General features: G+C 70.9%; 12 protein-coding genes (1 of these 12 only partly in view). 9 read left to right on the top strand and 3 right to left on the bottom strand.

Annotated features, from left to right (window positions below):
* The 4 genes in view from ACH34S_RS37865 to ACH34S_RS37880 are tightly spaced (at most 41 nt apart) and all read left to right on the top strand, a layout consistent with a single transcriptional unit that may run on beyond the window.
* Positions 1 to 412: the final stretch of a M28 family peptidase gene (locus tag ACH34S_RS37865; RefSeq protein WP_395957726.1), read on the top strand. The gene continues 1124 nt to the left of window position 1, outside the view; 412 of the gene's 1536 nt are visible here — the last part of the coding sequence; its start codon lies beyond the left edge, outside the window; the stop codon is at positions 410 to 412.
* Positions 409 to 1470 (top strand): aspartyl/asparaginyl beta-hydroxylase domain-containing protein, encoded by a 1062-nt coding sequence (locus ACH34S_RS37870; protein WP_395957727.1) that lies wholly within the window; start codon positions 409 to 411, stop codon positions 1468 to 1470. The genes ACH34S_RS37865 and ACH34S_RS37870 overlap by 4 nt, the downstream gene beginning before the upstream one ends.
* 5 nt (positions 1471 to 1475) lie before the next feature.
* Positions 1476 to 2249 (top strand): class I SAM-dependent methyltransferase, encoded by a 774-nt coding sequence (locus tag ACH34S_RS37875; protein ID WP_395957728.1) that lies wholly within the window; start codon positions 1476 to 1478, stop codon positions 2247 to 2249.
* Between the two features lie 41 nt (positions 2250 to 2290).
* Positions 2291 to 3049, top strand: a complete 759-nt coding sequence (locus ACH34S_RS37880) for a sulfotransferase family protein (protein ID WP_395957729.1) — start codon at positions 2291 to 2293, stop codon at positions 3047 to 3049.
* 5 nt (positions 3050 to 3054) lie between these two features.
* Here the strand turns inward: ACH34S_RS37880 and ACH34S_RS37885 are convergent, their stop codons facing one another.
* Together ACH34S_RS37885 and ACH34S_RS37890 are read right to left on the bottom strand one after the other, a co-directional pair.
* Positions 3055 to 3810, bottom strand: a complete 756-nt coding sequence (locus ACH34S_RS37885; protein ID WP_395957730.1) for an enoyl-CoA hydratase/isomerase family protein — start codon at positions 3808 to 3810, stop codon at positions 3055 to 3057.
* A gap of 239 nt (positions 3811 to 4049) precedes the next feature.
* Complete coding sequence (locus ACH34S_RS37890) at positions 4050 to 4691, bottom strand: hypothetical protein (protein WP_395957731.1); 642 nt, start codon at positions 4689 to 4691, stop codon at positions 4050 to 4052.
* 297 nt (positions 4692 to 4988) lie between these two features.
* On the opposite strand from ACH34S_RS37890, the gene ACH34S_RS37895 reads away from it, so the two are divergent.
* The 4 genes from ACH34S_RS37895 (at position 4989) to mpaM (ending at position 30004) form a co-directional block, all read left to right on the top strand.
* Positions 4989 to 11498 carry an SDR family NAD(P)-dependent oxidoreductase gene (locus tag ACH34S_RS37895; protein ID WP_395957732.1) on the top strand — a complete coding sequence of 2170 codons (6510 nt, stop codon included), beginning with the start codon at positions 4989 to 4991 and terminating at the stop codon, positions 11496 to 11498.
* Positions 11499 to 11523: 25 nt separating this feature from the next.
* Entirely contained in the window at positions 11524 to 27501 is a 15978-nt protein-coding gene (locus ACH34S_RS37900) for an SDR family NAD(P)-dependent oxidoreductase (RefSeq protein WP_395957733.1), read from the top strand.
* A 50-nt stretch (positions 27502 to 27551) separates the two neighbouring features.
* A complete protein-coding gene (locus ACH34S_RS37905) occupies positions 27552 to 29018 on the top strand; it encodes an FAD-dependent monooxygenase (protein ID WP_395957734.1) in 1467 nt (488 codons plus the stop codon).
* Positions 29019 to 29146: 128 nt separating this feature from the next.
* On the top strand, positions 29147 to 30004 hold the full coding sequence (gene mpaM / locus ACH34S_RS37910; RefSeq protein WP_395957735.1) for a daptide-type RiPP biosynthesis methyltransferase: 858 nt from the start codon (positions 29147 to 29149) through the stop codon (positions 30002 to 30004).
* 9 nt (positions 30005 to 30013) lie between these two features.
* On the opposite strand, the gene ACH34S_RS37915 is transcribed toward mpaM, so the two are convergent.
* Positions 30014 to 30520 (bottom strand): nuclear transport factor 2 family protein, encoded by a 507-nt coding sequence (locus ACH34S_RS37915; protein WP_395957736.1) that lies wholly within the window; start codon positions 30518 to 30520, stop codon positions 30014 to 30016.
* Positions 30521 to 30701: 181 nt separating this feature from the next.
* On the opposite strand from ACH34S_RS37915, the gene ACH34S_RS37920 reads away from it, so the two are divergent.
* On the top strand, positions 30702 to 50273 hold the full coding sequence (locus ACH34S_RS37920; protein WP_395957737.1) for an SDR family NAD(P)-dependent oxidoreductase: 19572 nt from the start codon (positions 30702 to 30704) through the stop codon (positions 50271 to 50273).
* The last annotated feature ends 68 nt before the right edge of the window (positions 50274 to 50341 follow it).

A 50341-nucleotide genomic window follows, 5' to 3' on the forward strand; every position in this document is an offset into this window, starting at 1 on the left:
TCTCGACGGGGACGCGAGCGAGCAGCCGCCGGGCACCCCGCCCGGCCCGGCGGGTTCGCAGGTCGTGGAGAAGGTCTTCAAGGACTACTTCGACGACGCCGGACTCCCCTACGAAAGCCACGACCTGCGGGCCGTCGGCTCCGACCACGAGCCGTTCATGGCCGCGGGCATCCCGGTCGGCGGCCTGAACGGCGGCGTCCTCGGGGTCAAGACGGCCGCGCAGGCGGCGCGGTTCGGCGGGACGGCCGGGCAGCTGTACGACCACTGCTACCACCAGCCATGCGACACGATCAGCAACCTCGACCGCCGGGCGCTCGGCGAGAACGTGCCCGCCATCGCGTGGGCCGTGGGCCGCTTCGCCCTCGACGTCTCCGACCTGCCCGCCGCCGGCGCCCAGGAGCAGCGACCATGACGACGTACCACCCGCCCATCGAATCGCTGGCGGATCCGCCCGCCGCCTACCCGCCGTCGTCGCCGATGCGGCTCAGCTTCGACGTCGATGCGCTGCGGGCCGACCTCGACCTGCTGCGGCACCAGCGGTGGCGCGCCCAGCGCGCCTACAGCCAGGACGGGACCGCCGCAGAGTCCGGCGTGGACTGGCGCATCCTGCCGCTGCGCAGCGTCGGCGGCGATCCGGCACGGACCGACCCGGGCGGCGCGGGCCTGACCGACTTCGCCGACACCCCATGGCTGGCCGACGTCCCGGCCCTCGCGCAGGTCATCGACTCCCTACCGGCACCGGTCCGGGGCGTGCGGCTGATCTCCCTGGGCGCGGGCGCGACCGTGCACGAGCACCGCGACTACAAGTACGGGTTCGAACGCGGGCTCCTGCGGCTGCATGTGCCGATCGACACCAACCCGGACGCCATCGTGGTCATCGACGGCGTGTCCGAGCACTGGACGGCGGGACGGCTGTGGTTCGGCGACTTCGGCCGAAGGCACTACGTGGCGAACGGCGGGGACCGCTCTCGGGTGCACATGGTGCTCGATTGCCTGGTCAGCCGGGAGATCGTCGGGCTGCTGCCGGACGAGTTCCTGGAGCTGCTGCCGCTGAGCGAGGTGATGTTCGCCCGCGATCCGGTGCCGCTCACCGCGTCCGACTGCGACCGGCTGTGCTGCCGGTTCCGGCTGCCGGGCGACTTCGCGCAGTGGTCGGAGGAGGAGGTCGAGGTCAGGCCCGACAGCGACGCCGAGGTCCTCGTGCACGAGGACCGGCTCGTCCTCGCCATCGACGGCGAGCCCGCCTTCGGCCTGGTGCATCTCGGGCTGGGCGAGTTCCGCCTCACCGGCTGGAGCGAGGAACGCACGATCGTCATCGAGTCCACCGGCCAGGTGCGGATCAGGGAACGCGCCGGCAGCGCTCTCCGCGAGTGGACACGTCCGGCACAGCCCATCCATGGCGGCCGGACGACGTCCGCCACGCACGATCAACTGACGACGCGCCCTCGTCCCGACCAGACAGGCAGGTGACTCGCATGTCCTCCCCCGCCCGGGTCGCTCCGCTCGGCACCGACCCGTACGCCTTCCAGCCCGGCTACTACGACCTCTTCCGCGCCTCCCGCGGCGAGGGCGCCCTCCCCGACCCCCGGTTCTTCGCCGGCCGCGCACCCCAGGGCGGACACGCGCTGGAGATCGGCGCGGGCACCGGCCGGATCACGCTGGCCGTGGCCGAGCGAGCCGCGACCGTCCTGTGCCTGGAGCGATCCGCCACCATGCGCGCGGTGCTGCTGGCCAAGCTCGCCGAACGCCCGCACCTGCGCCCCCGCGTCACCGTGCTCGACCGCGCGGCACCCCACTTCGACCTGGCCCGCCGCTTCGACTTCGTGTACCTGGCGGGTGTGCTGGAGCACGTGCCGCACCCCGAACGGCCCGCGCTCTTCGCGGCGATCGCCGACCATCTGGCCGAGGACGGCGAGGTGGCGATGGACATGGTGCTGTCGGAACCCGTACCGGACTGGCCCGAGCACGTCGCCGACGAGGCCACCCTCGGCGACTGCCGGTACGAGATGTCATGCGAGGCGCGGCCCGACGGCGCCGACCAGGCGCACCTGCGGTTCGTCTACCGCACCTACCACCAGGGCGATCTGGTGGCGACCGAAGTGGTGGAGCGCGCCCACTACCTGCACCGGCCGGACGCCGTCGTCGCCGACCTGGCGGCGGCCGGGCTGACCCCGATCGCCGGAACCGCCCTGCACCCCGTCGCCAACGGCGAAGACCCCGGCACTCTGGTCGCCCGCCGTACGACCTGACCGGCCCAAACGTCAGCCATTTCATCCTGAGGAGAGTTCGCGTGCAGGTCATCGGTGTCGGTTTCCTCCGAACAGGGACGACTTCACTCGCGCTGGCACTCGACCGGCTCGGGTACGGCCCGTGCTACAACATGCGGGTCCTCAACGCCGAGCCGGAGCGGGCCGCCGACTGGGCCGCCGCGATGGACGGGCGGACGGTCGACTGGGGGAAGGTGTTCGCGGGCTACGGCTGCTCCATCGGCTCGCCGGGCACGGCGTTCTGGCGCGACATCGTCGACGCGTTCCCGGACGCCAAGGTGGTGCTCACCGTCCGCGATCCGCACCGCTGGTACGACAGCGCCGCGCAGACCATGTCCGCCGTGCTCGCCAAGCCGCCGCTCCTGGTGCGGCTGCTGAGCTGGCGAGGCCCGCGCCGCCCCGATCCCGTGGCGGAGGTCCTCGACCGCGTGCAGCGGACGACGTGGCACCGTGAGATCGGCGGGCCGTTCGGCGGGCGCGCGGAGATGGCCGAAAGATTCGAACGGCATGTCGCCGAAGTGAAAGCGTACGTGCCCGAAGACCGGCTGCTGGTGTTCGAGGTCAAGGACGGATGGGCGCCGTTGTGCGCCTTCCTCGGCCTACCGGTCCCCGACGAGCCGTTCCCCCGGGAGAACGACGCGGCCACGTTCAAACGGCGGCAGCAGCAGGCCCTGAAGAGAACGCTGGTCCCGCGGATCCTCGCCACCACCGCGATCGCGACCGGCGCCGCGGTCACCTGGGCGGTACACCGCAGGCGGCGCCCAAGCCGACCCGGCGGATAGGCCGCTCACGGTTTCTTCTTTCGGCGGTCGAGGAACGCGCTCATGCGGTCGCGCTTCTCGGTGGTCTCGAAGAGCACCGCCTGCGCGACGTCGTCGATCAGCGGGTGCGCCTCGCGCGGGGCGTGGAACAGGGCTTTCGTCAGCCGGACGGCGAGCGGGGCCGACGCGGTGATGCGGTCGGCCCAGCGGTGGCCCGCGGCGAGCAGGTCACCGTCCTCGACGATCTCCACGACCTCGTTGAGGAGGCGCAGGGCGTGCGCCTCGGCCGCGTCGAGTATCCGGCCGGCCAGGAGGATCTCCTTGGCGACGGGTTCCCCCACCAGCTCGGCGAGCCGCCAGGTGGCCCCGGCCGCGGCCAGGATGCCGAGGCCGGGCTCGGGGTTGCCGATCTTGGTGGTGGGGGTGCCGAGCCGGAAGTCGCAGGCGTAGGCGAGCTCGGCTCCCCCGCCGAGCGCGTAGCCCTCGATGAGGGCGATCGTCGGCATCGGGAGCCTGCGGATCCGGTCGAACAGGCCCGAGTTGATCCCCCGCAGGGCATCGTCGCGGCCGCGTTCCCGTAGCTGCCCGATGTCGGCGCCCGCGGCGAACGTCCCGCCGGAGCCTTGGACGAGCAGCACGCGCGGATCGGACTCCAGTACCCCGCAGATGTCGTGCAGGTCGTCCACCATGCGCTGGTCGATGGCGTTGCGGACGTCCGGCCGGTTCAGCGTGACGACGACGCGGTCGGTGCTCGCGTCGACGAGGATGGTGGCCTCGGTCATGGCCGCTCCACGAGTGGCGCGGCGCCCTGGCCCACGCCGCCGCGCATGGTGGCGAGGCCGTGTTCGGTCGTGCCTCTCGGTCGAGCCAGTGCCACCAGCGCTTCCCTCCGTTGACCAGGGGCCAGTGCTTGCCCACTGTGTCATATGCGTTGTAGTTCCATCTGGCGCCGGCCGAGCACGAGATCCAGGCGCACACCCTTGATCCTCAAGGTCACCTCAGCGGGGCGGCCCACACCTGGTCAAGGGCTTCGCCGGCGTCTGACCGCTCGCCCAGAGGTCTCGCCGTAGGCGAGGACGTCACCTCGCCGGTAGAGACGGCGGACACGGCCGCCGCCCAGAGTCTCCTGGCGGACGGGTTCGGGCCATCCAGCGGGTGGACGCTTCACATAGACGGTGACGCTGCTCTGCGCGAGGCCCAGGAGGCGCGCCGCCTCGGCCAACGTCACCAAGGCATCGGGATCTCCCGCATCGGGATCATCAGCGGTGGCGGAACGTTCCTGGTGGCCCGCGTACCAGGCCGCCCACTCCTCCTCGTTCCAGTAGAGGGCCTTACCCACCTGGTGGGCGGCGTCCGGGTGCCCGTTGCTCTCGCGTTCGCTCCACAGCTTCTTGAGCGCATGGCGGCTGAGACCGTACCTGTCGCTCAACTCGTCCCGCGTGACCAGGCCGGCCGGGACCTTCCGGCCCGTCTGACGCGCCGCGTACCAGCGGTCCCACTCCTCGGCGTCCCACGCGAGCTGCGAGCCGACCGATCCCACCGCTTCGGGATGGCCGTTGACGTCCTGCTCCCGGTACAGCTTCTCCAGCGTGCTACGCCCCAGCCCGTAGCGCTCCATCAGATCGCCGCGCGTGTACACGCGCCGCCCGTCCAGCATGGTCATGTCGGCATTCTCCCCGACCGGGGGCGGACCGCAGGCCGCCGCCTTCGCGCGTGCTCACCAGAACGCCGGGCCCGCCGCCGACGATCGAGTTACCCGCCCGGCGGCGTAGCCCGTGGACGGCAGGCCCGACGCGAACGCGCACCGGGCGACCGGACACCCGGCTTGTTGTGCCCGGATGAGCTCATTTAAGGCTGTTTTCGGAAGGCCAGGGCGGCTTTAGAGCCCTCAAAGGGCTCTGTTAGCGGGCGTCATTACGATGCTCCGAAGGAGTCTCTCTGCGCGGACGAGGAAATAGTCATGTCGAATGAAGAGAAGTTTCGCGATTATCTGCGGCGCGCTACCAACGACCTTCACCGCGCGCGGGAGCGGGTGCGGGAACTGGAGCTGGAGAAGACCGAGCCCATCGCGATAGTCGGCATGGCCTGCAGATATCCGGGCGGGGTCGGCTCGCCACACGAACTGTGGGAACTGGTCGCCGCCGGACGGGACGCGATCTCGGAATTCCCCGACGACCGGGGATGGCATGTCGACCGCCTCTACGACCCCGACCCCGAAGTTCCGCACACGACATATTCACGGCACGGCGGATTCCTGCACGACGCGGGGGAATTCGATGCCGAATTCTTTGGCGTCAGCCCGCGCGAGGCACTTTCCATGGACCCGCAGCAGCGGTTGCTGCTGGAGACGTCGTGGGAGGCGCTGGAGAGCGCAGCGATCGATCCGCTGGGGATGCGCAGCACCTCGACCGGGGTGTTCGTCGGCGTGATGTATCACGACTACGGGTCGCGGATCAGCCGTCCGCCCGAGGAGATCGAGGGCTATCTCGGGCAGGGAAGCGCGGGGAGCGTCGCGTCCGGACGGATCGCGCACTCCTTCGGGTTCCAGGGTCCGGCGGTGACGGTGGACACGGCGTGCTCGTCGTCGCTGGTGGCGATGCACCTGGCGGCGCAGGCGCTGCGTTCGGGCGAGTGTGAGATGGCGCTGGCCGGAGGCGTCACGGTGATGGCGACGCCTTCGGTGTTCCTGGAATTCAGCCGCCAGCGCGGGCTGTCGCCGGACGGCCGGTGCAAGTCGTTCTCCGACTCCGCCGACGGAACCGGCTGGGGCGAAGGCATCGGCGTGCTGCTGCTGGAGCGGCTGTCGGACGCGGAACGTCTCGGTCACCGCGTCCTCGCCGTCATCAAGGGCTCGGCCATCAACCAGGACGGGACCACAAGCCAGTTGTCGGCTCCGAACGGGCCGTCGCAGGAGCGCGTGATCGAGCAGGCCCTTGCGAACGCCGGTCTCACCGCCGACCAGGTGGACGCGGTCGAAGCGCATGGGACCGGGACGACGCTGGGTGACCCGATCGAGGCACAGGCTGTGCTCAACACGTATGGGCAGCACCACACCGCCGAGTCGCCTCTGCACCTCGGGTCGATCAAGTCGAACTTGGGGCACACGCAGGCGGCGGCCGGTGTCGCGGGTGTCATCAAGATGGTGCAGGCGATGCGGCACGGCGTCCTGCCGAAGTCGCTTCACATCGACCAGCCTTCGGCCCATGTCGACTGGGACACCGGGCACATCGCGCTCCTGGACCAGGCGCGGCCGTGGCCCGAGACGGGGCGTCCGCGCCGGGCGGCGGTGTCGTCGTTCGGGATCAGCGGCACCAACGCACATCTCATCCTGGAGGCCGCGCCTGAGACGTCCGTCGAGGACGCCGCCGGGCCGGAGGCCGGTCCCGTGGTCGCCGTGCCGTTGTCGGCCAAGACCCCTCAGGCTCTGCGCGACGCCGCCGGACGGCTGAAGGACCACCTTGCCGAGCATCCCGACCTCGGCCCGGCCGACCTCGCCGATCCGCTGAACAAGCGCGCCCTGTTCGAGCACCGGGCCGTCGTCGTCACCGGCCGCGACGACCGCGATGAGATCGCAGCGGCCCTTCAGGCGCTGGCGGACGATCAGCCGCATCCGTCCCTGATCACCGGCACGCCCCAAGCCGGCAGCGGCGGCGGTGTGGTGTTCATGTTCAGCGGCCAGGGCAGCCAGTACGTGGGCATGGGCCACGAGCTCTACACCACCTCACCCATCTACGCCCAGGCCTTCGACGCGATCTGCGAGGCGGTCGATCCGCACCTGGACCGCCCGCTTGCTGATGTGGTGTTCGGCGACGACGCCGACCTGCTCAACAACACCCGCTACGCCCAACCCGCACTGTTCGCAGTCCAAACCGCCCTCTACCGGCTGCTGGAACATCACGGCGTCACCCCCGATCACCTGATCGGGCACTCCATCGGCGAACTCACCGCCGCCCACCTGGCCGGACTATGGACTCTTTCCGACACCGCCGCCCTCATCACCACCCGCGCCCGCCTCATGGCCGCACTCCCCACCGGCGGCGCCATGCTCACCACCCACACCACCCAGGAAACCCTGCAACCCCTCCTCGAAGGGCACGACAGCGTCGCGATCGCCGCGGCCAACTCACCAACCTCCACCGTCCTGTCCGGAGACCGCGAGGCTCTGGAACAGATCACCGGGACCCTGGACGAGCAAGGGATCAAGTACCAGTGGCTGAAGGTCAGCCACGCCTTCCACTCCCCACTCATGGACCCGATCCTGGAGGAATTCCGCGAAGCCGCGGCCGGGCTCACCTATCACCCGACCACCATCCCGATCATCTCCAACCGCACCGCAACCACCGCCACCCCCCAACAACTCAACGACCCCGACTACTGGACCGGACACATCCGCGACACCGTCCGCTTCCACGACGGGCTCACCCATCTCGACCAGACCCACCACCCTGCCCTCTACCTCGAAATCGGGCCACGACCCACCCTCACCACACTCGCCCACCAAACCCTCGCCACCACCCCCACCATTCAGGCCACGCTCAATCCCAAGCAACGCGACGCCACTGCTTTCCACAGCGCGCTCGCTCACGTTCACACCACCACCAACATCTCCATCGCCTGGCCCAACAGTGATCGCCAGCTCACCGACCCGCCACCCACCTATCCCTTCCAGCGCACGCGCTACTGGCTCGACGCCGACAGTCACGGTCCGGGAGACATCACCGAGCTGGGACTTCAAGCAGCCGAGCACCCGTTGCTCGCCACCACCGCGACGCTCCCCGACGGGACCTGGCAGGCCACCGCCCGGGTCTCCCTCGAAACCCAGCCCTGGCTCGCCGACCACGCCGTCAACGGGACCCCACTCCTGCCGGGCACCGCGTTCGTCGACCTGGCGCTCCACGCGGGATTCGCCGCCGGCTGCCCTGCTGTGGAGGAACTGACGCTGCAGTCTCCGCTGGTGTTCTCCGGTGACGAGTCCTGGGATCTGCACGTCACCGTAGGCCCGGCCACCGACGAGGGGCGACGCGACTTCGCAGTCCACTCGCGGCCGCAGCACGGGCAGTCCGTCTGGACGACTCACGCGATCGGCGTTCTGGGCCCCGATGACGGAACCGTCCCTCCGCCTGCCGACAGCGAAGACGCTTCAGAGAAGGTCGACGTCGCGAGCTTGTACGAGCGGCTGGCCGATCAGGGATACGGCTACGGCCCCTCGTTCCAGAACCTTCGCGAGCTGCACCGCGACGGCAGCGTCCTGCACGCACGTGTGCAGGTCGGCGCCGACACTGCCCTCACCGGCTACGGCATCCATCCCGCGCTTCTGGACGCGGCGCTTCACGCACTGGCCGCCAACACCGCCGACGACAACGACGACGACAACAGCGCCCCCAGCCTGCCCTTCTCTTGGAGTGGCGTCCGGCTGCACGCCACCAGCGCCGACACCCTCCACGTCCGCCTCACCCAAACCCGGCCCGACACCGTCACCCTCCACGCCACCGACCCCACGGGCCAACCCGTCATCACCATCGACGAGCTCACCCTTCGCGTCTTGACGGGTGACATCGCCCCGCCGGCGCCCGTCGCGCCCGCCGCATCCGATCTCTTCCATCTGGAATGGCGGCTGTTCTCGGACTCCGAAGCAGATCCAGCCATGGACGCGGCATTCCTGGGCGACGCGTTCACCAATGACGAGCCGACCATCTACATCAGCCTGGACCAATTGGCCGCCGCAATCGATCAGGGGATGGACGCGCCCGGCGAAGTGATCGCCCTGCCGTCCCTGTTCGACGGTGAGTGCGCGCACGGCACCGGAGGTGATTGCTCGTGCCCGCAGGCCGTGACCGCCGCTACCGAAACGGCGCTCGCCCTCGTCCAGGAATGGCTGGCCTCGGAGCACTTCGAGCAGAGCGTCCTCACCCTGGTCACCCGGCACGCGCACCTCGTCGCGGACGACGATCAGGCTCTTCGTCCTGCACAGGCGGCGGTCTGGGGCCTCGTCCGTTCCGCGCAGAACGAGCATCCCGGACGGTTCCGCCTCCTCGACAGCACCGCGACGGATCTCGATGCGATCAGCCGTGCCGTGGCTTCCGCGGGACTGCACGACGAAACGCAGGCGGCGCAGCGCGGCTCGGCCATGTTCCACGCCAGGCTGGTGAACAGCCGCGAGGAGTTGCTGGTCCCGCCGAGCGATGTCGGCTGGCAACTGGAGACGACGGCGCAGACGGGGTCTCTTGACGACATCGTCCTCGCCCCGACGAGCAATCACGATGACCCGCTTCATCCGGATCATGTGCGTATTCGCACCCACGCCGCCGGGCTCAATTTCCGTGACGTGCTCGTGTCACTCGGAATGGTCAATCACAGGGCACCCATTGGCGGTGAGGAAGCCGGTGTGGTCATCGAGGTGGGCGAGAACGTGCGGACGTTCAAGCCCGGCGACCGGGTCACCGGCATGTTCACCCACGGTGGCATCAGCCCGACCGCGACCACCGACCACCGCCTCATCATGCGGATCCCCGACCACTGGACCTGGCCGCAGGCAGCCACCATCCCGGTCGCATTCCTGACCGCCTACCACGGCCTGATCAGCCTCGCGAACCTGCAACCCGGGCAGAAAGTCCTCATCCACACCGCCACCGGCGGCGTCGGACTAGCCGCACTACAAATCGCCCGCCTGCACGGCGCCGAAATCTACGCCACCGCCAGCCCCCACAAATGGCCCACCCTCCGCGAGCACGGCCTAGACGACGACCACATCGCCAGCAGCCGCACCACCGACTACGAACAACACTTCCGCACCACCGCACCCGACGGCATCGACGTCATCCTCAACAGCCTCGCCCACGAACACACCGACGCCTCACTCCGCCTCCTCAACCCCCACGGCCACTTCATAGAAATGGGGAAAACCGATATACGAACACCCGACCAGCTCACCCACCACCCCCACATCCATTACCAAGCCTTCGACGTTCTCGACAACGACACGTCCCATCTGCAGCAACTCATCACCACCCTGAACGACCACTTCACCGCCGGCGCCCTGCGGCCTCTCCCTGTCACCAGTCACCCCATCACCCACACCCACCGGGCGATCCGGACCCTTTCCCAAGCACGCCACATCGGGAAGATCACCCTCACCCTCCCCCAGCCGCCCACCACCCACGCCACCACCCTCATCACCGGCGGCACCGGAACCCTCGGCGCCCTCGTCGCCGAGCACCTCGCCACCCACCACGAAGCCACCCACCTGCTGCTGACCAGCAGGCGCGGACCCGACACCCCCGGCGCGGCCGAACTCGAACAGCGCCTGGAACGCCTCGGCGCACGGGTCACCATCGCCGCCTGCGACGCCGCCGACCCCGATGCGCTCGCCCAGCTCCTGGCCACCATTCCGGAGGACCGTCCGCTCAAGACCGTCATCCACGCGGCCGGAGTCCTGGACGACGCGCCCCTGGAGAACCAGACGCCCGAACGTGTGGCGACGGTGTTCCGTCCCAAGGTCGACGCCGCATGGAACCTGCACGAGCAGACCCGCGACCTCGACCTGGACGCATTCGTCCTGTTCTCCTCCGCCGCCGGAACCCTCGGCAACCCAGGCCAAGCCAACTACGCCGCCGCCAACACCTACCTCGACGCCCTGGCCACCCACCGCCACCACACCGGCCTACCCGCAACCTCCATCGCCTGGGGACTGTGGGCACACACCAGCGCCATGACCAGCGCACTCACCACCACCGACCACGCCCGCATGAAACGCTCCGGAGTCATCCCGCTAAGCGACGAACACGGGCTCGCACTCCTCGACACCGCACTCCAGCTCGGCACTCCCCACGTCGTCGCGACACCCATCACCGCAGCGACCACCGCGCACCCCTCGCCCCTCCTCCGCGCCCTCGCGCCGCAGCAACGCCGCAGTGCCGCGACCGGCGCGTCCACGACGGAGAGGTCGAGTGCGAAGGACCTCGTCGCCCAGCTTGAGGAACTCACGGCGGACAAGCAGCGCCGGTACCTGCTCGACCTGGTTCAGACGCATGCCGCGGCGGTCCTCGGTCACAGCAGCGCGCAGACGATCGCCCCGGAGCGGCCGTTCAACGACCTCGGGTTCGACTCCCTCACCGCCGTCGAACTGCGCAACCGCATCACCAGCGCGACGCAGCTCCGCCTGCCCCCGACGCTGATCTTCGACCACCCCAGCCCGACGGCGCTCGCCGCCGAGCTGCACGCACGGCTCGCCCCGGCCGCGGCCGGCACGGTGCCGGGGCTCCTCGCCGAGCTCGACGGCATCGAGGCCGCGCTGTCGGCGGTCTCCGCCGACGACGACGAGCGCTCCGCCGTCACCGCACGCCTGGAGAGCCTGCTCCGCGCATGGAGCGGCCGGATGAACGACCAAACGAACGCCACGGACACCGATCTCGCGTCCGCCACGGACGACGAGATCTTCGACGTCATCGAGAACGAGCTCGGAATCTCCTGACCGACGACCCACGTGAGGAATCCAGATGTCCAATGAAGAGAAGCTCCGGGACTATCTGAAGCGCGTCACGGCGGATCTGCGTCGTACCCGTCAGCGTGTCCGCGAGGTGGAGTCGGAGAAGTACGAGCCGATCGCGATCGTCGGCATGGGGTGCCGCTTCCCCGGCGAGGTGCGCTCGCCCGACGACCTGTGGAACCTGGTCGCCACCGGGCGGGACGGGATCTCGGAGTTCCCCACCAACCGCGGCTGGTCCAGCGACCTGTACGACCCGGACCCCGAGCACCCCGGCACGACCTACACCCAGCACGGCGGTTTCCTGCACGACGCCGACCGGTTCGACGCCGCGTTCTTCGGGATCAGCCCCCGCGAGGCCTTAGCGATGGACCCGCAGCAGCGGCTCCTCCTGGAGATCGCCTGGGAGACCGTCGAGGACGCCGGTCTGGACCCGACCGCGCTGCGCGGGCACAACGTCGGCGTGTTCGCCGGGGTGCTGTCCAGCAACTACGGCTCCCATCTCCTCCTCGAGACGCCCGAGGAGATCCAGGGCTACCTGTCGACGGGCATCAGCAACAGCGTCGCGTCGGGCCGGGTCGCCTACACCTTCGGTTTCGAGGGCCCCGCGCTGACCGTCGACACCGCCTGCTCGTCGTCCCTGGTCGCCATGCACCTCGCGGCTCACGCGCTGCGTTCGGGCGAGTGCCGGATGGCGCTCGCCGGAGGCGTGACGATCATGGCCACGCCCACCCCGTTCGTCGACTTCAGCCGCCAGCGCGGCCTCGCCGCGGACGGACGCTGCAAGCCGTTCGCCGCCGCCGCCGACGGGACGGGCTGGGGCGAGGGCGTCGGGCTCCTGCTGATGGAGCGGCTGTCGGACGCCGAACGCCTCGGTCACCAGGTCCTGGCCGTCATCAAGGGCTCGGCGGTCAACCAGGACGGCGCGAGCAACGGTCTCGCCGCGCCGAACGGGCCGTCGCAGGAGCGTGTCATCCAGCAGGCTCTCGCCAACGCGCAACTGACCGCGGACGAGGTCGACGCCGTCGAAGCCCACGGCACCGGCACCCGCCTTGGCGACCCGATCGAGGCCCAGGCTCTGCTCAACACCTACGGACAGCACCACACCGCCGAGCGACCCCTGCACCTCGGATCGATCAAGTCGAACATCGGTCACACGCAGGCCGCTGCCGGAGTCGCGGGCGTCATCAAGATGGTGCAGGCCATCCGGCATGGGACGCTTCCGGCATCCCTGCACATCGACCAGCCCTCAACTCACGTCGACTGGGACACCGGACACGTCGCCGTCCTGGACGAGGCACGCCCCTGGCCCGAGACGGACCGTCCGCGACGAGCCGCCGTGTCCTCCTTCGGGATCAGCGGCACCAACGCGCACCTCATCCTCGAAGCCGCACCCGTGCCGGAGGAGTCCGAAGAGACCACCTCGGACGAGGCCCCGGCACCCGCCGTCGCACTCCCACTGTCGGCCAAGGACCCGAAAGCGCTCCGCGACGCCGCCGAACGCCTCAAGCTCCACCTTGCCGAGCACCCCGACCTGACCCCTGGTGCTCTCAGCCCTTCCCTGAACACGCGTGCCTTGTTCGACCACCGCGCCGTGATCGTCACCGGACGAGACGACCGCACCGAACTCGACGCCGCCCTCACCGCACTCCACACCGACCAGCCGCATCCTTCGCTGATCACCGGCCCCGACACCCTGCCCACCACCAACGGCACCGTGTTCGTCTTCCCCGGTCAAGGTTCGCAATGGGCCGGCATGGGCGTGCAACTCCTCGCCGAGTCACCCGCCTTCGCCCAAGCCATCGATGAGTGCGCACAGGCGTTGCAGCCCCACACCGGCTGGAACCTGCTGGATGTGCTGCACGCCGATGAGCCGCCCGCGGCGACCGAGGTCATCCAGCCGACGCTGTTCGCGCTCATGGTGTCGCTGGCCCGGCTCTGGCAACACCACCACATCCACCCCGACGCCGTCATCGGCCACAGCCAAGGCGAAATCGCCGCCGCCCACATCGCCGGCGCCCTCACCCTCGACCACGCCGCCCACATCGTCACCACCCGCGCCCAAGCCCTCACCACCCTCGCCGACACCGGCCGCATGATCTCCCTCCCCACCACCATGGAGAAGGCCCAAACCCTCATCAGCGACCTCGGACTCGACGACCTGCACATCGCCGCACTCAACGGCCCCCAACACACCATCATCGCCGGAGCCACCAACCAGGCCCAAGCACTCGTCGCGCACTGCACAGGCCACGGGATCGACGCGCGCATCATCCCCGTCGACTACGCCTCCCACACCCCGCACATGCACGCGATCCGCGAGGAACTCATCCAGGCCCTATCCGGGATCACACCCCAGAACGGCGACGTGCCGTTCTACTCCACCCTGACCGGGCAGCTCATCACCGACACCACCACCCTGAACGCCACCTACTGGTACGACAACCTCGCCAACCCCGTCCAGTTCCACCCCACCCTCACCCAGCTGATCCCGAATCATTCGGCGTTCATCGAAACCAGCCCGCATCCCATCCTCGCTCCGGCGATCCACGCCGCCATCACGGCACCCGCAGCCGCGCACCCCACCCTGCGACGCGACCACGGCGGATACCGCCAATTCCTCACCTCACTGGCCGCACACCACACTCACGGCGCCAAACCCATCTGGCATGTTGAGGCCAAGCGGCCCGACGTTCCGCTGCCCGCGTACCCGTTCCAGCGTGAGCGCTACTGGGTCGAGGGTGCCGTTCCCGTCACCGAGGTATCTGGGTTCGGGCTGACCTCGGCCGAACACCCTCTTCTGGGCGCCGCCGTCACGCAGCCTGACGGAACGTTGGTGTTCACCGCCCGTCTCTCCCTCGAAACCCAGCCCTGGCTCGCCGACCATGCCGTAAACGGGACGCCGCTCCTGCCGGGTACCGCGTTCGTCGACCTGGCGCTCCACGCGGGATTCGCCGCCGGCTGCCCGGCCGTGGAGGAGCTGACGCTGCAGGCTCCGCTGGTGTTCTCCGCCGACGAGTCCTGGGATCTGCACGTCACCGTGAGCCCGGCCGACGATGAGGGACGACGCGACTTCGTCGTCCACTCACGGTCGTCCGTCTCGACGCTCGGTGACCAGTCGACCTGGATCACGAACGCCACGGGGACCCTCACCTCGGACGAGAGCACCGCCTCGCCTTCGGCCCCCGCCACCACCGACAGCGGCACGAACGTCCAGATCACAGGGTTGTACGAGCGGCTGGCCGAGGAGGGATACGGCTACGGCCCGGCGTTCCAGAACCTGCGCGAACTGACTGAACAGGACGCGACGACGCTGCACGCGCGCGTCCAGCTCGACCCCGAGACCCCGGTCGCCGGCTACGGAATCCACCCTGCGCTCCTGGACGCGGCGCTTCACGCACTGGCCGCCAACACCGCCAGCACCGACAACGGCGGCAACAGCGAAAGCAGCGCCCCCAGCCTGCCCTTCTCGTGGAGTGGCGTCCGGCTGCACGCCACCAACGCCGACACCCTCCAGGTCCGCCTCACCCAGACGCGACCCGACACCGTCACCCTCCACGCCACCGACCCCACCGGCCAACCCGTCATCACCGTCGACGAGCTCACCCTCCGCCAGTTGAGCGGTGACCTGGCCACGACGACCGCGGCCCCGGTCGCCAATGATCTGTTCCAGCTCGCGTGGAATCCGCTGCCCGAAACCATTCCGGCTGATCTCGGCACTCCGGTATTCCTCGGCGAGGCCCCCGCGGACGGCGATGCGCTCGTGCACACCGGGCTGGACGCCCTGATCGCCGCCGTCGACAAGGGAATGGACGCGCCCGGCGAAGTGATCGCCCTGCCGTCCCTGTTCGACAGCGAATGCGCGCACGGCACCGAGGGTGATTGCTCGTGCCCGCAGGCCGTGACCGCCGCTACCGAGGCGGCGCTCGGCCTCGTCCAGGAATGGCTGGCCTCAGGGCACTTCGAGCAGAGCACCCTCACGCTGACCACGCGTTTCGCTCAGCACATTCTCGAAGACGACCAGGCCGTGTCGCCCTCGCACGCGGCCGTATGGGGCTTGGTCCGCACCGCGCAGAACGAGCACCCCGGACGGTTCCGCCTTCTGGACTTGGACGGCGAGACGGACACGGCCGCCATCGTCCGCATTGTGGGAATGGCGGAGGCTGCCGACGAGCCGCAGCTGGCGCTCCGCGGCGAGACCGTTCATCAGGGACGGCTGGTCAACGCTCGTGAGAAGTTCCTGGTCCCGCCGAGTGACATCGGCTGGCAACTGGAGACCACCGCCCGGACGGGCACTCTGGACGACATCGTCCTCGCCCCGATCACCCGTCATCTCGACCCTCTTCACCCCGATCACGTGCGAATTCGCACCTGCGCCGCCGGGCTCAATTTCCGTGACGTTCTGGTCGCCCTGGGAATGGTGAACACCAACTCCCCGATTGGCGGCGAGGAAGCCGGTGTGGTCATCGAGGTGGGCGAGAACGTGCGGACGTTCAAGCCCGGCGACCGGGTCACCGGCATGTTCACCCACGGTGGCATCAGCCCGACCGCGACCACCGACCACCGCCTCATCATGCGGATCCCCGACCACTGGACCTGGCCCCAGGCAGCCACCATCCCGGTCGCATTCCTGACCGCCTACCACGGCCTGATCAGCCTCGCGAACCTGCAACCCGGACAGAAAGTCCTCATCCACACCGCCACCGGCGGCGTCGGACTAGCCGCACTACAAATCGCCCGCCTCTACGGTGCGGAAATCTACGCCACCGCCAGCCCCCACAAATGGCCCACCCTCCGCGAGCACGGCCTGGACGACGACCACATCGCCAGCAGCCGCACCACCGACTACGAACACCACTTCCGCACCACCGCCCCCGACGGCATCGACGTCATCCTCAACAGCCTCGCCCACGAACACACCGACGCCTCACTCCGCCTCCTCAACCCCCACGGCCACTTCATAGAAATGGGGAAAACCGATATACGAACACCCGACCAGCTCACCCACCACCCCAACATCCACTACCAAGCCTTCGACCTCATCAACACCGGCACACCCCACCTTCACTACCTCCTGGAAATCCTTCAGGAGCACTTCGTCACCGGCACCCTGCAACCTCTTCCCGTCACCAGTTACCCCATCAGTGAGACCCACCACGCCATCCGCACCTTCTCCCAAGCACGCCACATCGGGAAAATCACGCTGACGATTCCCGCCCCATTCACCACCACCAACACCACCACCCTCATCACCGGCGGCACCGGAACCCTCGGCGCCCTCGTCGCCGAACGTCTCATCACCGAGCACGGCGCGACTCATCTGCTGCTCACCAGCAGACGCGGACTCGACGCGCCGGGGGCAGGCGAACTCAAGGATCGCCTCGAAGGTCTGGGCGCACAGGTCACGATCGCGGCCTGCGACGCCGCCGACTCCGGAGCACTCGCCGAACTGCTGGCCGGCATCCCGGACGAGCGTCCCCTCAAGACCGTCATCCACGCGGCCGGGATCTTGGACGACGCGCCCCTGGAAAGCCAGACGCCCGAACGTGTGGCGGCGGTGTTCCGTCCCAAGGTCGACGCCGCGTGGAACCTGCACGAACAGACCCGCGACCTCGACCTGGACGCATTCGTCCTGTTCTCCTCCGCCGCCGGAACCCTCGGCAACCCAGGCCAGGCCAACTACGCCGCCGCCAACACCTACCTCGACGCCCTGGCCACCCACCGCCACCACACCGGCCTACCCGCAACCTCCATCGCCTGGGGACTGTGGGCACACACCAGCGCCATGACCAGCGCACTCACCGCCACCGACCTCGCCCGCATGAAACGCTCCGGAGTCATCCCGCTCACCGACGAGCAGGGACTCACACTCCTCGACACCGCGCTTCAGCTCGACCAGCCGCACGTCGTCGCGACACCCATCACCGCAGCGACCACCGCGCACCACTCGTCGCCCCTCCTGCGCGCCCTCGCCCCGCAACAGCGCCGCACGGCCGCGACCGGCGCATCGGCGTCGGAGTCGCTCACCGGTCTCGCGCAGGAGCTGGCCGGTCTGTCTTCCGAGCAGCAGCTGGAGCACCTGCTCGGCGTCGTGCAGACCCAGGCTTCCGTGGTCCTCGGCCATTCGGCGACGGACGCGATCGCCCCCGACCGGCCGTTCAAGGAGCTCGGCTTCGACTCCCTCACGGCCGTCGAGCTGCGCAACCGGCTGGCCAACGCGACCAGTCTCCGGCTGCCGCCCACCCTGATCTTCGATCATCCCAGCCCGACCGCGCTGGCCGAATATCTCCAGTCGAAGATCGTCACTACCTCCGCCCCGGCCGTCACCGTCACGCGCAGCACGGCGACGACGGATGAGCCGATCGCGATCGTGGGCATGGCCTGCCGCTACCCCGGCGACGTCCACAACCCCAACGACCTGTGGAACCTGGTCCACAACCAAAAAGACGCCATCAGCCCCTTCCCCACCGACCGAGGCTGGCACCCCCACCTCTACAACCCCGACCCCACCACCCCCCACACCACCTACACCAACCACGGAGGCTTCCTCAACGCCGCCGACTTCGACCCCGCCTTCTTCAACATCAGCCCCCGCGAAGCCCTCGCGATGGACCCCCAGCAACGCCTCCTCCTCGAAACCACCTGGGAAACCCTCGAAAACGCCCACCTCAACCCCACCCACCTCAGCAACCACACCATCGGTGTCTACACCGGGGTCTTGGCCAGCAATTACGGGGCGCATCTGCTTTACGAGGCCCCGGAGGAGGTCTCTGGCTACCTTTCGACGGGCATCAGCAACAGCGTCGCGTCCGGGCGAATCTCCTACACGTTCGGGTTCGAGGGACCGGCCGTCACCATCGACACCGCTTGCTCGTCCTCACTCGTCGCCATGCACCTCGCCACCCAGGCACTCCGCTCCGGCGAATGCGACATGGCCTTTGCCGGCGGCGTGACGGTGATGGCGGCTCCGACACCGTTCCTGGAATTCAGCCGCCAGCGGGGTCTTGCGGCCGACGGACGCTGCAAGCCCTTCGCCGCCGCCGCCGACGGCACCGGCTTCTCCGAAGGCGTCGGACTCGTCCTCCTCGAACGCCTCTCCGACGCCCAACGCAACGGCCACCAGATCCTCGCCATCGTGAAGGGCTCGGCAGTCAACCAGGACGGTGCGAGCAACGGCCTGTCCGCACCCAACGGGCCGTCGCAAGAGCGCGTCATCCAGCAGGCGCTGGCCAACGCCGGACTCACCGCCGACCAAATCGACGCGGTCGAAGCCCACGGCACCGGCACGACGCTGGGCGACCCCATCGAAGCCCAAGCCATCCTCAACACCTACGGACAACACCACACCGCCGAAAAGCCGATCTACATCGGCTCCATCAAATCCAACATCGGTCACACCCAGGCCGCCGCTGGTGTCGCGGGTGTCATCAAGATGGTCCAGGCGATGCGCCACGGGACGCTTCCCGCATCCCTGCACATCGACGAACCCTCAACCCACGTCGACTGGAACACCGGACACGCCGTCCCACTCGCCGACAGCATCCCCTGGCCCGAAACCGACCGAGCCCGGCGAGCCGCCGTCTCATCCTTCGGAATCAGCGGCACCAACGCCCACCTCATCCTCGAAGCCGCACCCATGCCCGAGGACACCGAGGAGACCGCCTCGGACGAGGCCTCGGCACCGGCCGTCGCGCTCCCGCTCTCGGCCAAGGACCCGGATGCGCTGCGCGACGCCGCCGAACGCCTCAAGCTCCACCTTGCCGAGCACCCCGACCTCGCCCCGGCCGACCTCGCCGACCCCCTCACCAGGCGCGCCCTGTTCGATCACCGGGCCGTGATCGTCACCGGACGAGACGACCGCGACGAGACCACGACAGCCCTTCAAGCGCTAGCGGACGGGCAGCCGCACCCCGCCCTGATCACCGGCCCCGACACCCTGCCCACCACCAACGGCACCGTCTTCGTCTTCCCCGGCCAAGGCTCCCAATGGGCCGGGATGGGCGTGCAGCTACTCGCCGAGTCACCCGCCTTCGCCCAAGCCATCGACGAATGTGCCCAAGCCCTCCAGCCGCACACCGGGTGGAACCTGCTCGACGTTCTACACGCGGACGAGCCGCCTGCGGCGACCGAGGTCATCCAGCCCACCCTGTTCGCGCTCATGGTGTCGCTGGCCCGGCTCTGGCAACACCACCACATCCACCCCGACGCCGTCATCGGCCACAGCCAAGGCGAAATCGCCGCCGCCCACATCGCCGGCGCCCTCACCCTCGACCACGCCGCCCACATCGTCACCACCCGCGCCCAAGCCCTCACCACCCTCGCCGACACCGGCCGCATGATCTCCCTCCCCACCACCATGGAGAAGGCCCAAACCCTCATCAGCGACCTCGGACTCGACGACCTGCACATCGCCGCACTCAACGGCCCCCAACACACCATCATCGCCGGAGCCACCAACCAGGCCCAAGCACTCGTCGCGCACTGCACAGGCCACGGGATCGACGCGCGCATCATCCCCGTCGACTACGCCTCCCACACCCCGCACATGCACGCGATCCGCGAGGAACTCATCCAGGCCCTATCCGGGATCACACCCCAGAACGGCGACGTGCCGTTCTACTCCACCCTGACCGGGCAGCTCATCACCGACACCACCACCCTGAACGCCACCTACTGGTACGACAACCTCGCCAACCCCGTCCAGTTCCACCCCACCCTCACCCAGCTGATCCCGAATCATTCGGCGTTCATCGAAACCAGCCCGCATCCCATCCTCGCTCCGGCGATCCACGCCGCCATCACGGCACCCGCAGCCGCGCACCCCACCCTGCGACGCGACCACGGCGGATACCGCCAATTCCTCACCTCACTGGCCGCACACCACACCAACGCCGCCAAACCCACCACCACCTGGTACACGCCGACCGCTGCCCCACACACCCAGCCGCCCACCTACCCCTTCCAGCACGAACGCTATTGGCTCGACTCCGTTTCGACGGGCGACGCCACGGGCTTCGGTCTGAACAAGGCCGAGCACCCGCTGCTGGCGACCACCACTCCTCTTCCGGACGGACGGTGGCAGGCCACCGCTCACCTTTCCCTCGGCACCCTTCCCTGGCTCGCCGACCACGCCGTCCACGAGACGCCGCTCCTGCCCGGCACCGCCTTCCTCGACCTCGCACTCCACGCCGCCCACGTCCTCGGCACACCCACCCTCGAAGAACTCACCCTCCACACACCCCTGACCCTCACCACCGACAACCCACGCGACCTCCACATCAACGTCACCGCACCGGACGACGATGGCCGTCGCCAAGTGACGTTCCATTCGCGGGTCAGCGCCGACGACGAGCCCGAGTGGGTCATGCATGCGACGGGCGTCCTCAGTGCCGACGAGCCGGCGACGGCCGCACCGGCCTTCCCCGGCGGCCGCCCCACCACGGATCCGGTCGATGTCTCCGATCTGTACGACGTCCTCGCCGAGCGCGGCTACCACTACGGCCCGTCGTTCCAGAACCTCCGCGAGCTGAACCGGGACGGCACCACCCTGCACGCTCTCGTCCAGCTCGACCCGGACACCTCCGTCACCGGCTACGGAATCCACCCCGCACTGCTGGACGCCGCGCTGCATCCGCTCGCGGTCCAGGGGATGGACGCCGATGAGACCCCGCTCCCCTTCTCCTGGCGGGACGTCCACCTGTCGGCGACATCCGCGACTCAGCTCCAGGTCCGGATAACCACGACGGGGGAACGGACGGTCCGGATCGACGCGTGGGACGATTCCGGGTTCCCGGTCGCGTCCATAGGCACGCTCACACTGCGGTCGGTCAGCAGCGAGGAGTTCCTGAAGGCGTTCGCGGCGAGCAACGACCGTTCGCTTTTCACGGTGGAATGGTCACCGGCCAGGGCGACCGGCGAATCCGCGTCCGAGACGACGACGGTCCGACTGGACGACGCGACGACGCTGGACTCCCTTGCAGAGGCGATCAGCGCGGGCACCGACGCGCCACAGCACGTGCTGCTCGACGTCCGAAGCACCGGAGACAGTCGTCCGGCGGACATCGAGGCGCTGACGGGCGATGTCCTCGACCGCCTCCGCCGCTGGGTGTCGGACGAGCGATTCGCCGAATCCCGGCTGGTGGTCCTCACGCACGGTGCGGTGGCCGTGGAGCCGGGGGACGTCGCGCTGGGTCAGGCGTCGATCTGGGGGCTCTGCCGTTCGGCCCAGACCGAGCACCCGGAGCGGATCGTCCTGCTGGACACCGACGACCATACGGATTCGGTGCAGAACCTCGAAGCCGCATTGGCGACCGGCGAGGCTCAGCTTGCTCTTCGCGCGGGCCGGGTCCTGACACCGCGACTGGTATCGGCCGCCCGCCCCACGCCGGCATCGCTCGTCCAGGCAGGGGACGGCACAGTGCTGATCACCGGCGGCACCGGAACCCTCGGCGCCATGGTCGCCGAACACTTCGTTACGGAGCACGGCGCCGCGCATCTGCTGCTCACCAGCAGGCGAGGGCTCGACGCCCCCGGCGCGGCCGAACTCCAAGAACGATTGGAAGGCCTGGGGGCGCACGTCACGATCGCGGCCTGCGACGCCGCCGACCCCGACGCACTGACCGAACTCCTCGCCGCCATTCCGGACGACCGTCCGCTGAAGACCGTCGTCCACGCGGCCGGAGTCCTGGACGACGCGCCGCTGGAGAAGCAGACGCCCGAACGGCTGGCCGCGGTCTTCCGACCCAAGGTCGACGCGGCGTGGAACCTGCATCACCAGACCAGCGACCTCGACCTGGACACGTTCGTCCTGTTCTCCTCCGCCGCCGGAACCCTCGGCAACCCGGGCCAGGCCAACTACGCCGCCGCCAACACCTACCTCGACGCTCTGGCCGCCCACCGCCACCACACCGGGCTGCCCGCGACCTCGATCGCGTGGGGACTGTGGGAACACACCAGCGCCATGACCAGCGCGCTCACCGCGGCCGACCTGGCGCGCATGAAGCGCTCGGGAATGCATCCGCTCACCGATGAGCAGGGTCTCGCACTCCTCGACGCCGCGCTTCGGCTCGACCAGCCGCACGTCGTCGCGACACCCATCACCGCGGCGACCACGGCTCACCACTCGTCGCCCCTCCTGCGCAGCCTGGCACCGCGGGGCCGTCGCGCGTCCTCGTCCTCGACGAACGCACTCGCGCAGCAGCTCGCGAAGCTCAGCTCTGAGCAGCAACTGGAACATCTGCTCAGGGTCGTCCGCGATCAGGCGGCGGCCGTGCTGGGGCATTCCACGGCCGGGACGATCGTCGCCGACCGGCCGTTCAAGGAGCTCGGGTTCGACTCCCTCACGGCCGTCGAGCTGCGCAACCGCATCACCAGCGCGACACAGCTACGGCTGCCCCCGACGCTGATCTTCGACCATCCGACCCCGACCGCGCTGGCCGGTCATCTGCGGAGCAAGCTCGCAGAACGTCCCGCCGGGGCGACCACGGCGAAGCGGCGTGCCGCGACGACGGATGAGCCGATCGCGATCGTGGGCATGGCCTGCCGCTACCCCGGCGACGTCCACAACCCCAACGACCTGTGGAACCTGGTCCACAACCAGAAAGACGCCATCAGCCCCTTCCCCACCGACCGAGGCTGGCACCCCCACCTCTACAACCCCGACCCCACCACCCCGCACACCACCTACACCAACCACGGAGGCTTCCTCAACGCCGCCGACTTCGACCCCGCCTTCTTCAACATCAGCCCCCGCGAAGCCCTCGCGATGGACCCCCAGCAACGCCTCCTCCTCGAAACCACCTGGGAAACCCTCGAAAACGCCCGCCTCAACCCCACCCATCTCAACCGGCACAACATCGGCGTCTACACAGGGGTGCTGAGCAGCGACTATGGCGCCCGGATGCTGAACGACACTCCGGAGGAGTTCGAGGGCTACCTCCTCACGGCGAACGGCGGGAGCGTGGCCTCGGGGCGCGTTTCCTACACGTTCGGGTTCGAGGGGCCTGCCGTCACGGTCGACACCGCTTGCTCGTCCTCACTCGTCGCCATGCACCTCGCCACCCAGGCACTCCGCTCCGGCGAATGCGACATGGCCGTGGCGGGCGGCGCCACCGTCATGGCGACCCCGTCCGTCTTCGTCGAGTTCGCCCGGCAGCGGGGGCTCGCGGCCGACGGACGCTGCAAGCCCTTCGCCGCCGCCGCCGACGGCACCGGCTTCTCCGAAGGCGTCGGACTCGTCCTCCTCGAACGCCTCTCCGACGCCCAACGCAACGGCCACCAGATCCTGGCCATCGTGAAGGGCTCGGCGGTCAACCAGGACGGTGCGAGCAATGGGCTGTCGGCGCCGAACGGGCCGTCGCAGGAGCGCGTGATCGAGCAGGCCCTGGCCAACGCCGGTCTCACCGCCGACCAGGTCGACGCGGTCGAAGCCCACGGCACCGGCACGACGCTGGGCGACCCGATCGAGGCCCAAGCCATCCTCAACACCTACGGGCAACACCACACCGCCGAAAAGCCGATCTACATCGGCTCCATCAAGTCGAACTTGGGGCACACGCAGGCGGCTGCCGGTGTCGCGGGTGTCATCAAGATGGTCCAGGCGATGCGGCACGGAACGCTTCCCGCTTCCCTGCACATCGACGAACCCTCAACCCACGTCGACTGGACCACCGGACACGCCGTCCCACTCGCCGACAGCATCCCGTGGCCCGAAACCGACCGGGCCCGGCGAGCCGCCGTGTCCTCCTTCGGGATCAGCGGCACCAACGCCCACCTCATCCTCGAAGCCGCACCCATGCCCGAGGACACCGAGGAGGATGCGGCCGAGCCGCCGGCCGGTCCGGTCGCCCTACCCCTGTCGGCGAAGACCCCTCAGGCTCTGCGAGACGCCGCCACACGGCTGAACGACCATCTCACCGACCGTCCCGACGTCGCTCCGGCCGAACTGGCGGGGCCGCTCGCGCAGCGAGCACTGTTCGATCACCGAGCCGTCGTCCTCACCGAACCCGACGACCGAGACGAACTCAGCCACGCCCTCACAGCACTGGCAGCCGACCAGCCCCACCCCCTCCTGATCACCAACACCGTCCAGGACAACGGCGGTGGTGTGGTGTTCATGTTCAGCGGGCAGGGCAGCCAGTACGTGGGCATGGGCCACGAGCTCTACACCACCTCACCCATCTACGCCCAAGCCTTCGACGCCGTCTGCGAAGCCGTCGATCCGCACCTGGACCAGCCCCTCAAGGACGTCGTGTTCGGCGACGACACCGACCTGCTCAACAACACCCGCTACGCCCAACCCGCACTGTTCGCAGTCCAAACCGCCCTGTACCGGCTGCTGGAACACCACGGCGTCACCCCCGATCATCTGATCGGGCACTCCATCGGTGAACTGACCGCCGCCCACCTGGCCGGGCTGTGGACTCTGTCCGACACCGCCGCCCTCATCACCACCCGCGCCCGCCTCATGGCCAACCTCCCCACCGGCGGCGCCATGCTCACCACCCACACCACCCAGGAAACCCTGCAACCCCTCCTCGAAGGACACGACAGCGTCGCGATCGCCGCAGCCAACTCACCAACCTCCACCGTCCTGTCCGGAGACCGCGAAGCTCTGGAACAGATCACCGGAACCCTGGACGAGCAGGGGATCAAGTACCAGTGGCTGAAGGTCAGCCACGCCTTCCACTCACCACTCATGGACCCGATCCTGGAGGAATTCCGTCAGGTCGCGGCCGGGCTCACCTATCACCCCACCACCATCCCGATCATCTCCAACCGCACCGCGTCCACCGCCACCCCCCAGCAGCTCAACGACCCCGACTACTGGACCGGACACATCCGCGACACCGTCCGCTTCCACGACGGGCTCACCCACCTCCACGACACCCACCACCCCGCCCTCTACCTCGAAATCGGTCCACGCCCCACCCTCACCACGCTCGCCCACCAAACCCTCCCGGGCGGGTCCGCCATCCAGCCCACGCTCCACCACCAGAAGACCGACACCACCGCCTTCCACACCGCACTCGCGCACGTTCACACGGCCACCAACGTCTCCGTTACCTGGCCCACCACCAGTCACCAGCCCGTCGACCCGCTGCCGACCTACCCGTTCCAGCACAGCGCCTTCTGGTACGAGCCCAAGGCAAGCAACGGGCACGGCGCGGCCGGGACGGTCCCGGGGCAGGAGACCGCGTTGTGGTCGGCGATCGATCAGCATGACCTGGCGGCGCTCTCCTCGACGCTGGACCTCGACCTGGACGACCCGGCCAAGCGCGGGCTGCTCGCCGAGTTGCTTCCTGCGCTGTCGGCGTGGCGGCGGAGCGGGTCGTGGTGGTACGAGCCGTCCTGGGAACGCGTCCCGGTGTCCGGGGACTTCTCCCTTCCGGGTTCGTGGCTGCTGCTGCGGGTCGAGCCGGGCCGGTCGGACGACGGCGCGCTGGCGGAGGTGCTCGCCGAGCGCGGTGCCGACGTCGTCACGCTGGACATGCCCGTCGACGCGGACGCGGACCAGCTCGCCGAGAAGATCGCCCGGAGCGTCCAGGCGACGCAGGTTCGCGGCATCCTCTGCCTGACCGGCCCCACCAACCCGAACGACGACGAGGACGAGAACGAGACGCTCGCATCGCTGCACCGCCAGGTGGTCGGCATACCGGAGGCGCTCGCGCTCGCCGGGGTGGACGCTCCGCTGTGGTTCGTCACGCGCGGCGCGGTGAGTACGGCGCCGGGTGGGCTGCCGGACGATCCCGGGCTCGCTCAGCTGTGGGGCGTCATCGCGACGACCAAGAACAGCAGCCGGCGCCGCCTGCTGCGGGCCGTCGACCTGCCCGGGACGTTCCCGGGACGGGCGGGTGCCCGGTGGCTGGCCGCAGTGCTGGCGGGCGGCGACGAGATGGCTGCGGTCCGCGAGGACGGCGTGCACGTCAGGCGCCTGATCCCCGCAACCGCGAACGCAACCGCGAGCGCGAGCGCCGACGCCCCAGGGAGCACGTCCTGGACGTCGTCCGGCCCCGTGCTGGTGACCGGCGGGACGCGCGGTCTCGGGGCCGAGGCCGCCCGCCGCCTGGCGGGGGCCGGGGTGACGCGGCTCGTGCTCGTCCGCGATCCGGCCGATCCGGAGGGTGCCGGGCTGCCCGCCGAGCTGGCCGGGCTCGGCGCCCACGCCACGGTCGTGACCTGCGACCTCTCGGATCGCGATGCCGTCCGGAACCTCTTCGAGGGGGTCTCGGCGGAGGCGCGGCCGAGCTCGGTCGTCCATGCCGCGGCGCTGCCGTCCGGTACCGAGCCGGAACCGCGGGCGGCGGCGGACGCGGCCCGGAACCTGCACGAGGCCACCGCGGACCTCGACCTGTCGGCGTTCGTGCTGTTCGCTCCGCTGACCGCCGCGGCCACCGTGTGCGCCGGCCGGCCGGGTGAGCTGGCGGTCGGGGCCGTCCACGAGATGGTGGCGCGGCAGCGGCGGCGGGACGGCCTGGCCGGGACGGCGCTCGCCTGGGGGCCCGTGGAGGGCGAAGCCGCCGGTGACGCTCCGGGGCTGCGTCCGATCCGCGCGGCGGTCGCGCTGCGCGATCTCCCCCGCTTCCTGACGGGCAATGCCACCGAGCTGGTGGTGGCCGAGCTGTCCGAGGGATTCCCGGGTGTCGGCCCGCGCGAGACGGGAGACCCCGAGCGGGCGCCCGTGGACATGAGCAAGGGCGCGCTGCTGAGGCGGCTCGCCGGGCGGTCGCCGGAGGAGCGCGACGGGCTGCTGCTGGAGTTCGTGCTCGCGCTGACGGCGGAGGCCCTCGGGCACGACCCGGGCAGTCCGGTGCCGCCCGACGCCGACTTCCTCGATCTCGGGATGACCTCGATCGGCGCGCTGACCATGCGGGACCGGCTGACCGAGGGCACGGGCCTCGCGCTGTCGGCGAGCGCGGTGTACGACCTGCCGACCCCGGCGGCGCTGGCGGCGCATCTCGGCGCCGAGCTCGGCGCGGCGGCGGACGCCTGACACGCACGTCCATCACATCGACATCGACATCGACAGAGCGGGAGAACATCATGAACGACCATGTCGTGATCGTCGGAGCGGGGCCCGGCGGGCTGATGCTGGCCTGCGAGCTGGGTCTCGCGGGCGTCCGGACGACCGTCCTGGAGAAGCGGACGGGCCGGTCGCACGAGTCGGGCGGCGGGTTGCTGCACGCGCGCTGCGTGGAGACGCTGAAGCAGCGCGGGATCGCCGACCGGTTCGGGGACTCGAACACGCCGCGCTGGGGGCGCTCGCACTTCGGCCTGATCACCATCGAGTACGACGACGAGCTGGCCGAGACCGAGTACGACATGCTCGTCCCGCAGGTCCGCACCGAGGAGGTCCTGGAGGAGCGGGCAGTGGAGCTCGGCGTGGAGGTGCTGCACGGGCAGGAGGTGACGGCCGTCGAGCAGGACGCGGACGGTGTCACCGTCCGGGTGCGGTCGGCCACGGGCGAGCGGGACGTGCGCTGCGCGTACCTGGTGGGCTGTGACGGGGTGCACAGCACGGTGGCGCGGCTCTGCGGGTTCGAGTACGAGGAGTTCGCGCCGTCCTACTACGGCATCACGGCCGACGTGAAGCAGTTCGAGGGCAACCGGGACACGTTCGTCCGGGGCCTGTACCCGAACGGGCAGCTCGGCATCCTGCCGTTGCAGGAGGGCCGGATCCGGCTGATGACGGTCGAGTTCGTCGGGGAGCCGGCGGGGCCCGAGGTGCCGGTGACGCGGGAGGAGGTCCTCGCGAGCATCCAGCGGATCACCGGTGAGGCGCCCGCGATCGAGGAGCCGAGCTGGATGGAGCGCAACGGCCATCCGACCAGGCTGGCGACCCGCTACCGGGACGGCCGCGTGCTGCTGGTGGGCGACGCCGCGCACTCGCATCCCCCGTCGTCGGGCAACGGCATGGTCACCACCGTCCACGATGCCGCGAACCTCGGCTGGAAGCTGGCGGCGCAGGTGCGGGGCCGCGCGCCGGACGGCCTGCTGGACAGCTACCAGGAGGAGCGGCAGCCGGTCGGGCGGCGTGCCTGCGTGCGGGCGAAGGCGCAGGTGGCGGCCATGTATCCGCTGGAGCACGTGGCGGCGCTCCGGGAGGTGCTGACGGGGCTGATCGAGATGAAGGAGGTGCAGCGGTACCTCGTCCAGTACGTGACGGAGGTCTCCTACGACTTCGAGTACCCGGGGCTCCCGTCCGGGGACGGCGCGCACCCGCTGATCGGCACCCGGTTCCAGGACGTGCAGGTCGCCACCCCGGACGGCTCGAAGCTGTCGACGTACGACCTGCTGGTGGACGGCCGCGGCGTGCTGCTGAACCTGACGGGGCGGCCGGGCGCCGTCCCGGAGGTCGGCGGCCAGGTGGACGTGGTGACCGTCGAGCCGACGTCCGAGCTGGACGCCCGCGCGGTGCTGGTCCGCCCGGACGGCTTCGTCGCCTGGGCCGACCGGGACGGCGACGGCGACGAGGGGCTGCGCGTGGCCGCCCGGACCTGGTTCGGGTGACTCCCCCGGCCCTGGGCGCGGCCCCTTAAGGAGGCGGTTAGGGCACCTTTATAGCACTCCGGGAGGATGGGCGTGGCAATTAAATGGAATTGCCACGCCCATCCCACTCCCGGAAAACGAGGAAGTCCATGAGCGAAAACTCCCTCCGCGTTCTCGGTACCGCGAGCCACGTCGCGCGGCTGCTCGGCGACGACGATGTCGTGCACAGCCTCTACGGCCCCGAGGGATCCCCCGTCTACCATTTCCTCACCCGCTACGACGAGGCCGACGCCGAGGCGATGCTACGCGTCGCGAAGGACCGGAAGGGCGCGCTGCTCGAATTGGCGTGCGGGTCGGGCCGGCTCACCTTCCCGTTCCTGGAGAACGGGTTCGACGCGGTCGGCCTCGACATGTCGCCGCACATGCTCGCCCTGTTCAACGAGCGGCTCACCGAGGAGAAGGAGGAGGGCAACGACTACAGCGGCCGGGTCTCGACCGTCCAGGGCGACATGACGAGCTTCGAGCTGGACCGCAAGTTCGACTTCATCACGCTCGGCGCCAACGCCATCAGCTACCTCGACGAGAAGCAGCGCGCCTCGCTGTTCGCGTCGGTGCGCGGGCACCTGGCCGAGGACGGCCGCTTCCTGATGACGCTGATCGAGTTCCCCGGCATCGAGGAGCGCGACGAGCCGTTCGAGACGCAGGCCGTCGTCGCGACGGGCGCCGACGCCGACATCCCGATGCTGCTGACGCTGCTCGACTTCGTCGACCCGGACGAGTCGCTGCGCTCCAGCAACTTCCTGGCCCAGCGGGTCGAGGACGGCACCATCGTCGACACGAAGATCTTCACCGCGCTGTCGAACATCCTGCCGGCCGCCCGGCTCCGCGCGGAGATCGAGGCGGCCGGCCTGCGGGTGCTCGCCCAGCACGAGGTCGTCAGCGAGTTCCAGATCCAGGCGTCGTTCGCGATCAAGCCCGAGATCTACCTGCTGGAGACCACCGTCTAGGGAGCCGGGTCACGCGCCGTCCGGGAGGCTCTCCATCGGGGAGCCGCCCGGGAGCGCGTTCCCGAGCTCGGAGTAGGACTCGCCGCCGTGCGTACCCCACAACCGTGTGATCGCCTCCAGCGTGCAGTAGTCGCGGAACAGCACGATCTCACCGTCCCGGACGCGCATGAGCTGGATGTAGGGGGCCTGGAACCGCTCGCCGGTCTCCAGGTCCTCGGTCTGGGACACGAACTCGGCGATCACGACCTCCGGGTCGTCGGTCTCGTAGATCGTCTCCTCCAGGTGGCCGACCAGCCGGCGCTTGCCGAGCTGGGCGTGCGCGAGCGCCGCCGAGGTGACGGCGCGGATGGTGTCCCGGCCCTCGAAGCGGCGGGGCAGGCCATCGGCGGCGAAGGGGACCTCAAGGACCCCGTCCTCGGCGAACAGGTCCGCCTGGCCGTCGGCGTCCAGGCGGCAGATGCGCTCTTGTTTGAGCAGAAAGACCTCGCGCGGCGTCCGGACGTTCTGGTCAGCCATTTTTTGGCCTCTCTCTCGCTTCTTGACTGCGGGATTCCGTTCGCAGCCGACACTTTCGCACCATGAAACACCAGTCCTATTAACGGGCACTTTCGGCGCACTAAAGCGACCTTGCAGGGACCCGGTAGCGCCTGGTATCGAAGGACGAGGATAACAGGCCTTACAGATACGAGGAATCTCGATGCACGAGCCGATCGCCATTGTTGGAATTTCCTGCCGGCTTCCCGGGGCCAATGATCCGCTGCAGTTCTGGCGGCTGCTGCGGGATGGCCGCAGCGCGATCACCGAGGCGCCGGAGGACCGCTGGCGCGATCTCGATCTGCCGCTGCGCCGCGGCGGATTCCTCGACCGGATCGACGCGTTCGACCTGGGCTTTTTCGGGATCTCCCCGCGCGAGGCCGCGGTCATGGACCCGCAGCAGCGGCTGGCGCTCGAGCTGGGCTGGGAGGCGCTGGAGGACTCCCGCATCGTCCCCGGTGAGCTGCGCGGTTCCAGCACGGCGGTGTTCGTCGGCGCCATCTGGGACGACTACGGCGCGCTGCTGCGCGGGCAGGCCGACATCACCCAGCACACGCTGACCGGCACCCAGCGCGGCATCATCGCCAACCGCGTGTCCTACACCCTCGGGCTGCACGGTCCGAGCCTGACCGTCGACACCGGGCAGAGTTCCTCGCTGGTGGCGGTGCGGCTCGCCGTGGAGAGCCTGCGCCGCGGCGAGTCGGAGCTGGCGCTCGCCGGGGGCGTGAACCTGAACATCCTCGCCGCGAGCACGCTCGGCGCGCAGCGGTTCGGCGGCCTGTCCCCGGACGGCGTCTGCTACACCTTCGACGAGCGCGCCAACGGCTACGTGCGGGGCGAGGGCGGGGCGCTGGTCGTCCTCAAGCCGCTGTCGGCCGCCCGCGCCGACGGCGACCGCGTGTACTGCACGATCCTCGGCGGCGCGGTGAACAACGACGGCGCGACCGACTCCCTCACCGTGCCCGGCCGCGAGGGGCAGGAGGAGGTGCTGCGCCGCGCCTACGCCGACGCCGGGGTGTCCCCGGCCGACGTGCGGTACGTGGAGCTGCACGGCACCGGGACGAAGGTCGGCGACCCCGTCGAGGCGGCCGCGCTCGGCGCGGTGCTCGGCGCGGGACGCCCCCGGGAGCGGGCGCTGCTGGTCGGCTCGGCCAAGACGAACGTCGGGCACCTGGAGGGCGCGGCGGGGATCGTCGGGCTGGTGAAGGCGGCGCTGAGCCTGCGGCACGGGGAGATCCCCGCGAGCCTCAACTTCGTCCGCCCGAATCCGGCGATCCCGCTGGACGAGCTGCGCCTCGCGGTGCAGACGGAGCTGACGCCCTGGCCGGAGCCGGCGCGGACCGCCCCGGCCGGGGCGTCGCCACTGCTGGCGGGTGTCTCCTCGTTCGGCATGGGCGGCACCAACTGCCATCTCGTGCTCGGCGGGCCGCCCGAGCCGCCGTCGCCCCGCACCGCCCCGGAGCCGGTCCCGGCCCCGGAGGTCGTGCCGTGGCTGCTGTCGGGACGCACCCGGAAGGCCGTCCGCGCGCAGGCCGCGAAGCTGCTGTCGTTCCTGGCCGAGCGGCCGGACCCGTCCGCCGCCGAGATCGCCGCCGCGCTCGCCACGACCCGCACCGGTTTCGAGCACCGGGCCGCCGTCGTCGGCGCGGGCCGCGACGCGCTGACCGCCGGGCTGCGCACGCTCGCCGCCGCGCCCGGCGAGGCACCCGCCGCGCCAGAGGACGTCGTCACCCGCGTAGGACGCACCACCACGGGCACCGGCCCGGCGTTCCTGTTCACCGGGCAGGGCGCGCAGCGCGCCGGGATGGGACGGGAGCTGGCCGCGCTCTTCCCGGTGTTCGCCGCCGCCCTGGACGCCGCCTGCGCCGAACTCGACCGGCACCTGCCACGGCCCGTCCGGGACGTGATGTGGGCCGAGCCCGGCACGCCCGGCGCCGCCGAACTCGACCAGACCCGCTACACGCAGGCGGCGCTGTTCGCCGTCGAGGTCGCGCTGTTCCGGCTGGTGGAGTCGTTCGGCGTCCGGCCCGCCATGGTCGCCGGGCACTCCATCGGCGAGTTCGCCGCCGCGCACGCCGCCGGTGTGCTGACGCTCGCCGACGCCGCCGCCCTCGTCGCCGCCCGCGGCTCGCTCATGCAGGAGCTGCCCGAAGGCGGCGTCATGGTCGCGATCCAGGCGTCCGCCGACGAGGTGACCGGGCTGCTGACCGGCGGCGTCGGCCTGGCCGCGGTGAACGGGCCGCGCTCGGTGGTGATCTCCGGCCCCGCCGAGGAGACCCTGGCGGTCGCCGCGGCCTTGGCGGAGCGGGGGCACCGGACCCGCCGGCTGAAGGTCAGCCACGCCTTCCACTCGGCGCTCATGGAGCCGATGCTGGACCGGTTCCGGGAGGTGGCCGAGGGCGCCGAGTTCGGCGCGCCGCGGCTGCCGGTCGTGTCGATGCTGACCGGGCGGCCCGCGGCGGACGAGCTGCGCGACCCCGGCTACTGGGTGCGGCAGATCCGCGAACCCGTCCGGTTCGCCGACTGCGTGACCGAGCTGCGCGCCGCCGGGGCGGACACGTTCCTGGAGCTGGGCCCCGGAAAGGTGCTGACCGTCCTCGCCGAGGAGAACCTGGCGGACGAGTCGTCGGCGTTCCTGCCGACCCTGCTCGACGGCGCGGAGGAGCGATCGTTCGTCGCGGCGCTCGCCGGGCTGCACGGGCAGGGCGTCGAGGTCCACTGGCGGACGCTGCTCGGCGAGGGGACCATCGACCTTCCCACCTACGCCTTCCAGCGGCGGCGCTCCTGGCCGGAGATCCCCGTGGACGGCGCTCCGGCCGGCGACGCCGCGGCGGTCCCGCCCGTCCCGCACGTTCCGCACGACGACGCGGAGGAGCCGGACGACGACGAGGACGGGCCGTACGCCCGCCGCCGCCTCGCGCTGCTGCCCGCGGCCGAGGCGCGGCAGAAGCTCGCCGACCTGATCCGCGTCGGCATCAACGCGACGCTCGGCTACAGCCCCGCCGACGTCCTCGACCTGGGCAGCACCTTCAAGGAACTCGGCTTCGACTCGCTCACCGGCGTCGAGCTGCGCAACCGGCTGCAGGCCATGAGCGGCCTCCGGCTGCCCACCACGATGATCTTCGACTGGCCGACGCCGCTCGACCTCGCCGAGCACCTCGGCCGCGATCTGACCGGCGCGCCCGACGGCCCCGCCGACCTGCCCGCGGCGCCCGCCGCGCCCGACGAGCCGATCGCGATCGTCGGCGTCGGCTGCCGCTTCCCCGGCGGGGTCCGGTCGGCCGAGGACCTGTGGCGGCTGGTCGTGGACGGCACCGACGCCGTCACCGAGTTCCCCGCCGGCCGCGGCTGGGACCTCGCGGCGCTGTCCGGCGACGCCGACCGCCCCGGCTCCAGCACCCGGCACGGCGGCTTCCTGCACGATGCCGACCGGTTCGACGCCGCGTTCTTCGGGCTGAGCCCGCGCGAGGCGACCGCCATGGACCCGCAGCAGCGGCTGCTGCTGGAGACGTCCTGGGAGGCGTTCGAGCACGCGGGCATCGACCCGTCCGGGCTGGCCCGCCGCCCGGTCGGCGTGTTCGTCGGGGCGACCGCGCACGGATACGGGCCCGAGCTGCGCGAATCGGTCGACGGCTACGACGGCTTCCGGTTCACCGGCAGCACGGTCAGCGTCGCGTCGGGCCGCGTCGCCTACACCTTCGGGTTCGAGGGGCCCGCCGTCACGATCGACACGGCCTGCTCGTCGTCCCTGGTCGCGCTGCACCTCGCCGCGCAGGCGCTCCGGACGGGCGACTGCACGATGGCGCTCGCCGGAGGCGTCACGGTGATGAGCTCACCAGGCATGTTCCTGGAGTTCAGCCGCCAGGGCGGCCTGTCCGCCGACGGACGCTGCAAGCCGTTCGCCGCCGCCGCCGACGGAACCGCCTGGGGCGAGGGCGTCGGGCTCGTCCTGATGGAGCGGCTGTCGGACGCCGAACGCCTCGGCCACCAGATCCTGGCCGTCATCAAGGGCTCGGCCATCAACCAGGACGGAGCCAGCAACGGTCTCTCCGCGCCGAACGGGCCGTCGCAGGAGCGCGTCATCGAGCAGGCCCTCGCCAACGCCCGGCTGACGGCGGACGAGGTCGACGCGGTCGAGGCGCACGGCACCGGGACTCGTCTCGGCGACCCGATCGAGGCTCAGGCCCTGCTCAACACCTACGGGCGACGCCACACCGCAGAGCAGCCGCTGCAACTGGGGTCGATCAAGTCGAACATCGGGCACACGCAGGCTGCTGCCGGTGTCGCGGGCGTCATCAAGATGGTGCAGGCGATGCGGCACGGCGTCCTGCCGAAGACGCTTCACATCGACGAGCCCTCTGCCCATGTCGACTGGGACACCGGACACGTCGCCCTTCTGGACGAGGCACGGGCGTGGCCCGAGACCGACCGCCCGCGCCGGGCGGCGGTGTCGTCGTTCGGGATCAGCGGCACCAACGCGCACCTGATCCTGGAAGCGGCACCCGAGACGTCCGTCGAAACCGCCGCTGCCGAAGAGGACCCGGCCCCGGTCGTCGCGCTCCCGCTGTCGGCCAAGGACCCGAAGGCGCTCCGCGCGACCGCGGCGCTGCTCAGCGAGCACATCGCGGAGCACCCTGAACTCACTCCGGCCGACCTCGCCGCTCCCCTCGCCGGACGCACGTTCCTCAGCCACCGCGCCGTGATCGTCACCGGACGAGGCGACCGCGAGGAGACCACGACAGCCCTTCAAGCACTCGCGGACGGGCAGCCGCACCCCGCCCTGATCACCGGCCCCGACACCCTGCCCACCACCAACGGCACCGTGTTCGTCTTCCCCGGCCAAGGCTCCCAATGGGCCGGGATGGGCGTGCAACTCCTCACCGAGTCACCCGCCTTCGCCCAAGCCATCGACGAATGCGCACAGGCGTTGCAGCCCCACACCGGCTGGAACCTGCTCGACGTCCTGCACGCCGATGAGCCGCCCGCGGCGACCGAGGTCATCCAGCCCACCCTGTTCGCGCTCATGGTCTCGCTGGCCCGGCTCTGGCAACACCACCACATCCACCCCGACGCCGTCATCGGCCACAGCCAAGGCGAAATCGCCGCCGCCCACATCGCCGGCGCCCTCACCCTCGACCACGCCGCCCACATCGTCACCACCCGCGCCCAAGCCCTCACCACCCTCGCCGACACCGGCCGCATGATCTCCCTCCCCACCACCATGGAGAAGGCCCAAACCCTCATCAGCGACCTCGGACACGACGACCTGCACATCGCCGCACTCAACGGCCCCCAACACACCATCATCGCCGGAGCCACCAGCCAGGCCGAAGCACTCGTCGCGCACTGCACAGGCCACGGGATCGACGCGCGGATCATCCCCGTCGACTACGCCTCCCACACCCCGCACATGCACGCGATCCGCGAGGAGCTTCTCGAAAGCCTGTCCGGGATCACACCCCAGAACGGCGACGTCCCCTTCTACTCCACCCTCACCGGGCAGCTCATCACCGACACCACCACCCTGAACGCCACCTACTGGTACGACAACCTCGCCAACCCCGTCCAATTCCACCCCACCCTCACCCAACTGATCCCGAATCATTCCGCCTTCATCGAAACCAGCCCCCACCCCATCCTCGCCCCAGCCATCCACGCCGCCATCACGGCACCCGCCACCGCACACCCCACCCTGCGACGCGACCACGGCGGATACCGCCAATTCCTCACCTCACTGGCCGCACACCACACCCACGCCGCCAAACCCACCTGGCACGTCGAGGCCAAGCGACCCGACCTTCCGCTGCCCGCATACCCGTTCCAGCGTGAGCGGTACTGGCTGAATCCTGCTCCGGCGGCGAAGGACGCGGCCGGGCTCGGGCTGAGTGCGGCCGAGCATCCGCTTCTCGCCACCACCACGGCGTTGCCCGACGGGAGCTGGCAGGCCACCGGGCTCCTCTCCCTGGACACGCAGCCCTGGCTCGCCGACCACGCCGTCCACGGAACCCCGCTCCTGCCCGGCACCGCCTTCCTCGACCTCGCACTCCACGCCGCCCACGCCCTCAACACACCCACCCTCGAAGAACTCACCCTCCACACACCCCTCACCATCGACGCCCCACGCGACCTCCACATCAACGTCACCGCACCCGATGACCAGGGTGTTCGCGAGATCAGCGTGCATTCGCGTCCGCACGAGAGCGACGGCGACTGGATTCTGCACGCGAGCGGTGCCCTGTCCCCGGCGGAGCGGAGCGTCCCGGACGACGACGCCGCCTGGCCTCCGGAGGGAACGGCGCCCACCGACCTTGGCGGCGTCTACGCGGCGCTGTCCGAGCGCGGATACGAGTACGGCCCGGCGTTCCAGAACCTCCGCGAGATGAGCGAGCAGGACGCGGCGACGCTGCACGCCCGCGTCCAGCTCGACCCCGAGACCCCGGTCACCGGCTACGGCGTTCACCCTGCGCTCCTGGACGCGACGCTCCACGCGCTGCTTTCGGCGACCGTCCTGCGGGAGGACGGCCCGGTGAGCCTGCCGTTCTCGTGGTCGGGTGTCCAGGTGCACGCGATCGAGGCGGACACGCTGCACGTCCGGTTGTCGACGCTGCGGCCCGGCACGATCGCGTTGCACGCCGCCGACCCGGCGGGACGGCCCGTCCTCACCGTCGAGGAGCTCACGCTCCGGCCGCTGAGCACCGATCTCGCGGCCGCGGCGGCGCCCGCCCGCGCCGCCGGCGACGACCTGTTCCTGCTGGAGTGGCATCCCGCCGAGACGACCGCGGAGGCCGGGACACCGGTCTTCGTCGGCGATGCCGAGCACGGCTACGGGACGCTGGCGGAGCTGAGCGCGGCGGTCGAGGCGGGGACGCTCCCGGCCCCCGCCGACGTGGTGGCGCTGCCCGGCCTGTTCGCGGCGCCCGGCAACGACGACCGCACTGGTCCCGACGCCGTCGAGGCGGTCTCGGCCACGGCGCTCGGCCTCGTCCAGGAATGGCTGGACGCACCGCACCTGCACACCGGCACCCTCACGGTCTGCACCCGGCGCGCGCACGCGATGTCCGGCGACGACCACGAGCTGAACCTGGCGCACGGCGCGGTGTGGGGGCTGATCCGCACCGCGCAGAACGAGCATCCGGGCCAGTTCCACCTTCTCGACTGCACGTCGTCCGACATCGCCGGGATCTCCGCTGCCGTCGCCGCCGCGCACGCCCTCCGCGAGCCGCAGCTCGCGGTGCGCGGCGACCGCGTGTACCGGCCGAGGCTGGCACGGGCGGGGGCGCGAGGGCCGCTCCCGGCCGCGCCGGCCGCGTGGCGGCTGGACACCTCCGCCCGGACCGGCAGCCTGGACGATCTCGTCGTCGTCCCGTCCGATGCGCGGGACGTCGCGCTGCTCCCGCACCAGGTGCGGGTCGCGGTGCGCGCGGCGGGTGTCAACTTCCGGGACGTCTTCGTGACGCTCGCCATGCGCGAGGGCGAGACCGGCCTCGGGCTGGAGGGCGCGGGCGTCGTGCTGGAGGTCGGGTCCGACGTCACCGGGCTCGCGCCCGGCGACCGGGTGACCGGCCTGTTCGAGCACGCCTTCGGGCCGGTCGCGGTCGCCGACCGCAGGCATCTGGCGCGGCTGCCCGACGGGTGGACGTTCGAGCAGGGCGCGGCCGTCCCGATCGTGTTCCTCACCGCCTACCACGGTCTGGTGAACATCGCCGGGCTGCGTCCCGGGCAGTCGGTGCTCGTGCACGCGGCGGCGGGCGGTGTCGGGATGGCTGCCGTGCAGCTCGCCCGGCACCTCGGGGCCGAGGTGTACGGGACGGCGAGCGCCGGCAAACGCGACGCCGTGCGGGAGCTCGGGCTGGACGAAGCGCACACGTCCGACTCGCGCAGCCTCGTCTTCGAACCTGAGTTCCGGGAGGCGACCGGCGGCGCCGGGTTCGACGTCGTGCTGAACTCGCTCGCCCACGAGTTCGCCGACGCGTCCCTGCGGCTGCTGCCGCGCGGCGGCCACTTCGTCGAGATCGGCAAGACCGACATCAGGGACGCCGCCACCGTCGCCGCCGACCATCCCGGTGTCGTCTACGAGGCGTTCGACCTGCTGGCCGTGCCGCCCGAGCACGTCCAGGAAATGCTCGGCGCGCTGATGGAGCTGTTCGCCGAAGGTGCCCTGCGGCCGCTGCCGGTGCGCTGCTGGAACCTGCTCGACGCCCGTGAAGCGCTGCGCCATCTGCGCGAGGGCGCCAACATCGGCAAGATCGTGCTGACCCCGCCGCGGCCGCTCGACCCGGACGGGACGGTCCTGATCACCGGCGGCACCGGCACGCTCGGCGGGCTGGTGGCCGAGCACCTGGTCACCGAGCACGGAGCCCGGCGGCTGCTGCTCACCAGCCGCCGCGGGCCGGACGGGCCGGGCGCCGCCGAACTCGCGGCCGGCCTGGAAGCGCTCGGCGCGCACGTCACCGTGGCGGCCTGCGACGTCGCCGATCCCGCCGCCCTGGGCGCCCTGCTGTCGGACGTGCCGGACGCGCATCCCCTCACGGCCGTCGTGCACGCCGCCGGGGTGCTGCGGGACGCGCCCGTGACCGGGCTGACCGGCGAGCACCTCGCCGAGGTGCTGCGTCCCAAGGTGCACGCCGCGTGGAACCTGCACGAGCAGACCCGCGACCTGGACCTGGCCGCGTTCGTGCTGTTCTCCTCGGCCGTCGGCGTCCTCGGCAACCCCGGACAGGCGAACTACGCCGCCGCCAACGCCTACCTCGACGTCCTCGCCCACGAGCGGCACCGGCACGGGCTGGCCGCCGCGTCGGTGTCGTGGGGCCTGTGGGAGCACAGCAGCGGCATGACCGGCGAGCTGACCGACGCGGATCTCGCCAGGCTGCGGCGCGCCGGCCTCACCCCGCTGAGCGACGAGCACGCGCTGGCGCTGCTGGACACCGCCGTCCAGTTCGGCCGCCCGCACCTTGTCGCGACGCCGCTGCCGGCGGCGACCACCGCGCACCACCCGTCGCCGCTGCTGCGCGATCTGGCCCCGGCCGCCGCGCAGCGCCGCACCGCCGCCTCCGGCACCGCGGCCACCGAGGTGACCTGGGCGGAGTCGATCGCCGCGCTGCCCGCCGACGACCGGTACGCGCGGGTCCTGGGCGAGGTCCGCGCGCAGGTCGGCGTCGTGCTCGGGCACGCCGACCCGAGCGGGCTGGACGACCGGCGCGCGTTCAAGGAGCTGGGCTTCGACTCGCTGACCGCCGTGGAACTGCGCAACCGGCTGAACTCGCTCACCGGTATGCGGCTGCCGACGACGCTGGTCTTCGACCGTCCGACGGTCCACGCGATCACCGGCTTCCTGATCGAGGAGGCCGTGGGCGACGACGCCCCGGCACCGGTCGCCGTCGCGACCACCCGCGTCGACGAGGCCGATCCCATCGTGATCGTCGCGATGGGCTGCCGCTTCCCCGGCGGCGCCGACACGCCGGACGCGCTGTGGCGGCTCGTCCGCGACCAGGTCGACGCGATCGGCCCGTTCCCCGACGACCGCGGCTGGAGCGGCGGCCTGTACGACCCCGACCCCGACCGTCCCGGCACGTCCTACGCCCGTTCGGGCGGCTTCCTGTACGAGGCGGGCGACTTCGACGCCGAGTTCTTCGGCATCAGCCCGCGCGAGGCCCTCGCCATGGACCCGCAGCAGCGGCTGCTGCTGGAGACGTCCTGGGAGACGATGGAGAACGCCGGGATCGACCCGTCGACGCTGCGCGGCGGCCCCGTGGGGGTGTTCGTCGGCGCGGTCTCCCAGGACTACGGGCCGCGGATGCACCAGGGCCCGAAGGACGTCGGCGGCTACCTGCTCACCGGCAACATCAGCAGCGCCATCTCCGGCCGGGTCTCCTACACCTACGGCTTCGAAGGCCCGGCGGTGACGGTGGACACGGCGTGCTCGTCGTCCCTCGTCGCGATCCACCTGGCGGCGCAGGCGCTGCGCTCGGGCGAATGCGACCTGGCGCTCGCCGGTGGCGTGACGGTGATGAGCTCACCCGGCATGTTCCTGGAGTTCAGCCGCCAGCGCGGCCTCGCGGCCGACGGACGCTGCAAGCCGTTCGCCGCCGCCGCCGACGGGACGGGCTTCGCCGAAGGCGCGGGCGTGCTGCTGCTGGAGCGGCTGTCGGACGCCGAACGTCTCGGCCACCGCGTCCTCGCCTTCGTCAAGGGTTCGGCCGTCAACCAGGACGGTGCGAGCAACGGGCTGTCCGCGCCGAACGGGCCGTCGCAGGAGCGGGTGATCGAGCAGGCGCTCGCCAACGCCGGGCTGTCGGCCGGGCAGGTGGACGTGGTCGAAGCGCACGGGACGGGCACCAGCCTCGGCGACCCGATCGAAGCGCAGGCTCTGCTCAACACGTACGGGCAGCACCACACCGCCGAGCAGCCTCTGCACCTGGGATCGATCAAGTCGAACATCGGGCACACGCAGGCCGCCGCCGGCGTGGCGGGCGTCATCAAGATGGTCCAGGCGATGCGGCACGGGACCCTTCCGGCGTCCCTGCACCTGGACGAGCCGTCGCCGCACGTCGACTGGGAGACCGGACATGTGACCCCGCTCGCCGACAGCACCCCGTGGCCCGAGACGGGGCAGCCGCGCCGTGCGGCGGTGTCGTCGTTCGGGATCAGCGGCACCAACGCACATCTCATCCTGGAAGCAGCGCCCGAGACGCCGGTCGAGGACGTCCCCGGGCCGGACGCCGATCCTGTGGTCGCCGTGCCGCTGTCGGCGAAGACCGCTCAGGCGTTGCAGGACGCCGCCGTCCGGCTGGGCGACCATCTCGCTGATCGTCCGGAGACCACTCCGGCCGAGTTGGCGGGGCCGCTCGCACAACGGACCTTCTTCGACCACCGCGCCGTCATCGTCACCGCACACGACGACACGACCACTCTCGCCCACGCCCTCACCGCCCTGGCTTCCGACGAGCCACATCCGTCGTTGGTCACTGGCACCGTCCAGGGCAATGGCGGTGGTGTGGTGTTCATGTTCAGCGGGCAGGGCAGCCAGTACGTGGGCATGGGCCACGAGCTCTACACCACCTCACCCATCTACGCCCAGGCCTTCGACGCCGTCTGCGAAGCCGTCGACCCGCACCTGGACCAGCCCCTCAAGGACGTCGTGTTCGGCGACAACGCCGAGCTGCTGAACAACACCCGCTACGCCCAACCCGCACTGTTCGCGGTCCAAACCGCCCTCTACCGGCTGCTGGAACACCACGGCGTCACCCCCGATCACCTGATCGGGCACTCCATCGGCGAACTGACCGCCGCCCACCTGGCCGGGCTATGGACTCTGTCCGACACCGCCGCCCTCATCACCACCCGCGCCCGCCTCATGGCCAACCTCCCCACCGGCGGCGCCATGCTCACCGTCCAAACCGGCGAGGAAGCCCTGCACCCGGTTGTGGAAGGACACGACAGCGTCGCGATCGCCGCAGCCAACTCACCGACCTCCACCGTCCTGTCCGGAGATCGCGAAGCTCTGGAACAGATCACCGCCCAGCTCGATGATCAGGGAATCAAGTACCAGTGGCTGAAGGTCAGCCACGCCTTCCACTCACCACTCATGGACCCGATCCTGGCGGAATTCCGCGAGGTCGCGGCCGGGCTGACCTATCACCCGACCACCATCCCGATCATCTCCAACCGCACCGCGTCCACCGCCACCCCCCAGCAGCTCAACGACCCCGACTACTGGACCGGACACATCCGCGACACCGTCCGCTTCCACGACGGGCTCACCCATCTCGACCAGACCCAGAACCCTGCCCTCTACCTCGAAATCGGGCCCCGGCCCACCCTCACCACGCTCGCCCACCAAACCCTCCCGGCCGGGCCCGCCATCCAGCCCACACTCCACCACCAGCAATCCGACACCACCGCCTTCCACACGGCGCTGGCCCGGGTGACCGTCCGTGTTCAGGCGGGGCTGCGTACGCCCTCGGGGCCGGTGCCGGAGACGCCGCCGCCGACGTACCCGTTCCAGCACCGGCGGTTCTGGCTTTCCAGCACGTCCGGAGAGGCAGCGGACGTCGCGAACCTCGGCCTGGACGAGGCGGAGCACCCGCTGCTGGCCACCACGACCGCACTCCCCGATGGCGGCTGGCAGGCAACGGCCCGGCTCTCGCTCGAAACGCAACCGTGGCTCGCCGACCACGCCGTCCACGGGACCCCGCTCCTGCCCGGAACCGCGTTCGTCGACCTGGCGCTGCACGCGGCGCAGGCCGTCCAGTGCGCGTCGCTCGAAGAGCTCACGCTGCAGGCGCCGCTGTTCCTCGCTCCCGGCCGGCCGCGCGACCTGCACGTCAGCGTCACGTCTCCGGACGGGGCGGGCCGCCGCAGGATCAGCATGCACGCGCGTACGGACGACGCGGATCAATGGACGGAGCACGCCACCGGTGTCCTCGTCCCGGCCGGGGATCTTCCGGACGCGCCCGTGACGGAGCCGCCGTCCGGTGCCGAGCCCGCCGATCTCACCGGCGTCTACGAGCAGCTGGCCGTGCACGGCTACGACTACGGGCCCGCGTTCCAGAACCTGCACGACCTGCACCGCGACGGGTCCACCTTCTACGGCCGGGTGCGGCTGTCGCCCGACCTGGCCGCCTCTGGCTACGGCGTCCACCCCGCTCTTCTGGACGCCGCGCTGCACCCGCTCGCGATCCAGGGCATGGCCGACGGGGAGACGCCGCTGCCCTTCTCCTGGCGTGATGTCCGGGTGGCTCCGGTGGAGGCCACCGAGTTGCTCGTCCGCATCGCGGTGAACGAGCCGGGGTCGGTCGAGGTGGTCGTCACCGACCTGTTCGGGGAACCGGTGGTGTCCGTCGGCGGGCTGGCGATGCGCACCGTGTCCGCGGAGGAGTTCCGCCGCGCCTTCACCGAGCGGCACGACGGCTCGCTGTACCGCCTCGAATGGGTGCCGGTTCAGGTCGCGGGCGGCGACGCCCCGGAGGCGGCCGCCGACGTGCTGGACGTCCCGTCCGGCGAGGCGGCGGCCCTCGCCGTTACCGAACACGTCCTCGAATCCGTTCAGCGGTGGGTCGCGGAGGACCATCCCGCGGAAGCCCGCCTGGTGGTCGTCACCCACGGCGCCGCAGGGCCCGGAGCCGGTGACCTCGCGCAGGCGCCTGTCTGGGGGCTCGTCCGCGCGGCCCAGGCCGAGCACCCGGACCGGATCGTCCTGCTCGACGTCGGCGGCGAGCAGGCGACCGTCGAGGTCATCGCCGCCGCCCTCGCGACCGGACGGCCCCTGCTCGCCCGCCGCGACGGCGCCTTCGTCGCGCCGCGCCTGGTGGCGGCCTCCTCCACGCCTCGGGACCGCCACTCCACCGAGGGAACCGTGCTGATCACCGGAGGCACCGGAACTCTCGGCGCCCTGGTCGCCGAACACCTCATCACCCGGCACGGCGCCACGCATCTGCTCCTCGCCGGCAGGCGAGGGCTCGACGCCCCGGGGGCGGCCGAACTCCAGGAACACCTGGAGAGCCTGGGCGCCCAGGTCACCATCGCGGCCTGCGACGCCGCCGATCCGGACGCGCTCGCCGAACTGCTGTCCGGTATTCCGGACGAGCGGCCCCTCAGAACCGTCGTTCACGCGGCCGGAGTCCTGGACGACGCACCCCTGGAGAACCAGACACCCGAACGGCTGGCCACCGTGTTCCGTCCCAAGGTCGACGCCGCCTGGAACCTGCACCAGCAGACCCGCGACCTCGACCTGGAGCTGGACGCGTTCATCCTGTTCTCCTCGGCCGTCGGCGTGCTCGGCAACGCCGGCCAGGCCAACTACGCCGCCGCGAACGCCTACCTCGACGCCCTCGCCGTCCACCGGCAGGACGCGGGCCTGCCCGCGACCTCGATCGCCTGGGGACTGTGGGCCCACGCCAGCGCCATGACCAGCGCACTCACCGCGACGGACCACGCGCGGCTACGCCGATCCGGCATCACCCCACTCACCGACGAGCAAGGCCTCGCACTCCTGGACGCCGCGCTCGGCTCCGCCGAAGCCCACCTCGTCGCCGCTCCGATCGACCTGACCGCGCCGCTCGTCGCCCCCCTGACGGACGGGCCGTCCCGGCCGCGAGGCCGCCGGGCGACCGGTCAGGGCACGGGACTCGCGCGCCGCATCGCGGGGCTCCCCGAGGCGGAGCAGACGCGCCTGCTGGCCGAGCTTCTCCGCACCCACATCGTCGCGGTCCTCGGACTCGACGCGGACGCCACCCCCGACCTCGACGTCCCCTTCCAGGACCTCGGTTTCGACTCCCTCGCCGCCGTCGAGCTGCGCAACTCGCTCGGCAAGTCGACCGGCCTGCGGCTCACGACGACGCTCGTCTTCGACCATCCGTCCCCCAACGCGCTGATCGCCCACCTGAAGGACGAGCTGACGGGCGCCGAGCGCACCGCCACCGCCGCGCGCCCGGCACGGACCGCCTCCGACGAGCCGATCGCGATCGTCGGCATGGCCTGCCGCTATCCCGGCGGCGTCCGCTCCCCGCGCGACCTGTGGCGGCTCGTGGCCTCCGGAACGGACGCGGTCGGCGAGTTCCCCACGGACCGTGGCTGGGACGACGACCTGTTCGATCCGGACCCGGAACGGACCGGGAAGTCCTACGTCCGGCACGGCGGCTTCCTGTACGACGCCGGTGACTTCGACCCCGCCTTCTTCGGCATCAGCCCGCGCGAGGCCCTCGCCATGGACCCGCAGCACCGGCTCCTGCTGGAGACGTCCTGGGAGACGCTGGAAAGCGCCGCGATCGACCCGGCCGCCCTGCGCGGCCGCCAGATCGGCGTCTTCACGGGCGTCATGTACGACGACTACGGATCACGGGTCGCCCGCTCGTCCGGCGGCCTGGAGGGTTACCTGGTCAGCGGGAGTGCGGGGAGCATCGCGTCCGGACGGGTCGCCTACACCTTCGGCTTCCAGGGTCCGGCGGTGACGGTCGACACGGCGTGCTCGTCGTCGCTGGTGGCGATGCACCTGGCGGCGCAGGCGCTGCGTTCGGGCGAATGCGAAATGGCGCTGGCCGGAGGCGTCACCGTGATGGCGACACCTTCGGTGTTCCTGGAGTTCAGCCGTCAGCGCGGGCTGTCGCCGGACGGCCGGTGCAAGTCATTCTCCGACTCAGCCGACGGAACCGGCTGGGGCGAAGGCATCGGCGTACTGCTGCTGGAACGCCTCTCCGACGCCCAGCGCAACGGCCACCAGATCCTCGCCGTCGTCAAGGGCTCGGCGATCAACCAGGACGGTGCGAGCAACGGCCTGTCGGCACCCAACGGGCCGTCGCAGGAGCGCGTGATCGAGCAGGCGCTCGCCAACGCCGGTCTCACCGCCGACCAGGTCGACGCGGTTGAGGCCCACGGCACCGGCACGACGCTGGGCGACCCGATCGAAGCCCAGGCTCTGCTCAACACCTACGGGCAACACCACACTGCGGAACGGCCCTTGCACCTCGGCTCGATCAAGTCGAACCTGGGGCACACGCAGGCGGCTGCCGGAGTCGCGGGCGTCATCAAGATGGTCCAGGCGATGCGGCACGGGACGCTTCCGGCGTCCCTGCACATCGACCAGCCTTCAGCTCATGTCGACTGGGATTCCGGGCACGTCGCCCTCCTGGACCAGGCGCGGCCGTGGCCGCAGACGGGGCGCCCGCGCCGGGCGGCGGTGTCGTCGTTCGGGATCAGCGGCACCAACGCCCACCTGATCCTGGAAGCCGTGCCCGAGACGCCCGTCCAGCAGGACGCTGCCGAGCCGCCGGCTGGTCCGCTGGTCACCGTCCCGCTATCGGCCAAGACCCCCCAAGCCCTGCGCGACGCCGCCACACGGCTCAACGACCACCTCACCGAACACCCCGACATCGCTCCAGCCGAACTGGCCGGACCGCTCGCCCAACGAGCACTGTTCGACCACCGAGCCGTCATCCTCACCACACCCCACGACCGAGACGAACTCAGCCACGCCCTCACAGCACTGGCAGCCGACCAGCCCCACCCATCGCTGATCACCAACACCGCCCACGACAACAACGGCGACGTGGTGTTCATGTTCAGCGGCCAGGGCAGCCAGCACGTGGGCATGGGCCACGAGCTCTACACCACCTCACCCATCTACGCCCAGGCCTTCGACGCCGTCTGCGAAGCCGTCGACCCGCACCTGGACCGACCGCTTGCTGACGTGGTGTTCGGCGACGACACCGACCTGCTCAACAACACCCGCTACGCCCAGCCCGCACTGTTCGCAGTCCAAACCGCGCTGTACCGGTTGCTGGAACATCACGGTGTCACCCCCGACCACCTGATCGGGCACTCCATCGGCGAACTCACCGCCGCCCACCTGGCCGGGCTGTGGACTCTGTCCGACACCGCCGCCCTCATCACCACCCGCGCCCGCCTCATGGCCAACCTCCCCACCGGCGGCGCCATGCTCACCACCCACACCACCCAGGACACCCTGCAACCCCTCCTCGAAGGACACGACAGCGTCACGATCGCCGCAGCCAACTCACCAACCTCCACCGTCCTGTCCGGAGACCGCACCGCCCTCGAAGAGATCACCACCCAGCTCGATGAGCAGGGAATCAAGTACCAGTGGCTGAAGGTCAGCCACGCCTTCCACTCACCCCTGATGGACCCGATCCTGGCGGAATTCCGCGAAGCCGCGGCCGGGCTCACGTATCACCCAACCACCATCCCGATCATCTCCAACCGCACCGCAACCACCGCCACCCCCGGACAACTCAACGACCCCGACTACTGGACCGGACACATCCGCGAGACCGTTCGGTTCCAGGACGGGTTGAGCCATCTCGACGAAGTCCACCACCCCGCCCTCTACCTCGAAATCGGACCCCGGCCCACCCTCACCACACTCGCCCACCAAACCCTCCCGGCCGGGCCCGCCATCCAGCCCACGCTCCACCACCAGAAGACCGACACCACCGCCTTCTACACCGCGCTCGCGCACGCACTGGGGCCCGTTGACTGGAAGCCGGCCGGGAAGCAGCTCGACGAGCCGCTGCCGACCTACCCCTTCCAGCACCGCCGGTTGTGGCTGACCGGGGAGGCGGAGACCGGGACCGCGTCCGGTCTGGGGCTGACGGCATCCGAGCATCCGCTGCTCGGTGCGGCCGTGGAGCTTCCCGATGACAGCGTCGTGTTCACGGCGCGGCTCTCGTCCGGCGCCCATCCGTGGCTGCTCGACCACGCCGTCCACGGGACCCCGCTCCTTCCCGCCGCGGCCTTCGCCGATCTGGCGTTGCACGCGGGGCGGCTCACCGGGCATCCCCGCGTCGCGGAGCTGACGTTCGAGGCGCCGCTGGTGCTCTCCTCGGACGAGGCGCGCGACCTCCAGGTGACGGTGGCCGCGCCAGGTGAGGATGGGGATCGGGCGCTCACCGTCCGCTCCCGCCGGCACGGCGACCAGGAAGGCTGGACACGGCACGCGACCGGTGTCCTCACCGCCGCCGGATCCGAAGCCGAGCCCGTCTCTCCGATGCCTTCCGGCGCGACGGCCCTCGACGTCTCGGACGCCTACGCCACGCTCGCGGCACGCGGCTACGACTACGGACCGGCCTTCCAGAACCTGCGCGAGCTGCGGGAGCACGGCGCCACGCGCTATGCCCGCGTCCGGCTCGACGCCGATGCCGAGGCCGAGACCGGAGCCGGGACGGCCGGTGCCGGCTTCGGGCTGCATCCGGCGCTGCTCGACGCCGTCCTGCACCCGCTGGCGCTGGACGACGCGGCCGAGCCGGGAGGCCTGACCGTCCCGTACTCCATGTCGGGCATCGAGCTGCACGCCACGGGCGCGACCGACGTCCAGGCGGCGATCGAGCGGACGGGCGAGGACACCTTCGCCATCGCGCTGCGCGACCCGGATGGCGAGACGGTGGCGACTGTCGCGGCGCTGACGGTCCGCCCGCTGCGCCCCGAGGCATTGGCCGTCGCGTCGCGCACCGCCTCGGACGTCCTCTACGCGCAGGAATGGGTCGCGGCCACCACCGCGACGCCCGTCGCGGACGCTCTCCCGCCAGGCACGGTCCTGCTGAACGTCCCCGACGCCACCTCCGAGACCCCGGACGTCGTCAGGGCGACGGCGACGCAAGTCCTCAACGACCTGCGCGCCTGGCTCACCGGCGACCAGGATCCCGAGGCCCGGCTCGTCGTCGTGACCTCCGGGGCCGTCGCGGCGGAGGCTCCCCGGCTCGGGCACGCGTCGCTGTGGGGGCTGGTCCGTTCAGCGCAGGCCGAGCATCCGGACCGGATCGTCCTGGTGGACACCGACCGCGATCCCGCCTCCGAGCGGGCGCTGGCCGGAGCGCTCGCGTCCGGGGAGCCGCAGCTCGCCCTCCGCGAGGGACGCGTCCTGGTTCCCCGGCTCGCGCCCGTGCCCGCCGCGGACGTGGCGCGCGGCCCGGCGGTCTCCGGCGGCACCGTGCTGATCACCGGCGGCACCGGAACCCTCGGGGCCCTGGTCGCGGAACACCTCGTCACCGGCCACGGCGCCACCGACCTCCTGCTCACCGGCAGGCGGGGTCCTGACGCCCCCGGCGCCCGGGAACTCCAGCAGCACCTCGAAGGGCTGGGCGCGAACGTCACCATCGCCGCCTGCGACGCCGCCGACCCCGGCGAGCTCGCGCGGCTCCTCGCCGCCATCCCGGAGGACCGTCCCCTCAAGACCGTCGTCCACGCCGCGGGCGTCCTGCGGGACGCGCTCCTGGAGAACCAGACGCCCGAGCACCTGGACGCGGTGTTCCGTCCCAAGGTCGACGCCGCCTGGAACCTGCACGAGCAGACCAAGGACCTGGACCTGGACGCGTTCGTGCTGTTCTCCTCTGCCAGCGGCGTGCTCGGCACTCCGGGCCAGGCCAACTACGCGGCCGCCAACACCTATCTCGACGCCCTGGCCACCCATCGCCGCCACGCGGGTCTGCCCGCGACCTCCATCGCCTGGGGGCTGTGGGAGCAGGCGGGAATGGGCGAGTCCCTGTCCGAGGCCGACCGGGCACGGCTCGCGCGAACCGGCGTCCACCCGCTCACCACGGAGCAGGGCCTGGCGCTGTTCGACGCGACGCTGGCCACCGACCGGGCGGAACTGGTCGCCATCGCCGTGAGCAAGGCGGGTGCCGCAGGCAGCGTCCCGGCCGTCATGCGCGGGCTGTTCCCGTCCCGCCGGACCGCACCGCGCAAGGCGGACGCGGCGGGCGACGCGCGGTGGCCCGAGCGGCTCAGCGGGCGCTCTCCCGAGGACCGGCCGAAGGTGCTCGGGGACCTCATCGCGGGGATGGTGGCCGAGGTGCTGGCGCACGACAGCGCGTCCGCCGTCGTGCCCGACCGCGGCCTGTTCGACCAGGGGCTGGACTCGCTGATGGCGCTCGACCTGCACCAGCGCCTGTCCCGGGCGACCGGGCTGCGGCTGCCGAAGACGCTCCTGTTCGACTACCCCACGCCCCGCGAGCTGGGCGACTTCCTCCACGAGCGGCTGACCAAGAACGACGGCGCGGGCGCGGCGAACAGCGGCGGGGGCGATCCGCTGGCCGCCCTCGCCGGGCTGGAGGCCGCGCTCGCCGCCGCGTCCGAGGACGGAGACGTCCGGACCACCGCGGTACGCCGCCTGCGCGACCTGCTGGCGCGGATCGACGGCACGCCGGCCGACGCCCCGGCGGACGAGCCGTTCTCCGCCGCGAGCGACGAGGAGATGTTCGCCTTCCTCGACAACGACGGGTCCTGAAGGAGATGAGCACGGGAAAGGCCGTGGGCCCTGGGATCTCCCAGGGCCCCCGGCCATCCGGGGAACCG

The organism is Actinomadura sp. 3N508 (assembly GCF_044326375.1).
Taxonomy (GTDB): domain Bacteria; phylum Actinomycetota; class Actinomycetes; order Streptosporangiales; family Streptosporangiaceae; genus Spirillospora.

Bases quoted from the DNA above. Each gene is read 5' to 3' on its own strand.
- ACH34S_RS37890 (WP_395957731.1), bottom strand. From the start codon at position 4,691: ATGACCATGCTGGACGGGCGGCGCGTGTACACGCGCGGCGATCTGATG.
- ACH34S_RS37915 (WP_395957736.1), bottom strand. From the start codon at position 30,520: ATGGCTGACCAGAACGTCCGGACGCCGCGCGAGGTCTTTCTGCTCAAA.
- ACH34S_RS37905 (WP_395957734.1), top strand. From the start codon at position 27,552: ATGAACGACCATGTCGTGATCGTCGGAGCGGGGCCCGGCGGGCTGATG.
- ACH34S_RS37900 (WP_395957733.1), top strand. From the start codon at position 11,524: ATGTCCAATGAAGAGAAGCTCCGGGACTATCTGAAGCGCGTCACGGCG.
- ACH34S_RS37870 (WP_395957727.1), top strand. From the start codon at position 409: ATGACGACGTACCACCCGCCCATCGAATCGCTGGCGGATCCGCCCGCC.
- ACH34S_RS37895 (WP_395957732.1), top strand. From the start codon at position 4,989: ATGTCGAATGAAGAGAAGTTTCGCGATTATCTGCGGCGCGCTACCAAC.
- ACH34S_RS37885 (WP_395957730.1), bottom strand. From the start codon at position 3,810: ATGACCGAGGCCACCATCCTCGTCGACGCGAGCACCGACCGCGTCGTC.
- mpaM (WP_395957735.1), top strand. From the start codon at position 29,147: ATGAGCGAAAACTCCCTCCGCGTTCTCGGTACCGCGAGCCACGTCGCG.
- ACH34S_RS37920 (WP_395957737.1), top strand. From the start codon at position 30,702: ATGCACGAGCCGATCGCCATTGTTGGAATTTCCTGCCGGCTTCCCGGG.
- ACH34S_RS37875 (WP_395957728.1), top strand. From the start codon at position 1,476: ATGTCCTCCCCCGCCCGGGTCGCTCCGCTCGGCACCGACCCGTACGCC.